The sequence below is a fragment of the Peribacillus sp. NPDC060253 genome, assembly GCF_042727425.1.
Taxonomy (GTDB): Bacteria; Bacillota; Bacilli; order Bacillales; family DSM-1321; genus Peribacillus.
Map to the genome: position 1 here is coordinate 1 of NZ_JBHXAS010000013.1, position 57671 is coordinate 57671.

The window sequence follows — 57671 nt, forward strand, 5'->3', positions numbered from 1 at the left end:
ATATTGTTTCGATAGAAAATGTTTAACCGCAATAATTAATAGAGATTACAGTGGTTGGCAAGGATAGAAAAAGCATGCCGCTTATATTGCATCTGGGGGAGTTAATCATGTCAAACAAGGAATTAAAGCGAGGGCTGGAAGCACGTCATATTCAAATGATAGCTTTGGGCGGAACCATCGGAGTCGGGTTATTCATGGGATCGGCGAGCACGATCAAATGGACCGGGCCCTCTGTAATGCTTGCTTATGCCATCGCAGGTATTTTTATTTTTTTCATCATGCGTTCTATGGGTGAGATGCTATATTTAGAACCGACTACAGGTTCTTTTGCAACCTTTGCGAGCAGCTATATACATCCTTTGGCAGGTTATATGACTGCTTGGAGCAATTGGTTTCAATGGGTAATCGTCGGAATGTCCGAAATCATCGCGGTTGGGCTGTATATGCAATATTGGTTCCCGGAGTTACCTGCTTGGGTACCAGGTGTGGTCGCCATGATCATCTTGGGGGCGGCCAACCTCATTTCCGTTAAATCCTTCGGGGAATTTGAATTTTGGTTTGCGCTCATAAAAATAATAACGATTGTATTGATGATCATTGCCGGCCTTGGCCTTATCTTCTTTGGAATAGGGAATGGTGGAGACGCAATTGGATTATCGAATCTTTGGGCAAACGGCGGCTTCTTTACGGGGGGCTGGACAGGATTCTTCTTCGCGCTTTCCCTTGTCGTGGCTTCCTATCAAGGAGTTGAGCTTATCGGCATCACTGCCGGAGAAGCGAAAGATCCAACGAAGACCGTAACAAAAGCGATCCAATCAATCATATGGCGCATTTTAATCTTTTATATTGGCGCCATATTCGTTATCGTGACAGTCTTCCCTTGGGATCAGCTGGATGACTTAGGAAGTCCATTCGTTTCAACCTTTGCTAAAATAGGTATCACAGCAGCGGCAGGAATCATTAACTTTGTCGTTATCACAGCAGCCATGTCTGGATGTAACAGTGGGATTTTCAGTGCAGGTCGTATGCTTTACACATTAGCATTGAACGGCCAAGCTCCGAAAATATTTGCAAAAGTATCTAAAAATGGAGTGCCGGCCTATTGTACGATCGCTGTACTTTTAGGCCTGGGCATTGGTGTTGTCCTGAACTACCTTGCACCGCCGCAACTATTCCTTTATGTATATAGTGCGAGTGTTTTACCTGGGATGATTCCATGGTTTGTTTTACTTATCAGTGAGCTGAAGTTCAGAAAGGTAAATGCAGCTGAAATGGAGAAACATCCGTTCAAGATGCCGTTGGCCCCTTTCAGTAACTATGCGACAATTGCCTTCTTACTAATGGTGCTGGTCGGTATGTGGATCAATCCTAGTACCCGGATTTCCTTGGTTGTCGGGATCGTTTTCCTAGCATTAGTCGTAGCAAGTTATTACATCCTGAAAATGGATAAGCGAACACCATTGAAAGATGACGAAATGTAAGAAACATAAATGGATATTAAAAAACCCCTCTTCAAATCAAGAGGGGTTTTTTTGCTTTTATTAATCATTGAAATGGGAAATCACGAGTAAAGCGGCGGAAGTCACGAGTAAGCGGCGGAAATCACGAGTAAAGCGGTGGAAGTCACGAGTAAAGTGGCGGAAATCACGAGTAAAGCGGCGGAAGTCATTAGTAAAGCATCGGAAGTCACGAGTATAGCTGATTTGAGGTTATAGAAAGTGTCTTCATGCCGGATTTTTTCATAGTATGTAACATCTTTACCCGAGAAGGGGGTTATTTTTTGGAACGAACAAAGCTTACCGGGCGAATCGTAACACCAAATGATGCTGAGTACGATGAAGCCAGGATAAATAATAATTTGAGCTTTCCTAAATTCCCAAAGGTCATTGTGTTTTGTCAAAATTCCAAAGATGTGCTGAATGCATTAAAGTGGGCCAGGGAGAATCATACACCTTTTCGGGTGAGGAGCGGCAGGCATAGTTATGAAAATTTTTCATTAGTAAATGGAGGTCTAATCATTGATATCAGTGAAATGTACAAGATCAAGGTCAATCGTGAAAAAATGATCGCAAAAATTGAAGCCGGAGCTGATTTAGGGCAAGTATATAATACGTTATGGGAGTATGGCACGACGATTCCGGCTGGGACCGAGAGCAGTGTTGGTCTTGTCGGGCTTACGCTCGGCGGTGGAATCGGTATGTTAACGAGGCGCTTTGGACTGACTTGTGACAATCTCCTTGAAATAGAAATGGTAAGGGCGTGTGGAAAGAGGGGCGCCAAACTCATTAAAGCGAATAGAAAAAATAATCATGATTTATTTTGGGCATGCTGCGGGGGCGGAGGTGGGAACTTTGGCATTGTCACTTCCCTTACTTTCAGGGTACATCCAGTATCAAGGGTTTCTGTATTCTCCGTCACATGGGGGTGGAAAGACTTCGAATCGGTGTTTAATGCCTGGCAGGACTGGGCCCCTCAAGCTGATGAATGCTTAACTTCAGAAATAGAATTCAAGGCAAAGGAAGCAAACGAAATTATTGCTAAAGGTGAATTTGTTGGAACTTCACATAGATTGAAGCAGCTTTTAAAGCCTTTGACAAAAACTGGTTCACCAATAAATGTCATGATTAAGGAAGTCCCATACATTGAAGCCGTAAGATTCTTTGATTATCCGAGTGGAAATCAACCGGCTCATCGAAAGAGGTCAGGATCTTTCATTGAAAAGGCTTTTCCACAGCAAGCAATCATGACCATGAAACATTTTTTAGGAAATGCTCCAAATGAAAATGCAGCCATTTGGCACCAATCTTTGGGAGGAGTGGCAGGCCTTAAAGACCCAAAGGAGACAGCTTTTTATTATCGCGATGCCATCATCGCCCAGGAGTATCAGGCTACATGGAAAAATCCAGAAGAAGAACGGCTAAACATTCGGTGGATCAAGGACCTGAAGCACGCTTTGTCACCTTTTACTACCGGGGATTACGTAAATTGGCCGGATACTCTCATTAAAGATTGGCCAATTGCTTATTATGGTGGAAATTTCAAACGGCTTCGAGAAGTGAAAACGACTTATGATCCGTACAATACGTTTAAATTCCCTCAAAGCATCCCCCCATTAAATAAGTGGGGTTGAAAAAGCTTGGATGGACCAAAAACATTCGTTATTAAAAGGCCTATTCCTCAATTAGGATATAGGCCTCTTTTATTCTTGGTATGCATCAATTAATCGAGGGAATCCCCAAAATCATTCTGCTTGTGGAGCTTGTACGGCATTGTATACCTGGTTTACGGAAGATTGGGCTTGTGCGATCTCTTGAGCAGCTTGTTTAATGGCTTCTTGTGCTAAAGTTGGATCAGAGGAAGATTTTTCAATTGCTTGTGAAAGTAAGGTTTGCGTAAGGGTAACGTTTGCTTTTGCTTGATTTAATTGATTGACATCAATTTGTTGTTGAGGCATGTAGTATCTCTCCTTATGTCATTATAGGAATTACTACATTAGGATGACCCTTCTTATCTTTTTTATAAGGAGAAAAAATATACAACGTAGACAGGATGTACCTCTTGGAAAAGATTTAACATGCCTAACTTTTGACCATTAATTTTCATTGAAATTTCATTTGCATAAATAGGATGAAGTTTCTTCAATACGATGTTGTATGGTGTCACAATGAATATATGGTTGTTTACTTAATTAAATTACACTTTACTTATTGGTTTTATAAGATTAAAATCGGAGAAAGAATTATTATAAGAGGATGAGCTGATTGGACAACCAAAAGCTCCTGAACGCGATAAGCGAACAGGAGCTTTTTGTGTTCATTTTTGCAAAAGGAGTTGGGAAGATGAATATTGATCATATTGAAGCTTTTATGTATGTTGTTCACCTCAATAGTTTTCATAAAGCTGCAGAGGCAATGTTTTTATCACAGCCAACGGTTTCGGCAAGAATTAAGACGCTTGAGAGTGAACTCGATTCAGTACTATTTGAGAGGCAAGGGAGAGGGATGATTTTAACCGAAAAAGGGAAGGCCTTCATTCCATTTGCGGAACAAATTATTCGGACTTTTCAACAGGGGAAAAAACAGTTGAAAACAGGAAGCGATCTGGAGGAAATAACGATAGGGGCTAATATCATTACATCGCAATACTTTATTCCATTTGCTCTTCCTTTATGGAAAAGGAAGAATCCTAATTTACGCTTTAAATTTATTTCAGCAACAAATGATGCATTAATGGATAAATTGCTTCAGAAAAAGGTTGATATAGCATTTATGAAGGATGTTTCACATAGTGGTCTGCAAAATTATAAGACCCTTGATAATTCGATTCGTTTAGTCGTGTATCCAGGACATCCATTTCAACTTGAAACTGAGCTAACAGTGCAGGTATTGGCAATGGAGCCGTTAGTCTTTTTTGAGTGCGGTGCGTTTGACTGGAACCACGTTCATAAAATTTTTGAAGTGTCTAATGTAGAGCCTCGTATTGAATTTCAGGTTGATCACTTGGAAGTGGCGAAATCGCTTATTCTTAGCAGAAGCTGTATCGGATTTTTACCGTATTTATGTATTAAAAATGAATTAGAACAGGGAACTTTGGTTGAAGTGGATGTGTCTCATTTAATCAAGATAAAGCAGCACATCTATCTAACGCACTTAAATCACGGGATGGAAGCTCCCTTACTATGGAATGATATTCTTTTCTCAATTCGGAAATTTGAAAAAGACTTGCATCAATTACAGATACAATCGAATTGATAGATATTTTCTATCAATGCAATATTTTTTTTTATTAGTTAAACCATTGCCATTTGCATGTTTTAGGTGATAGGATTAGTCAAAATAAATTAATCACATAGGTAAACTTTGAATTAAAGTGGAGGAGAGAATATGAGTTATAAGCTTGGCATTTTAGACCAGAGCCCGATATTTCCAGGAGCTTCAGCATTTGATGCACTCCAGCAAACCATTCATCTGGCTAGACATGCAGAAGAGTGGGGGTATACCCGTTTCTGGGTATCAGAACATCATCATGCCGAAAAGCTAGCGGGATCCTCCCCGGAAGTATTGATATCTTATTTATTAGCCCAAACAAAATCGATTCGGGTAGGGTCCGGAGGTGTTATGCTTCAGCATTATAGTCCATATAAAGTGGCGGAAAACTTTCACGTATTATCAAATCTTTCGCCAGGCAGAGTAGACCTTGGCATCGGAAAAGCACCAGGTGGTCTCCCCTTATCAACGAAGGCTCTGCAATTTGGTACTGTGAATGATGGTAAAGACTTCGAAGAGCGGCTATCTTTTTTGAAAAAAATAATCGAAAATTCTGTTAACGACACTCATCCGCTTGCAGGTATTCAAGCGACACCACTCCCTTCTGAAAAGCCGGAGATGTTTCTGCTTGGTGCAAGTGCTGACAGCGCCAGGCTAGCAGCAGAACTTGGGATAGATTATGTATTTGCTCGATTTATCAATAGTAATGAGACTGTACTCGAAGATGCTTCACGCATTTACCAAAGTATCTATCCAACTGGAAGCTTTAAGGTATCAGTTTCAGTGATTGCTGCTCCTACACAACAAGAAGCAGAACAGTTAACAGGTGATCAGAAGATTGTGAAAGTCCATCTCCAAAGCGGCCGTTCTGTTACGGTCCAAACACTAGAGCAAGCAGAGTTATTTGGGAATCAGACTGGCGAGTCTTACGAAATAGAAGAACAGGACTCCAATATTATTGCTGGAACTCCCTCATATGTAAAAGAAGTATTAACAAATTTACATGAAAAATATGGGGTAGATGAGTTCATCCTACATTCGCCGATTTTAAAAGAAGCAGAAAGGTTCCGATCTTTTCAATTGTTGAGTCCTCTTCAATTAGCTTTATCTGAAGAGAAACACTTTACGAGCCAAAATTAAAAAGTCCTGGTAGATGTAAGCAAAGCTAAAAACCGATATAAATTAAAGGAGGAGTATGGATGTCTGAGCAGAGAAAGTTGAAATTTGGAGCGCTTGTTCATGGAGTTGGTGGGAGTATATCTGGTTGGAGACATCCTGACATTCAAGCCGATGCCAGTGTTAGTCTTGAATTTTATAAGGAGCAGGCCCAGAAGGCTGAGGAGGGAAAGTTCGATTTACTTTTCATTGCTGATGGATTGTTTATCAATGAGAAATCAATTCCGCATTTTTTAAATCGATTTGAACCACTGACCATTTTATCCGCACTCGCTGCTTTCACATCAAGAATAGGGCTTGTCGGAACTGTTTCCACCTCATACAGTGAGCCATTTACTGTAGCCCGACAATTTGCTTCACTTGATCACATTAGTCAAGGTCGTGGCGGATGGAACCTTGTTACTACACCTCTTGAGAGTACTGCCTTGAATTATAACAAAACGATAGAAGAACACCCGGATCATGCCAAACGCTATCGAATAGCATCAGAATATATACAGGTCACCAAAGGACTTTGGGATTCATGGGAGGATGACGCGTTTACTCGGGATAAAGAGTCCGGTGAGTTTTTTGACCCTTCTAAAATGCATCAATTAAAACATAAAGGAGAATATTTCTCCGTGCAAGGACCACTCAATATTGCCAGATCTAAACAGGGGCGACCTGTTGTTTTTCAAGCTGGTTCATCAGAAGCCGGGAAAAATCTTGCGGCTAAAGAAGCGGATGCAATCTTTACAGGTCAACCCACTTTGGAAGATGCTAAGATTTTTTATCAAGATGTAAAAAACAGGGCTACTGGATTCGGGAGAAATCCAGATGAGATTCTTATTCTGCCAGGTATCGCTCCAATCATTGGTGCAACTGAGGAAGAGGCAGAGCACAAATATCAAGAACTCGCTAACTTAGTTTCTATAGATAAGGCGCTTGACTATTTGGGACGATACTTCGATCATCATGATTTTTCCCAATATGAACTGGATGCACCTTTCCCTGATCTCGGAGACATCGGAAAAAACAGTTTCCGAAGTACAACTGATCGAATTAAACAGGCAGCCAAGGAGAAACAGTTAACGCTCCGTCAAGTAGCACTTAAAGAGACTACACCCCGGACTTCTTTTATTGGAACGCCAGAGAAAGTGGCGGATTTGATTCAGCAATGGTTCGAAGAGAAGGGGGCGGACGGATTTATCTTTACTTCAAGTGTTCCCAATGCTTTAAGTGACTTTGTATCTTATGTGATTCCTATCCTGCAAAAAAGGGGAATATATCGTACTGAATATGAAGCAGAAACATTAAGAGGCAACTTGGGGCTTCCATTCCCGGAAAATCGTCATGCGAAAGTAAAGATTAACCAATAATAGAAGTATCATTTAAAAAATGAAGGAGGAATACGAAATGGGAGAAGCGTTAAATGTTGTCGTTTGGTCAAAACAAGGATGTCACTATTGTGAAGAGGTTAAACAATACTTAAAAGAAAAGGACATTGCTTATCAAACAGTGGATGTTACCGATCATGATGAACGGCGAGATATTTTAGAAATCAAATATGGTGTTCGGTATGTTCCTATTATTGAAATTGGGCGAGGTAACGTATATGAGAGTGTTACGGATATTGGCATACCCTCTCTTGAAAAAGCACTCGAACGCTTACAATAACAAAATTTAGCTGATTTAAGAAGTTGACTTATTATTAAATGGATATTAAATAATGAAATAGAGCGTAAAAGGAAAAATTGTTGATTTAAATCCGACTATTCTTGTGTAAATAATATGTTATGGGAACGGGGAGTTAATCATGACACAGCTAATCCGTCTTGCCACTGTAAAGGATGCGCCCGAAGTGCTAAACGTTACACTTCGGGCTTATGAACCAATTAGAGAATTGAATATTAACTTTCTGGCTGCAACAGCTGATTTGCAGCTAGTGACAAATAATATTAGTCGGAATCTCACTTATGTTTTAGAACAGGACGGCCAAATTGTTTCCACTGTGACAGTTCGTCATCCATGGAATGATCCCGATCATTTCAGTCCGTACCCATTCATTTGGTGGTTTGCAGTCGACCCCCTATACAAACAAAAAGGTTTTGGCTCGACGTTGTTAACCTGGGTGGAAGAAAATGCACTTCGGAAACAGGTGAAAGCGCCGGCAGTCTATTTGGCGACAGCTGATCGTCATCCTTGGCTTGCTTCCATTTATGAAAGAAGAGGCTATGAGATTTTTGCTGAACGAGATCTCGATGGAGAAAAAATTGTGTATCTTCGTAAAATTCTAGATGAAACGTTGTTTCGCATTATTGAAAATAAAGAACCAATTGTGAGTAATTAAAAACGTCGGGGGAATTTGAGATGAAAAAAACCTTATTAATTGTTATGGCACTGCTACTTACTTTTTTGGGAGCTTGTTCTTCGAAAGAAACAACGAGTACAGCAAAATCAAGTTCTGGAGAATCAAAAGATAAAAAAGTTCAGAAAATCATTGTCGGAACAGGGACGCAATTCCCTAATATTTGCTTTTTGGATAAGAATGGTAAGCTGACAGGATATGATGTCGAGTTGGTTCGTCAAATCGATGAAAAGCTGCCTGAATATGAATTTGAATTTAAAACGATGGAATTTTCTAATCTATTATTAAGTTTAGAAACGAACAAAATAGATTTTGTTGCTCACCAAATGGAGGTGAATGATGAACGAAAAGAAAAATTTCTATTTAATAAAGAACCATATAATGTCTTTCCGCTTCAAGTTACAGTTCATCAGGACAACAAGGATATTCATTCCATTAAAGATCTAAAAGGAAAAAAAGCGATAGTGAGTGCAACGAGCAATTCTGCTGTTTTTCTTGAAAAGTATAATAAAGAAAATAATGCCGGTATTGAAATTGTCTATTCTGGCCAAGGCGTAGATGATACGAAGAATCAAATCAAAACTGGTCGGGCGGATGCTACCATTACTACACCATTTGCAGTCGACTTCTTAAATAAACAAGCAGATGCACAGCAAAAGGTTGTGGGTGAGCCACTTCTTAATTCAAAAGTATACTTTTTGCTAAGAAAAGATGAAACTCCTTTACAGAAGAGAATTGATGAAGTACTTGTGGAGCTGAAAGAAGATGGGGTAGTTAGCGAACTAAGTAAAAAGTGGCTGGGCGCAGACTATTCAGTAGGGTTTTAATTAGATAGTAGTAAGCGCGGAGGTGCTAAAGCATGGGGAAAGCATTTGATCCTTCATTAATCGTCGATTTCATTCCGACATTAATTTATTATCTTGGAGTAACATTGCAAATTCTGGCAGCATCCGTTTTATTAGGAATGGTCATCGGGATAGCGGCAGCCATCCTGAGATTATTTCGTATCCCTGTTTTGAATCAATTAGTCATTTTGTATATTTCATTCATTCGGGGAACTCCTATTTTAATACAATTATTTCTAGTTTTTTATGGACTGCCTGCAATCCTTTTATTCATTAATATTGATATTTCAAGAATGGATGCTCTGTATTTTGTCATTATTACTTATGCATTAAGCAATGGGGCGCATTTCGCAGAAATATTCCGAGGAGCGATTAAGGCTGTCGATTATGGACAAACGGAAGCAGCCTATTCTGTTGGTATGAATAATAGTCAAAGTTTTTTTCGAATTGTACTTCCTCAGGCAATACGGATTGCTTTTCCGAATATCGCAAACTCTATTATCGGATCCTTGAAGGATACCTCACTTGCCTTTACCATCGGCGTAATGGATATGATGGGCAGGGGAGAGACATTAATTGCTGCAACTGCACATGCTCTCGAAGTCTATCTCTCATTAGCTGTTATCTATTATGCAGTCGTGCTAGTGTTTGAGAAAATATTCAGACTTTATGAAAACCGCATTAATCGGCATCAAACTGTTGATGTGTCTGTTACTGGATAACAAAGGGAGGAGAGAAGGACTTGACGATTGATATTCTATTCATTTGGACTGCTTTTAAGGAGATTATTAAAGCACTTCCGATCACACTTATCTTAACGATTCTTCCTCTTCTTGCAGGTTTTATTATCGGTCTCGCTGTTGCCTTGATTAGGATATATAAAGTGAAATTTCTATGTAGAGTTGCAAATGGATATGTTTCCTTCTTTAGAGGAACACCAATTATTATGCACATAATGCTCATTTATTTCGGTTTTCCATTATTAATCGATCAAATTTCAACAAAATTTGATTTGGGTATTCAATCTAATTCCATTCCGATCATTTTATTTGTCTTAACCGCCTTATCGTTGAGTGCGGGTGCCTATTTATCAGAAATATTCAGATCGGGAATTATCAGTGTCTCCAATGGCCAAATGGAGGCAGCCTATTCCGTGGGGATGAATTCGTTTCAAGCCATGACGCGAATTGTTTTGCCACAGGCCATTGCTCAGTCCATCCCGAATTTCACGAATATTTTCATTGGATTCTTGCATACGTCATCCATTGCTTTCATTGTATCGCAAAAAGAAATGACAGGAGCAGCCAATATAGTTGCATCCACCAATTTGAAATTTTTGGAGTCCTTTATCGCTGCTGGTTTAATTTATTGGGGCCTCACAATCATTGCAGAGGGGCTTTCGTTTTTAATTGAGAAAAAGGCCACTGCCTATAATCGAGGAGGAGTACAATGATTTATTTAAAAGATATTCAAAAATCATTTAACCAGCAGCCTGTTTTAAAAGGAATTAATTTGAAAATAGGCAAGGGAGAAGTAGTTACCATACTTGGACCAAGTGGATCAGGAAAAACGACCCTGCTTAGGTGCTTGAACTTTCTGGAGAAACCTGATGAGGGAATTGTTCAAGTGGGAGATATACAGGTGAAGTCTAAGAAGGCGACCAAAAGGGAAATCTTATCCCTTAGAAGACAATCGGCAATGGTTTTTCAGCATTATAATTTATTTGCTCATAAAACTGTTTTGGAGAATGTAATGGAAGGGTTAATTGTTACAAAAAAATATAAGAAAGCTGAAGCGAAACGGGAAAGCGAGCTGTTATTGGAAAAAGTAGGTTTGGGAGATAAGCATAACTATTTCCCCTCGCAATTGTCAGGAGGTCAACAGCAACGTGTTGGAATTGCTAGGGCACTTGCTTTAAATCCTGAGGTCATTCTATTTGACGAGCCAACGTCGGCACTCGACCCTGAGTTGGTTGGGGAGGTGCTTTCTGTCATAAAAGCAATTGCCCAGGAAGGTATCACGATGGTGATTGTAACCCATGAAATGAGTTTTGCTAAAGAGGTCTCGGATCGTGTTCTTTTCATGGATGGCGGGGTCATTGTAGAAGAAGGTTCACCATTGGAGATTTTCAATGCGCCGAAGGAAGAGCGAACACGACAATTTTTAAACCGGATATCAAGAGATTTTTCCGTATCGTTTTTAGAAGAAAGGGCCAATTAAAGGAAGTGGCAAAAGGAGGACGTATGATTAATACAATCGTGGTCGATGAATTGATTGAAGAAGATAAAGAGACAGTGCGCCGCTTATTGGTAGAAAGTTATCAACAATATGAACATGAATATTCGAACCCGGAAGCTTGGGAAGGCTATTTAAAAAATATTGAATCCTCGGTGGATAATCCACATGTTGATAAGGTGTTGGTTGCAAAGTGCAATCAGGATATCCTTGGTACATTGCAGCTTTTTCAGTCATCTGAAAAAGCATATGAGAAGCCTGAACTTGGAATTTTTTCACCAATCATTCGGTTGTTGGCCGTTCATCCCGAATCAAGGGGACGCGGGATCGCACAGGAATTATTAAAAGCTAGTGTAAATTATGCAAAATCGCAAGGTGCGTCCAGTTTATATCTACATTCTACTGATAAGATGCATAAAGCCATTAAACTATATGAATGGTTTGGCTTTAAACGGGATCAAACGAAAGAATTCCAAAATCATGATGTTTTAGTAAAATGCTATCGCTTAGATTTATAGAAGGAGGCGACTGTATGAGTCGAGAGCTGGAAAAGCGCTTAATATCGATACGGCGCCATTTACATCAATATCCGGAGTTATCAAATGAAGAATTTGATACGACAAAATCGATACAAACCTGGCTCGAGGAAGAGGGCATTGAGATCCGTCATACAGGATTGAAAACAGGTGTTTTTGCAGATATAAAGGGTGGCAAACCCGGACCGACAGTAGCCATAAGGGCGGATATCGATGCACTTCCGATTGAGGAACGAACCGGGCTTCCATTTGCTTCGAAAATAAAAGGAGTGATGCATGCTTGCGGCCATGATTTTCATACGGCAGCTGCCATAGGTGCTGCCTACCTTTTAAAAGAATATCAATCAGAGTTGTGCGGGACAGTGCGATTGCTTTTTCAACCCGCAGAAGAATTAGGTGGCGGAGCGGTGCATGTGATAAAAGATGGTCAAATTGACGATGTAGCGGCTGTAATTGGCCTGCACAATAAACCCAATTTGCCTGTCGGCACCATTGGGATAAAAGATGGTCCGTTAATGGCGGCAGTGGACCGTTTTCATATTGTTCTTCAAGGGAAGGGGAGCCACGCGGCCATCCCTCAAAACGGAAAAGATCCAATAGCGGCAGCGGCTCAGCTTATTACTGCTCTTCAAACTATCGTCAGCCGGAATGTATCCCCATTAGATAGTGCTGTGGTAAGTGTTACGAGAATAACAGGTGGAAACACTTGGAATGTAATTCCAGGTGACGTCATATTGGAAGGAACGATTCGAACCTTTAATTCAGAGATACGCGAAGAAGTAAAAAAAAAGTTTTATTCGATTGTGAATCATATTACAGCTGCTTTTTCACAGGAAGCTGCGATTGGTTGGTTTCCTGGGCCCCCTGCGCTTCTTAATCATCCGGCAGTCACAGAGATGGCCCGCTTGTCTGCTCGGAAACAATCATTGCATGTAATCAATCCAGAACCTTCAATGGGAGGTGAAGATTTCGCTTATTACCTTCAACATATCCCCGGTACCTTTGCCTTTTTTGGTACAAACGGAAACGAAGACTGGCATCATCCAGCTTTTACTGTTGATGAAAAAGCCATTATTAAAGCCGCTTATTTTTTATTTGAAAGTGCCAAGAATTTATTACATGACCAGGATAAGTGGTGAACAGACAGGACAAAGGTGCCAGACACGATTTCATGCCTAGCACCTTTGATGTTGTAATTCCAAAAATTTCGGTCCAGCTTGATTTCAAGCATAGTCATCCCCCATTTTACCTTCAATACATATCCACTCTTCGTTCATTCATTCCAGCTTTTCATAGACACCTCTCTCCATTTCTCTTCCTCTCATTGACGAATCTTATTCTGATAGGGTTTAGATGAATAGATCTCTATAAAAATATTAGGGGGAAGGAAACGATTCTTTAGAAAATAGTGGAATTATCAGCCAAACCTATCTCAGGAAGCTGGAGTGGATATGTTTGCCGTCTCTTCTGGTGGAGATGGTCAAATCGCTGCTTGGGGGAGAAAATATGTTATTAGAGGAAGGCTTCACGATGGTGATTGTAACCGATGATGGTCTAGGATTGGTTCTTTTCATGGGTCGCGGGGGCAATGTAGAAGAAGGGGCGCGCCAATGGAGATCTTCAAAGCTCCAAAGGAAGAGCGAACACGACCATTTTTAAACCGGATATCAAGAGCATCTTCCGTATAAAAGGCAGTCAGTTGATTTTTCAAGGTGTAAACAATGAAATAATAAGGGGTTTATGGTACTTTTAACTTAAAAATAGTTAGTTAGGAGCAATAAAATGACGACACTGAATGAATGGTTTGAAATGGGGATTCCCGCTAGAGAATTTGTTTCTTCAATGAAGGCTCATAAAGAAAACTTACAATCGATTCATGAGCGTTTTTCTATTTCTGCAGATGATCAGGATTTTTTTGATGAATTAAAAGCGAAAGAACTTCGGGCCATTGTCATTACTGAAGACTGGTGCGGAGATGCGATGATGAATATACCTATTTTATTGAATATAACGGAAGCGACAAATATGGAAACTCGCATGATTTTACGAGATCAAAATCTTGAGCTGATCGATCAATACTTAACGAATGGAACAGCGCGTTCGATTCCCATTTTTATATTCATTGATAAGAATGGCGAAGAAAGAGCCGTTTGGGGACCTCGTGCACCAAAGGTACAAGCGTTTGTAATGGAGTTGCGCTCAAATCTTCCAGCTAAGGATGATGAACGATTTGAGGCAGAGCAGAAAGAGGTCTTTAAAAAGATAACAGAGGCATTTTCTGAAGATAAACAGCTATGGGACGAAGTATACGATAGCATCAAGGAAGCATTGGGAAAAATTTAAAACGATCGTGCATGACTAAATCCTCGAAGCTACGAGGATTTTAGACTGTAGACAACCTCGATAATAATTTGGGGGTGTCTACAGTTTTTTTAGGTTGGTAAAAACTAATTTTTCCAAAATTCTCACCGTTTTTTTGAGAAAAATTTCCAGTTGGTAAAACACGTAGGAAAAATATGCTTTATTTATGTCTTAATTTTCTTCGTGTGCATTTTCCATACTTTGTTAGTTAGACCTAATTATGGTATTGATGTATGAAAGATTAAACGTAACATATGGTGCTTTACTTCCTCTTCAGGAGCAGATCAACAGCTCCATTTTTTATGGAAGTAAGGAGGTGTAATTGTAATAATCTAGAAAAAATATCTAAAAAGTGCCTCATTTTCACCTCATTTATTTCGATGATTAACACGGAAATTTTATGGTTAAAATCTACGCGGAAATTCAATGTTTTCAACGAATTATTGAAAGATCTTTAAGGCGAAACTACAGCAATCTTAAATTTTTTTGTCCACACAATATGGACAACAATAAATTTATCTATTATTATGGTTGTTATAACTATTAATTTAAAAGGATTTACGTTACTTCCATGTGTTTTTTTGGGAAGGACACCTGTATTTTCTTAATAAGAGCAAAATTCATAATTCTTAAATGCAACATTTAAGAATAGGGTAGATCACCAACCATCAATTAGGGGGTATATGAGATGTCTAGTGAAATATTAAATCGATTTTTGAAAGAAAATTTAGATGATTTAAAAGATAAAGGACTTTATAACGTGATAGATCCGGTAGAAGGTCCGAACGGTCCGATGATCACCATTGCAGGAAGAGAGCTAATTAATTTATCATCCAATAATTATTTAGGTTTAGCAACTGATCGCCGATTAATCGACGCATGCATAGAAGCAACGAAAACATATGGTGTCGGAGCCGGTGCTGTCCGTACGATTAACGGGACGTTAGATATACATGTCAAATTGGAAGAAAAGCTTGCCGAGTTTAAACATACAGAAGCAGCCATTGCTTATCAATCTGGATTTAACTGTAATATGGCAGCGATTTCAGGAGTGATGGATAAACACGATGCCATCCTTTCAGATGAATTGAATCATGCTTCAATCATTGATGGATGCCGATTATCTAAAGCAAAAATCATTCCCTTTATCCATTCCGACATGGATGATTTACGAACAAAAGCACTTAAAGCAAAAGAGTCTGGATTGTATAACAAAATCATGATTATTACTGACGGAGTGTTCTCGATGGATGGGGATATTGCCAAGCTCCCTGAAATTGTGGATATTGCCGAAGAGTTAGATTTAATTACGTATGTTGATGATGCGCATGGATCAGGTGTACTAGGTAATGGTGCAGGAACGGTAAAACATTTTGGGTTATCGGATAGAGTGGATTTCCAAATTGGAACATTATCTAAGGCTATTGGTGTTGTAGGTGGCTATGTAGCAGGAAAGAAAGATTTAATTGATTGGCTAAAAGTGAGAAGTCGTCCATTTTTATTTTCAACGGCTGTCACACCGGGAGCAGTTGCATCCTGTATAGAAGCCATTGATATTTTGATGAATAGCTCAGATCTTCAAAATAAGCTGTGGGAAAACGGCGATTACTTGAAAAAAGGTCTAAAAGAATTAGGTTTTGATATAGGGGAGAGCGAGACACCGATTACCCCTTGCATTATAGGTGATGAAGCTAAAACACAGCAATTCAGTAAAAGGCTGATCGAAGAAGGTGTATATGCTAAATCCATCGTATTCCCTACAGTTCCGAAGGGAACAGGAAGGGTGAGGAATATGCCGACAGCTGCTCACACAAAAGAGATGCTGGATCGGGCTATAGACATTTATGAAAAAGTAGGAAAAGAGATGTCGATTATATAAAGGGTTTCTTACTGCAGAGTGTAAAAAAGGGAGGGATTTTTGATGAAAAAGGTCTTAGTAACGGGGGCTTTAGGTCAAATTGGTTCAGAACTGACGCTGAAAATGAGAGAGATATACGGCTTTGACAATATCATTGCAACAGATATTCGTAGAACGGAAAGTAATGTGGTCCAATCAGGTCCATTTGAGATATTGGATGTTACCGATGAAAAAGCGATGTTTGATATTGCCAAAAAACATGAAGTGGATACGATTATTCATTTAGCTGCTTTATTGTCGGCAACAGCTGAAAAGAAGCCGCTTTTAGCCTGGAATTTAAACATGGGCGGATTGGTAAATGCTTTGGAAACGGCACGAGAACTTAATTGCCGATTATTTACACCTAGCTCTATTGGTGCGTTTGGTCCAACGACTCCTAATGATTGGACACCGCAAGACACCATTCAACGACCGAATACAATGTACGGAGTGAATAAAGTATCGGGTGAGTTATTATGTGATTATTACAATCATAAATTTGGCGTTGATACGAGAGGTCTTCGATTCCCAGGGCTGATCTCGTATGTTACGCCTCCTGGCGGCGGAACAACCGATTATGCGGTCGAAATTTACTATGAAGCGATTAAAAATAAGAAATATACATCTTACATTGATAAGGGAACATACATGGATATGATGTATATGCCTGACGCTTTAGCTGCCATTACGACATTAATGGAGGCGGATGCCTCAAAGCTAAAACATCGGAATTCTTTTAATGTATCTGCCATGAGCTTTGCCCCAGAACAAATCGCAGCCGAGATCCAAAAGCATATTCCAGATTTTGTCATGGATTATGACGTCGATCCTGGAAGACAATCTATTGCTGACAGTTGGCCAAATAGCATAGATTCAACTTGTGCAAAAGAAGAATGGGGATTTAAGGCGGAATATGATTTGGAGAAAATGACGAAGGATATGTTGGTAAAGCTTGGATTAAAGTCACTGTTAATTACCGCTTAATCAGCCTGAGCCGAATAAAAGGGTTGCAAGACTCTTTTATTCGGGTTATTTTATACAGGTCGTGATTTTTTTTACCGGTTTAATGAAGCACTTATTAGACCAATAAAAAGTAAGCGCTTTCCATTAACTTTATGTTCACATCTGGTATAACGTGAAAATTCATAAGAATCTTTCTAACTATCAGGAATGCTTAACCTAGAAGTGGAGAATGATTTTTGAAGGCTCATAAAGATGCCCGCTTAATCATTTCGATACCGAATGGAGAGTATTAGGATTTTGCAGCAAATATGACTTTTAGTAGAGTAGGGGGAAATGGAATGGCAAACCAAGATTTGAATAGGGACCTGAAGGGCCGTCATATTCAGATGATTGCTTTGGGCGGTACAATTGGTGTTGGTTTATTTATGGGTTCAGCCAGCGCGATTAAATGGACAGGTCCATCTGTCATGTTGGCTTATGCAATATCAGGGATTTTTATCTTTTTGATTATGCGGGCAATGGGGGAAATGTTGTATTTGGAGCCAAGTACAGGTTCATTTGCTACATTTGGTTATAAGTATATTCATCCATTGGCAGGGTATATGACTGCTTGGAGCAACTGGTTCCAATGGGTTATTGTCGGGATGGCCGAAATCATAGCTGTTGGGACATACATGCAGTATTGGTTCCCTGATCTTCCTGCTTGGATCCCAGGTTTGATTGCAATGGTGATCCTTGGGGCAGCGAACCTGATTTCCGTTAAATCCTTTGGTGAAATTGAATTTTGGTTTGCACTGGTTAAAATCGTAACGATTGTATTAATGATCGTTGCAGGAATTGGACTTATCTTCTTTGGATTTGGTAACGGCGGAGAGGCGATAGGATTATCTAATCTTTGGGAACATGGTGGATGGTTTACAGGTGGATGGAAAGGATTCTTCTTTGCTCTTTCATTAGTTGTTGCAGCGTATCAGGGTGTAGAACTGATCGGGATTACAGCTGGTGAAGCAAAAGATCCGCAAAACACAATAACTAAAGCGATTCAAAGTACCATTTGGCGTATCTTAATCTTCTATATTGGTGCAATTTTCATTATTGTAACCGTTTACCCTTGGGACCAACTAACTGCAATTGGCAGCCCATTTGTGGCAACCTTTGCGAAAGTTGGTATTACAGCAGCAGCTGGAATCATTAACTTTGTCGTAATCACAGCTGCAATGTCTGGCTGCAATAGTGGTATTTACAGTGCAGGACGCATGCTTTACACATTAGGAATGAATGGACAAGCGCCAAAATACTTTGCCAAAGTATCCAATAGTGGTGTCCCATTATTCGGTACGTTCGGTGTGATAGTGGGGTTAGCACTTGGTGTAGTTTTAAGTTATGTTGCACCAGAAAATTTATTTGTGCATGTTTATAGTGCAAGTGTACTTCCTGGTATGATTCCGTGGTTTGTCATTCTGATAAGTCAAATTCAATTCAGAAAAGCTAAAAAGGCTGAAATGGTCAATCATCCATTTAAAATGCCTTTTGCACCTGTAACAAACTACTTGACCATTGCTTTCTTGATAATGGTATTAGTCGGAATGTGGTTTAATGATGAAACACGCATTTCGTTAATTGTAGGAATTGGTTTTCTATGTATCGTTGTCATTAGTTATTACGCTTTTGGAATGGGCAAGCGTGTACCAGTAGATGCTCCGACAGAAATTGAAACTGAGCATAAAGTGGGTTAATCTATAACTTGCTTTGAATTCTTCTAAGTGAGACAGTTGTTTATTGTAGATTACTAATCTTTAAGGAAATAGTAGGGTGCTTTACTTCAAAACGAGGGTTGCTGCGGCAGCCCTTTTTCTATTGGAGCTAGATTTGCGGCGGTGCGGATCACATATATATAAATCTTGTAGATCCTCTCACTATTATCTCAATTGGAAGGTTCGTGTTTACTGGATCTGTTGTTTCTAGTTCAATCATATCAATGATTGTTTGAGCTGAAATGGTCCCCTTATTAAATACATCTTGCCGTATTGTCGTTAAACCTGGTCATTAATAACGACTAATCACAAGGTCATCAAATCCAACGACAGAATAGTCTTTGGGAACTCCTTTTCCATGTTCGTGCAATGCCTTAATAATGCCAACCGCCAAAATAGTTATTAGCCATAATAAAATCCCCTTCAGGTAGTAGTGTATCGTCCACGACTGTTTGTGTTTTTTTACACTATCTATCTTAAGGGGATAATATTACTTCTCAGTCCTTTTAAAAATGAGAGTAGGTATTGTTTTACACATTGTACAGGTGTCGTTTTCGTAACTTTAAAGTCCAAGCACAATACCGTTTAGAATTATTATATAAGAAACATTGCAACGATTGTAGTGACGGCCAAACCAATGGTTACCGGCAGCAGATTCCGGCGCGCAAGTTCGAATGGGCTGACATTACATATGGCAGCGGCTGGGATGAGGGCCCATGGAATCAAGGTACCTCCGCCAACCCAAATCGCAGTTATTTGCCCAAGTGCAGTCAAGGTAGCGGTTCCGCTTCCGATTGCCGTTCCAAAAAGTTTGGCAACCGAACCTGCTAAAGAAATCCCTGAAAATCCCGACCCATCAAGGCCAGTGATGGCACCGATGCCCGTTAATGTGACAGAGGCAATTTCTTTCGTCAAAGGAACCGAGGCCGCCAAGGCGGCGCCAAGGTCATTGACAATGCCGAGGGAAGTTTTTGGTAAATAGTCACCGATGATTTGGGTGAATCCAGAATCTCCTAAATAGAAGAATGCGGCGATTGGAATGACGGGTCCGAATACTTTGAAGCCAAATTGAAATCCCTGAATTAAATAGGCCGTTGATTTTTCAAGTCCCTGTTGTTTATGTGCGACGAGGGATAAAATGAGCAAGATGAAAACGGCTGTTCCGCCAACCAACGCCGTTGCATCTCCGCCTTGCAACTTCAAAATCGACAAGGCCACAACATCCAATAGAAATGCGATCGGAATGAAGACTGCAAAAAACTTCTTTTGTGCCAGTGTGAGCAGATCTTCCCTGATTGTTTGATCTTGGCTGATTCCAACGTAATCAGCAGCCTTGATTCTTCCAAGTTTCATATCCCGCTTTAAAAGGATAAAGGCAGAGGTGGTGGTGACGACCCCCATTACAATGACAAGGGGAATGCTCGCAGCAATGACATCACCGACTGGTATCGAAGCTGCATCTGCCGTGAGTTTAGGGGCAGCTTGAATGATGAAATCCCCTGATAATGCTATTCCGTGGCCAAAAAGGTTCATTGCCATCGCCACGCCTAACGCAGGTAAACCAGCCCGTAATGCAAACGGGAGCAGAACCGCCCCAAGTAAGGCAACCGCTGGTGATGGCCAGAAAAACCAGGATATGATCATCATGACAATCCCGATTATCCAAAAGGCAAGTGTAGGATTTTTAATGAATTTGGCAAATGGTGCGATCATGACATCGTTAATACCAGACTTCGTTAAAACCGTGCTCATGGCGACTATGATTGAAATGATTAATATCGTGGACATTAATTCCGTGATGGCGAAGATGAAACTGTTGAATATCCCGCTTATGGATGAGGCAAAACTGCCAGTAGCAACTAAAGCCAAAAGGAAAATGCCAATTATGCAAATGATGGTCGTATCACGGCGTTTTACCATAAACCCGATTATCAATACAATAAATACAACATAAATCCAATGGAGTGCCGTTAATTCCATCTCCATAATCCGTCCCCCTCATAAATATGCCTAGTTACAGATTATGAGGGGGGTACGGGGTGGTGAGTTGTTTCATAAATTTAATGCTTATCTTCTTTATTTTCAACTGCACTTCAAGTATCCTTAATTGAACAGCCACTACTGTAAATGAGGGATAAGTTGTGAAGCAAGTATATAGTGATATCATACAATTTCGGGGTACACATTATGAGTTCGGGTACATGCAAGGTGAGGCATTAAAAGATTCACTAACCGTAAAAAATCGTGAAGATCAGTGGAAGATTAGACAGCCACGGTTTACGATTGAAGAAGAAGAGGTCAAGAAAGCGATTACACAATTCGCCCCTGGAGTATGGGAAGAATTACTGGGGTTGCAAGAAGCATTGAAATGGCCAATTGAACGCGTGCTGCAAGAGTTTGGAGGGTACCGATTGGATTATGTTCGGTCTGGATGCTCCATCATGACAGGGGATGATTATCTCATTCGCAATTATGATTACCATCCAAAGACATACGAAGGGCGCTATGTCTTATTCCAGCCAACTGATCAAGGGTATTCAAGCATTGGACCTAGTCAGCGAGGGACTGGACGGATGGATGGCATGAATGAAAAAGGGTTAGTGATCGGATATAACTTCATGAATCGAAAGAACCCGGGAGATGGATTCATTTGCTGCATGATTGGCAGACTGATTGTTGAATCTTGTGCGAACGTGGAGGAAGCGGTTTCGATGTTGAAGGAAATCCCACATCGTCATTCATTCACGTACGTCGTTTATGATAAAAGTGGCGGAACATATATTGTGGAAACCTCTCCGAGAAATGTAGAGGTGCGTAGGGCCAATGCATGTACCAATCACTTTGAAATCATGAAAAATGAAAATCGTAATCATCTTATAGATTCGAAACGCAGATTGGAAATCATACAAGAACATGAAGGGAAACTTTCATCTGCCTACGATGCTTATAGATTGTTTAATGACACCAACCAAGGTGTCTTTTCGGATTTATATAGCAGCTGGGCTGGAACGATTCATACCTCCGCTTATTTACCTAAGGAGATGAAAGCTTGGATTGCTTTGGGGGGGAATCAGGAACCCACATCAATTGATTTTGCGAAATGGCTCGAAGGGGAAGATATTGAATTAGATCGAATCAGAGGTGTAATTGATACGGATATTCCTTTTGTGCATATGGATGAGGGAGCGAATTGGTTTCGGAGTTGAGCGTATTATGAAATGCTCTTTTTTAGGGGTTATAATTGATTGGTAATACATAAGGCATATGAAATTGCAAAATGAAAACAACATTTAGAGAGCAAGGAATCAGTCGGTAAATAATTGTAAAGGGGGGCTTTTACAATGGATGAAAGTGAAGGCTTAAAAGGATCAAGGACTGTTCAACGGTCAATTAATATATTGAACTGCTTTACTTTAGAAGAGCCTGAATTATCCTTAACGGAAATCTCAAATAAAATTAGTTTGGCCAAATCAACAACTTCCAGGCTGTTAGATACATTAGTACAAAATGGTCTACTGCAAAAAAAATTCTCTAACTCAAAATATCAGTTTGGCTATAAAATGTATCAGTTTGGTCGTATTGCGGAAAGTACGATTTCATTCGAAATAACGGAACTTGCAAAACCATTCATGAAGAAACTAAGAAATGAAATTGGAGAATCAGTAAGTTTATATATGCTGGAGAATAAGAAACGAAGGTGTATTGCACGATACGGGAGCAATCAATCAATCCGCCATGTTGTAAGTATCGGAGAGACACTTCCATTGGAGAAAGGTTCTGGTGGGAAGGCCTTATTAGCTTTTCAGTCTTCGGCGTTTGTTGAATCTGTTCTAAAAACTTTAGATTCCGAAACAATACGCAATAATCTTTCAAACGAATTGACAATCATTCAAAAAGAATCCATTGCAATGAGTTTAGACGAAAGAGGGGCTGGAGTTAATTCACTTGCATCACCTATTTTTGGGCTCGATCAAGAAGTGAATTTTTGTTTATGCGTATCGGGTCCAAGTACACGATTTACGCAAATAGCGATGGATGCAATAAAAAATGAAGTGAAGATAAATGCCATAAAGATTTCGGAATGCTTTAATGCCCCAAAAGAATAGCTAATATTGTGGACAAGTTTAAAAACAGCGCCTTTTACTGGGCGCTGTTTTTTATTTTGGTTTTAGAAAAAACAGAATTTTTTAATTTTTATCGTGACAGATAAAAAGTGTTTTGCTATAATTCATTCATGAAGTTCCAGCTAACGGAATGATAAGTTCCACTAGATGAAACATCAAAAGATTTCTATTTCTCATTCCTATCTTATTTAGCAAAATTACCAGACTCATAACATCAAGGAGGAAGTATTTTTATGGATAATCCAACAAATGGCCCTTTGACTGGAATTCGTGTTATCGATGCATCTACTGTGATTGCCGCTCCGTTTGCAGCTACCTTATTGGCGGACTTAGGAGCTGAAGTAATAAAAGTGGAACTCCCGGATAAAGGTGATCCGTTGAGAGGCCTTGGACCGTGGAATGGTTCTGAACCATTAAGGTGGCCAGGTCTTGCACGTAATAAACAGTCTGTAACTTTGGACATTCGCACTATTGAGGGTAAAGAGTTATTTAAAAAAATGATTAGCACCGCCGATGTCCTAATAGAAAATTTCAGGCCTGGAACCATGGAAAAATGGGGACTAGGATATGATGTGCTGAGGGAAGTGAACCCCCGTCTCATTATGACTAGACAATCTGGTTATGGACAGACAGGGCCATATGCAGAAAAGGCAGGATTCGGAACGCCTAGTACTGCATTTTCGGGATATACATACCTACAGGGATTTGAGGACCGCCACCCAGTAAGCCCTTCATTTTCATTACTCGATTATATATCTGGCATATATATTGCTTTTGGAACTGTAAGCGCTCTCCTACATCGTGAAACTTCCAGTACAGAAAAAGGTCAAATCGTTGAGATGGGACTATACGAAGGGATGTTCAGGATGATGGATTTCTTAATTGCTGAACATGATCAGCTCGGAAAAGTACGAGAGAGAGCACCTATGCTTCACGGTCATTCAAGCCCTTCGGGTACTTACCAAACAAAAGACGGACATTGGGTTGTCATGGTATGCAGTACACAAAAAACATGGGAACGTTTGGCTGTAGCTATGGATCGGCCGGATTTGATAGGAAATCCTGATTATTTAACAAACCAAGCACGAATGAATAACAATGACATCCTTCAAGAACTTGTTATGACTTTTATGAAATCTCTAAATAAACAAGAACTTTTGAAGACAATGGATGAGTTTGGTGTTCCCATTTCTCCTATATTAAGCATAAAAGATATCTTCGAAGATCCTCATTATCAAGCGAGGGAAAATATTTTGGAAGTGGATCATCCTCGATTAGGCAAAGTTAAAGTTCCTGGCATTGTACCTAAGTTTTCAGAAACCCCGGGGCGCATCCGTCATCGTGCACCAGAGCTTGGAGAGCATAACAAACAAGTGTATTGTAAAGAGCTTGGATTATCGGAAGAGGAATTAATGAATTTAAAGGAAAAGGGGGTCATCTAACATGGAAAATGAAAAAATGATTTTACCCGACAAAGTGAATATTTGGGAAGTACTCCCGCGAGATGGTTTTCAAATGGAAGATAAATGGATACCTACACAAGAAAAGATTCGCATTATCCGTGGTCTGACAAGTACAGGAATCAAACGCATCGAAGTTACATCCTTCGTGCATCCTCGAGCAATACCTCAATTAAAAGATGCGGAAGAGGTGGTAAAGCAGGTTCAGGACTTAGATGGAATAAAGTTCCGTGCACTGGTTCCCAACTTGCGCGGGGCAGAACGGGCCATTAATGCAGGAATGAAAAAAATCAAGATCTTACTATCGGCTACTGATTCACATAGCTTATCCAATTCCAACTGTTTAGTTAGAGAAGCACAAATGGAGCACCTGCCGATTGTAGAACTTGCCGGAAAATATGGTGTGGAAGTGGGAGGTTCCATTGCGGTAGCATTTGGTTGTCCATATGAAGGAGAGGTACCTTTGGAAAAAATCGTATCGATTCTTGAAAGATATCAAGATATGGGGGTTAACGAAGTTTCATTGGCGGATACCGTTGGAATGGGAAATCCTAAACAAGTATCTGAAATGTTAAGGATTATTAAAAAATTATTCCCTAGTTTCAAGTTCACCTTACATTTACACAATACAAGAGGGATGGCATTCGCTAATGCAGTCGCAGCATTGCAACAAGGGGTTACGGATTTCGATAGCTCTACCACGGGACTGGGGGGCTGCCCTTATGCCCCTAACGCTGCAGGGAATTTACCCACAGAAGATCTCGTACATGGCTTACATGAAATGGGAATTCGAACAGGCATCAATCTTGATTCATTACTCGAAATCGCTAGAGATATCAAACATACAATTGGGCATGATGGTGGAAGCTTTATTCTAAAGGCGGGCCCGAACAGCAGGCTACATACAAAACCCAAAAGTCAAAAAAAGCTTGGATGAATACAAATGGGGATTCAACTGAATCCCTTTAAAGAAACATGAGTGTAATTTGGTGTTAGCCTGATTCACTCCAATCACTCTATTGTAAATTCGAAATGAAAACGGATACAAATTAAGGGGGGTATATATGTTATCGATTTTAGGATTCATGATGATTGTTGTTTTTATGTATTTAATTATGAGTAAGCGATTAAGCGCTCTCAATGCCCTGATCATCATTCCGGTCATTTTTGCCTTAATAGGTGGATTCACTGATTTAGGACCTATGATGATGAAGGGGATTGAAACAATTACACCAACCGCAATAATGGTGATATTCGCCATTTTATATTTTGGGATACTAATAGATGCAGGGATGTTTGATCCTTTGGTGACCAGAATGGTGAAAATATCAAAAGGCGATCCGTTAAAGATCTCCGTTACTACTGCAGTATTGTCTTTATTGGTAGGGTTAGACGGGGATGGAACGATCACGTACCTAATTGTCGTTACAGCACTATTGCCATTATACGAGAGGTTAGGAATGAATAAGTTAATACTGGCTTGTCTTCCTGCCATGTCGATGGGCATTATGAATGTACTTCCTTGGGGGGGACCGACGGCTAGGGTAATGTCGATATTTGGTTATGACGCTATGGAACTCTTGGGGCCAATTATCCCATCCATCATTGCGGGGGCATTATATGTCATTGGACTAGGCGTGTTTTTTGGTTTAAGAGAACGCAAAAGATTAGGTGTTTTTGGTCATTATACAGAAACAGAAGGAGAAATAGCCGTATCAATGGAGGACATTGCAGCAGATCAATCATTAAAAAGACCCAAATTGTATTGGTTCAACATCATTCTTACTCTAGTATTGATTTTTGCCTTGGTTAAAGCAGTTTTGCCATTACCTGCATTATTTATGATCGGTTTTGTCATAGTCATAGTTGTAAACTACCCGAATTTAAAAGAGCAACAGAGTAGAGTTGAAGCGCATGCTGGAAATATTCTAACTGTTACTTCCTTGATCTTTGCTGCCGGTATTTTCGCAGGTATCTTGGAGGGAACGGAAATGGTTGATGCCATGGCTTCTTCTTTAGTGCATATTATACCGGACTTTCTTGGTCCACAATTGCCTGCAATTGTAGGATTGACCAGTATGCCATTTACGTTTGTAATGGCAAATGACCCTTATTATTTTGGTATCATTCCACTTATTGCTGAGACTGCTTCGGGATTTGGAATCGATAAACTTGAAATTGCACAAGCATCACTATTAGGCCAGCCACTACATTTATTAAGTCCATTGGTTGGGTCGGTATACGTATTGATTGGACTTGTCGGTGTAGAGTTTAGGGAGCATATAAAATTTTCACTAAAATATGCCGTCGGAACAGCTTTGGTAATGATTATAACTGCATTCCTTTTCGGTGCATTATCAATATAGCCATGTTATCGTTTACTGAATCGAAAGAAGCTTTCAATTTTTCACGGAGAAATGAGGAGTAAACATATGAATGAATTGAACTCAATTCCTGCTCTTTTACCTGTAGAAATCATAGAGAGAGCCAAAGCCTTAAATACGACCCTTATAGCGGATGCGATGGATTGTAATGGTGTAATGGATTATAAGATAAAGCCTGTGGCATCTGGAATGAAAGTGGTGGCGACAGCTATGACTGTTAATATGAGAGCAGGAGATAATTTAATTCTTCATCAAGCCATTTATTCTGGAAGAGAAGGCTATGTATTAGTCGCAGATGGTAAAGACCACAAAGCAAATGCCTATCTAGGAGAGTTAATGGCTGGAGCTGCAAATGCAGTTGGACTTGATGGTATTGTAATTGATGGATTAGTTCGTGATAAAGAGGCTCTTTGTGAATTGGGACTTCCAGTTTTTGCAAAGGGATTCACCCCTAGTGGACCATTTAAAGATGGACCTGGGGAATGTAATACTACTATCTCATGTGGAGGTGTAACTGTTCACCCCGGTGATTTAATCATTGGAGATGAGGATGGTGTAGTTGTTGTTTCACTGGATAAAATAGAAGAGGTGTTTACCAAGGCAGAGAAAAAGTTAGTTTATGAACAAAAACGACTCGAAGAAATTGCAGAATATCGAAGAAAGCGAAAACAAGGAGACCAAGAAGGAAGTATTGAACCTTCTTGGTTGAAAAGTAAAAAGGGAATATCAAATCTGATGTAAGATGCTACGGTGCTAATACTAGCTATTACCGCTTTTAAGTGTAGATAAATACTCGGGCCCAATCCTTGGATTGGGCTTTTACCGTTTTCATTTCAGGCAAACGAATCCTGGGTACTATTTAGTAGTGGATATTCCAGTAATATAATATGATAGAGTAGCAGATTTTGGATGAGAAACGAGTCTGTTTGTGTGCCGTTTTGGAATGAAGTCGTACTTGTACAATGAATAAGGGGATGAGCGAATGTATTCTACTGTTCTTGGATGGTTTAGGTTTATTACAATAATTGAGGGAATCTCATATGTTCTATTGCTGGGTATTGGTATGCCCATTAAGTACATATTGGATATTGGGGAAGCGACACTCATTTTAGGCAGCATTCATGGGTTTCTATTTGTCGTATTCGTCCTGTTACTTCTTTACGTAAGCATTCAATCAAAATGGTCCTTTTTAAAAATGGCCATGATCTTCATCGTTTCTTTCATTCCATTTGGGAATTTTGTAATCGATCGAAAGCTATTGAAGCATAATTAAATGATAAAGAAACATGCTCTTTGACGTCTTCTAAATAGAAGACGTTTAGACGGTAGACAAACTCAATAATAATTGATTTTGTCTACCGTTTTTGTTTGAGTGTTTGTGAAATTCGAACGGAGGATTTCCACTGCAGGTACTCGTTTTCCGCGGGCGGTCCGCCCTCGGCGCTTTGCGCCTGCGGTGTCTCCCTTGGACGCGTTTCCCGCAGGAGTCTCGTACACCCGTTCCATTCAATTTAGTTTTAGAAATTTAGATAAAACCCCTTTTGTCTAAAAACTGTCTTAATTCGAACGTAGGATTTCCACTCCAGGTAATCGCTTTCCGCGGGCGGTTGCCCTCGTACCTCCCGTTCCAATCAACTTTAGAAATTTAGATAAAACCCTTTTTGTCTACAAAACCAACGTCTTCTATTCAATAGAAGGCGTTTTTTTTATGAATGTAAGCTTGCTGTAAGGTTGGTATAAACATGCTGTAAGGATGAGCTTTTATAGTATAAGTATCAACAAAATTGATGAGGTGAAACAAATGGAGCCATTATTGAAAGTAGAAAATATCAAAAAGACATATGGCAAATCAAATGCTGCCTATACAGCGTTGGAAAATATATCTTTTGACATAAATGAAGGAGAGTTTGTGGGGATCATGGGACCCTCTGGAGCGGGGAAATCGACGTTGCTCAATATGTTAGCAACAATTGACTCACCAACAGCAGGGAAGATTTATATGAGAGATACGAGTATTCACGATATGAGTGGTGCTGATTTAACGGATTTCAGACGTGACAATCTTGGTTTCATCTTCCAAGATTACAATTTGCTGGATTCATTGACCGTGAAGGAAAATATATTGTTGCCACTGGCGATTGCAAAAGTTCCAGTGAAAGAAATCAATAGCCTAGTGAATCGTATTGCTAAAGTATTTGGTATTGAAGATTTACTAGCAAAATACCCATACCAAATCTCCGGTGGCCAAAAGCAAAGAACAGCCGCAGCAAGAGCGCTAGTGACAGAGCCTGCATTAATACTTGCTGATGAACCAACAGGTGCACTTGATTCAAAATCAGCGACAAACCTACTGGAAAGCTTAAGTGAATTAAATGAAAATAATCATTCAACCATCATGTTGGTGACGCATGATGCATACGCAGCGAGCTTCTGCCGTCGTATTATTTTCATCAAGGATGGTACTCTTTCAACAGAAATTTACCGTCGTGATCAAACACGTAAAGCTTTCTTCCAAGAGATTTTGGATGTTCTTGCGACAATTGGAGGTGAGGTAGATGACGCTATTTAGTTTAGCGAGAAAGAATATTGCACGAAACCTCACTCAATATTTTTTATACATCGCATCCATGGTTTTTAGCATCATCATCTACTTCACATTCGTGACATTAAAATATAGCGGTACGATTGCAGAACAAACGGCTTCATCACAAAAATTAGATTCACTAATGAGTGGTGCGGCAGTCATCCTCATATTCTTTGTTGTCGTATTTATTGCCTATTCGAATTCATTCTTTATGAAAAAACGTAAAAAAGAAGTGGCCTTATATGCATTGCTTGGCGTACGAAATCGTCAAATTGGCTTTATGCTCTTCTTTGAAAACTTACTATTAGGTTTGGTTTCATTAGTTGTCGGGATCATACTAGGGTTCCTTTGTTCAAAAGGCTTCATGACGCTATTGATTTATTTAATGGGCTATGATGTCATCGCACCATTTACATTTTCGGGATCAGCAGCTTTGAACACAGCAATCGTATTTCTTCTTATTTTTTTAGTGACATCATTTCAGGGCTATCGTTTAATTTATCAATTCAAATTAATTGATCTATTCCACGCATCGAAAAAAGGGGAAGCGGCACCGAAGTCATCCATGATTGTAGCCATTCTTGGAGTTTTACTAATTATCATGGGCTATTGGTTGGCGATGCAAGATCTTTTTACTTCTAAAGTGTGGGAAAAGCTCGGCTTTTTAATGACAGCACTCATTATTTTGGCGACAGTTATTGTCGGTACGTTTTTATTGTTTCACAGTGTAACAGGGTTTGTGTTAGCCATGATTAAGAAAAATGAAAAATGGCTGTGGAAAGGTCTTCATCTAATGACGATCTCGCAACTGCTGTATCGTATAAGGGGCAATGCACGTACATTGACCGTGATTGCGGTGTTAAGTGCTACAACGGTAACAGCTGGCGGTGCGGTTTATGGTCTTTATTACAATACAAATGATCAAGTCATGACAGCCGATCCGAATACCTTCATGTATCAGCAAACGGATGAAAAAGGCGAACAACAAGTCAGCGCTGTATTGCCAAATACAAAGTACGATGAGTATATTGAAGCACGATCTGTCACATTTAATACGAAAGAATTAAACGCGGCATCAGCATTCGATAGCTCGGATAAAAGAATTTATACGGTTATCAGCGAAAAAACATATAACAAATTAGCAGCAGTACAAGACAAGGAATCACTGCATGTGAGCGCTGACAATGCAGTCATTTTAGATATTGGATATGACAAAAGATTCTCACCTAAATACGAGGATAAGACCATCACGACAGAAAATGGCACGGCAATCACATTCCAAAGCTTTAAAACACAAACCGTTTTAAATGCCGGCACGGCAGGTATTGCAGTAGTGGTATCAAATGATCAATTTATAGCATTACAAAAAGAAGGGAAGGCACTTAAATATCGTGTCATAGGTGTGGACAAAGCTTCTACGGATTTATCTGAAGAAATTGCAAAACAAATGCCTGAAGATGCGCTATTTTCTAGTGCCCCTCAAGATTTACAAACAAGTATGGAAAGCGTAGGCTCATTGCTCTTTATCGGAAGCTTCCTTGGTCTGGTTTTCTTAGCTGCGACAGGCAGTATCATTTACTTTAAGGTTTTAACGGAAGCAGAGGAAGATAAATCACAATACAATATGCTTCATAAAATGGGTGTCAGCGCAAAAGAAATGCGGAAATCCATTGCATCACAAGTATTCATCATCTTCTTCGTACCACTGGCAGCAGGGTTATTTCACAGTGCTGTGGCGTTGAAAGCCTTCTCTAGCATATTGATGATGGACCTGGCAAAACCTGTGTTGATCTGGATGATTGCTTATACGGTTATCTACGGTCTGTATTATCTTTTAACGGTAGTGTCTTACAATCGTATAATCACACAAAATAATAAAACAGAAGGGTGATCGAGATGAAAAAATTTCTAATGGTAGTGGGCATTTTGTTTTTACTTGGAGCAATAGGAGTTTTCGCGCTAAGTAAAATGGACTTCAACCGCATGAATGCGAGCAATTATTATTTGCAAATTACAGAGGATGGGGTACAACATGAAACCAAACTGGATGATGGTTCAGTGATGAACTCCTATTCTTATAAACTGGACGCCACAAATGCTGATGGAGAAACATTACTACTTGAATTCACGGCACAAAAAAATCTTCGGAAAGATGCCTACTTGAAAATGTACGTGAAAAATGGAGATGAAGTATCTTCATATGATGAAGTGAAACTTGAGGAAATACCAGAGAAGGCACAAAAAAAATTAAAATAAGAAAGCAGGGCTGTCCCCAATAAATTAGTGGGGAACAGCCCTTTTCTCTGCCTGTTAAGAAATACTCGGCTCATAATAGTATAGTAATGGTGGTTCCTTTATTTTCAAGGCTGGTCAAATCAAGTTTCCCATTATGGGCTGAAATAATATCTCTTGCAATAGCCATTCCTAAACCAGTCCCATGTGCACTGGCTGTATTCGTACCTCGATAGTAGCGCTCAAAAACCTGTTCGATGTCTTTTGAGGGAATACCGCGGCCATTATCGGCAATGGTAATTTGGGTATGAAGCTCCGAGGCTTTGGAAATGTTGCATGGCGGTTGCTCTTGTAAACATAGCGGATAAATACGATCAATTTGTATTTTTACAACGACATTATCATCGTTATGAACAAGTGCATTGTAGATAAAGTTAAGGATTGCCCGTTTCAGTAACTTTTTATCCACTTTATGTGTTACTTTATCCACATTTGTCTCAAATTCAACCTTTCGATCACCAAATTGTGCATCATTTAAAAGCTCAATCGTCATTTCGCGTATGAAGCCAACGATATCCACTTCTTCAAACTGCAAAGGGAGTCGTTGATGGCGCAAACGCATCGTTAAATTGAGGTCTTCTAGCAATTCCTTCATATAAATGGACTGTCTATGAATAATGGATGTATACTCATACATTTCTTGCGGTGTTAAATCTGCCGCATTATCTTTCATCAATTCTGTATAACCATGGATGGAAGCAAGCGGTGTTTTCATGTCATGCGAGACATTGCTAATCCATTCCTCGCGCGTTTGGTCGAGAAGATCACGTTCTTTCTCATATTGATCTAACTTTACCGATAGTTCATTCATATTGCGAAATACATCTTCATAAACGCCTTTTGGTATACTCATCTTCTTAAAGCGTCTTTCCCGCAGCTGCTGAATTCCTTCTATTAATATGTTAAGTGGATTGGTTAACCTTTTCCCAAATAAAAATCCAATGACTAATGCAATAATAATATCCACGATTAAAAATAGTAAAAGTAAGATGTTAAAGTTTTTAAAAACCTTTGCATAATCATAGGTCAGTACATAACGACCTATTTTCTGTTCCTTAACACCTAGAAAATAGCTGAATTCTTGGGCTTCGCCGACAAAAACAGTCGTCTCTGCATCAATTTCTTTATACTTATACATTTGCACGATTTCAATAGGGGAGTACACGGTTTGCAAATTATCAGGCGTATAAAAGGACGCCACTTGCTCACCTTTAGTATTCAAAAATTGTATCCAGGCCTTATTTTTCCGTAGTTTTTCCAGTCCTTCTTCATTTACCATCGGTTTATTATCCTGCAATTTTACATATTGTGAAAATGTTCGGCTGAAGTTTTCTGCAGATACTTCATCTGTCCCAAAATTATGCATGGCCCGATAAAAGAGTAAGCTGAGGAGTAAAATTGTATTTACAATCCCTACGATTACAACAATTGTCACAACGGATCCTAAAAAGCGCCGTGTCAATTTCCACTTCATCTTGTTTCACCCTTGGTTAGTAATTTATAACCAAGCCCTTTAACGGTAATTAAAAAAGAAGGCTTTGAAGGATCTGCCTCGATTTTTTCGCGTAAACGGCGAATATGTACCATCACTGTATTATCAGAGCCAAAGAAATCATCGCCCCATACATGTTCGAACAAGGTTTCCTTGCTCAAGATCTGATTCGGGTGATGCATAAAACAGCTCATCAGTCCGATTTCTTTAGCTGTGAGCTCAATCGATTCTCCATCCTTTTTCACTTCTGTTTCATTTGCACTAAGCTTAAAAGGACCCACTTGCAAATTTTTCGGAGCCGCTTTTTCCTCTGAAAAGCCAGCACGTCTTAGTTGTGCCTTTACTCGATAAGCCACTTCTTTCGGACTGAATGGTTTGGTAATATAATCATCGCCGCCTATCGCCAACCCTAAAAGCTTGTCAATTTCCTCATCCTTTGCAGACAAAAATAAAATGGGCACATTCGACACTTCACGAATTTGCTTGCATAAATCATAGCCTTCGCCATCAGGCAGCATAATATCTAGCAAGACAAGTGCAGGATTAATCTCCTGAAACTTTGCCCAACCATCCGCAATCGTCCCAGCCTTTACAATATTTGCAATGCCTTCCTTATGTAAAACGGTCTCCATGAGACGCGCCAAATCTTCTTCATCGTCAATAATTAAAATCCACTGATCATTCGCCATTTCTCTACCTCCCAAACATCCATTTTACCCTATAGTATAGTGTACCCCATAGCAAAAAATAAGGGGAGGGGACAGCGATCTTTGGGATAAGTGGTGTCTTAGGGAGAAAGAAGATCGTGCTTCTACTGATTTGGTAATGGTTGTATGATAAACTGTTTAAAGTATTGCTAGGCAGATCATGCTGAGTATTATGGTTTTTTAACCAAAATCTTTTTTTATTGAATGTGGAAGTATAAAGGAGAAAAAAATAATGGAAACAAAAAAGGTGTTACCCGTTCTGTTTTTAGTGATGTTTTTAGTCATGGTCGGGTTTGGGATCATCATTCCCGTCATTCCTTTCCTCGCTGAAAAGGTTGGGGGCAGTCCAACTGAGCTTGGTCTTTTAATGGCTGTTTATTCGTTAATGCAATTATTTTTTGCCCCGATGTGGGGAAGGATCTCTGACCGGATAGGGCGTAAGCCTGTCATGGTAATCGGCATTGCTGGATTGGCCGTTTCGTTTTTCATCATGGCTTCGGCAGACTCTTTATTGGTGTTATTTGTAGCTAGGATTATTGGCGGGATTTTATCATCGGCAAACATGCCGACCGCAATGGCGTATGTGGCTGATATCACGACGCCGGAAGATAGGGGAAAAGGGATGGGGATCATCGGGGCTGCTACAGGGCTTGGATTCATTTTCGGTCCGGCGATTGGAGGGGTTTTCTCCAAAACAAGTTTGAATTTACCTTTTTACATTGCCGGGATTACCTCTTTGATTACGTTAATTTTAGTGATTGCCATCCTGAAGGAATCACATACAGTTGAAAAGAGAGCCAATCAGACTAAAAATAAAGAGTCCATGTGGAAAGCCTTCAAAGGACCTCTTACGATCATGTTCATACTACAATTGATCGTCACGCTTTCAATGGCAGGACTTGAAACGACTTTTGCTTATTTCGCCGCCAAAAAAGCTGATATAAGTCTTGTTCAATTAGGATATATCTTTATGATCATGGGATTTGGCAGTGCGATCGTTCAAGGTGGGTTAGTGGGAAGGATGACAAAGAAATATGGGGAAGGTGCGGTCATACGAATCGGCATCATCATTTCGGCAGTTGGTTTTATTCTCATCCTGTTTTCTTCAGGCTTCTGGACATCAGCGGTCTTCCTTACGATTTTCGGAGTGGGTAACGGATTCATCCGGCCGGCAATTTCAGCACTGCTGACCAAAAGGTCTTCGACAGGGCATGGCAGTGTAACCGGCCTGCTTTCTTCCTTTGACTCATTCGGCAGGATAGCGGGGCCACCAATCGGCGGTTGGTTATTTTCGATTTCGATAGGTTTACCTTTCATATCAGGCGCAATCCTTTCCGTTTTTGCATTGATTCTTTTCCAGATTTACCACGCACGGACTAAAAAACAAGTACAAGCATCTCATTAATTTGATGATAGCAAAAAACCCCATTTCTAAAAATAGGGTTTGTCTCGGGCGGTGCTTATGACAAGCACCGTTTTCTTTATTGAATCATGTTCAGGAATTTGCGTGTGCGTTCTTCTTTCGGATTCGTGAAAATTTGTTCGGGTGTTCCTCGTTCCATTATTATTCCTTCATCCATGAAAATGACCTCGTCGGCGACCTCGCGAGCGAAACGCATTTCATGAGTGACAACGATCATTGTCATGCCTTCTTCTTTTGCCAGATCTTTCATGACCCGTAACACGTCTCCAACAAGTTCAGGGTCAAGAGCAGAGGTGGGTTCATCGAATAGCATGACCTTTGGCTCCATTGCCAGAGCCCTTGCAATACCGACACGTTGCTGCTGACCGCCGGACAACTGAAAAGGATAAAAATCAACTTTGTCACCTAAGCCCACTTTTGTAAGCAGGGCAGCAGCCGTTTCTTTCGCTTGATGTTTGGCTATGTTTTTTACAATGATGGGGCCTTCCATTACATTTTCCACAGCCGTTTTATGGGGGAAGAGGTTATAGCTTTGGAACACCATCCCTGTCAAACTGCGAAAAGATGTAATTGATTTTTTTTTAACGGGTTTTTTGAAGTCCATGACGATTTCATCAATTTCGATCGTTCCGTCCGTTGGCACCTCAAGGAGATTCAAACACCGAAGAAAGGTTGTTTTACCTGAACCCGAAGGACCGATCAATACGATGACTTTACCTTGCTCCACTTCCAAATCGATGCCCCTTAATACTTCAAGGTCACCAAACGATTTATGAAGATTCTTAATGTTGATCATTTTAAAATCCCCTTTAATTACTGCGGTTCTTATTTTGCTACATAACGATTAAGTCTGTCCTCTAAACTTCCTTGAATGAAAGATAGAATGGTACACAAAATCCAATATAAAGCAGCTGCTTCCATGTATAATAGTAGAAATTCATAGTTTTTTGCAGCAATTTCTTGAGCTTTACGGAATAATTCCGTTACAAGAATGAGTGATGCAAGCGATGTATCTTTTAAAAGGCTAATGAACGTGTTGGATAATGGGGGAATGGATACACGCGCTGCTTGCGGCAAAATGATGCGCTTTAAAGCTTGGGTATATGTCATCCCGATTGAATAGCCTGCTTCCCATTGTCCTTTTGGTATGGATAAAATGGCTGCTCGTATAATTTCCGAAGCGTATGCTCCCACATTTAAAGAGAATCCTATAATAGCCGATATGAAAGGATTAATGGTTAAACCTAAATTTGGAAGTCCATAGAAAATGATAAATAATTGCACAAGTAAAGGTGTCCCGCGGATGATTGACACATATACACGCGCAATTATTTGAAAGATTTTAATGGAAGATAGTCTAGCCAATGCTGTAAGTACAGCGAGAATAAGTCCGAGAACGAATGTGATCAATGTTAGTGGAATCGTATATTTAATAGCTCCCTCTATCATCGGATAGAGGGAGGTTTGAGCGATGGAAACAAGCTGGTTCATACGCTCAGGGTCACTGAAAATATTACTTAGGAGAAACATCTTCACCAAACCATTTATCTGAGATTTTTGCGTACGTGCCGTCGTCTTTCATGGCTTTAAATGCTTTGTTTACTTCTTCCACTAATTTGTCGCTGTCTTTTCTGAACATTAAACCACTGGCAACTCCGCTTTCTTCCTCATCTGCCACTTTGATAGGTGCATCCGGGTGTTGCTTTTTATAATCAAGGTACGACAATTTGTCATTGATAGTAGCATCTACACGTTTAGAGCCGATAAGCTGTACAGACTGGGAAAATCCTTCTATACCGGTAACTTCAGCACCATGTGATTTGGCTATTTCATTGTAGTTACTCGTTAAAGATTGAGCAGAAGTCTTACCTTTCAAGTCATCGAATGATTTAATATCCGAATTATCTTTGTGAACAAGTAAAACGGCTCCTGATTGGATATATGGATCAGAGAAATCATATTTCTTTTGACGGTCTTTATCGATGCCCACTTGGTTTGCGATCATATCAAAACGTTTCGCATCCAATCCTGCAAACATGCCGTCCCATTGTGTTTCCTTGAATTCAGCTTTCACTCCAAGGCGTTTTGCCACTTCTTTAGCTATTTCTACATCAAACCCTGTTAGTTTGTCCGAATCATCGTGGAATGTGAAAGGAGGGTATGTACCTTCTGTTCCGACTGTTAATACGCCATCTTTTTTAACTTTATCATATAGATTTTCTTTTGAAGAGGATTTATTGCCGGTATCATTTGCCTCATCTTTTGTACTTGTACCACAAGCGGCAAGTACAACCGTGAATGCTAACAATAGCGATAAAAGTGTAACCATTTTTTTCATTTCGGTAAACCTCCTAGTAATCTGATAGGGATTGATACTCTGTGATACTATACAAGAAAAGGTGAAAAGTCAATGAAAATAACTTGTATCTTTAGTGTTATGAAATCTTGGTGAATTATACGGATTTTATGGATTGAAGTGAATTAAAAACTCAAGTTTTGCCTTCCGGAATTCCAAGGAAGTCCTCCAATAAAAATGAAATGTTCATTAAGACTTTCTACATATAGCAAAAACTCTCATCCACGTAGATTAGCAGGCGGATGAGAGTCTATTTTGGACCGTCGGAACATTTTTATTACTTAATGTATGACATGCTTTCTATCCTCAACGCTAACGAAAATAGGATTCGAATAGAACCAAAGGTCTTTATAGTTACGTTTGTTGATTTCGGTAAAACGTGTTTCGTTATCCTCAATGTCTGTCTTTGTATCGATCAGCGGTTCACCGTCAATCGTTTCTCCAGAGACATTTTCCGCTAAATTCGTGCCTCGCAAACGGAAATATTGATCCTTGCTCGCTTTGACTTTGTAAGTGATGGAATGGTAGCCTTCGTTATCAATTTTCCAGTCTTTACTTGTAAAGCGTTTAACCACTTTGGTCGTATCATTGGTGGCTTTATTATAAGCAGGTGTACCTGGCACAGCTTTTCCGGTTACTTCCCCCGAAATTAAATCCACATGATCCACCTTGACAGCGTCCCCGTTGTTGTTCTTTTCGGGGCTCTTAAATCGGATGGTGATCTTGACCAATTGTCCTTCCTTCACTTTAAGGTCCCCACCCATATCCACCTTGTTATGTCCGGTTTTAGCTTGGAAATCAAGGGCGTTGATCAAGTCACCGAAAACGGAGAAGGATTTCCCTGATCGCATGCCGTCAAGGACGGATTGCATCGTTGAACCTTTCACCCAAGTATAATTCTTGGAATATTCGCCAGGCCAGTATCCGCTGGAGTAAAGTCGGTTTTGACTGATTTCGAAATGAGAGTCCGAATTGGAAAAGGTCCAGAACTGACGACCTTCACCAAGCAGCGCATCCCATGCACCACCTACCTTAGCAAGCATGTAATCGGAACCGCCATAGGTCCTGTTTTCGGGCGTTGTCAGGTTTAAGCCACCTCTGTCTGGCTCCATCTGGTTTCCCGGCATCCCTTCAAATCCGAACATGACATCCGGCGCGATATTGTTAAAGTCGCGGAAATCAGATATGTTGTACACCCTTTTTCTTGATGGATGGTTCAAAATGGCATAACTTGTATGCTTATAATTCTTCTCAAGCCATGCCAAAGCTGTTCGAGCATCCTCTGGTGTCTTATTGGCCCTTTGATCTTGGGCTTTCCAAACGGCTACATCCGCAGGATCAAACATCTTTTCATTTTGGTTGGTGAACAAATACTCGAACTGATTGCCGGCTTTCAGACTTTTCGATGATCCTGACTGATTTCCCAAAATTCCTATGCCGACATGTTCATAGGTGGGCATGTCCCATTCGAAGCCCGAAAAGATGACTTTATTTTTATATTTGCCCTCTTTTTGCAGTTGTTCCATTTTCGGGGCTTGATATTGAATGATTCCCTGAGAAAGCGGAATCGGTCCGCCTGGTATCAGATGTCCCTCATCATCCCTTGAAGACATTCTCAAGTGGTCGGAAATTCCCATCCAATCCATCTCATACTTATGAAATGCGTTATTTAGGACGCTCTCGAGGGTTTGAGATTCTTCGGCATCGTCGGACTGCGTGGTATGGACATGATATTCCCCTTTTAACCATCTGCCTCCAGGATTTAACTTGTTGTTTTCTTCTGCATCTTTTGCAGCGACCGGAAGACCTTGAGAAAGGATGGCCATGCTAAGAACCAATCCTGTGAATGATTTGAACTTACTTATCATTTTTCCGCACCTCCAAATAATGAAATAATATGGAACAAGCTAATTTTATTGTAAAAATATTAATAATCTGTTTGGGAAGAGTATGGTTTTTGTAAATGGATGAACGGTTAAGGTTCCATTGAAGACTATCAAAAAAACCTGGAAAATTAATTGTGAGTTTGATAGAGAATGAGGGAGGGAGCTAGAAAAAAAGGTTGCAGAGAAAAATCTCTACAACCTGCGAAGAAGAATATTGAAGTTTATTTAGCCTCAAGTAAATTGATATGATTTACGGTTTGATCTTCACCTACGATGAATTGAAGTTCATAATCACCTGTCTTGTAGATATAGTTGATTTCATTCGTACTGTATATATGGCGTATTTGGTCCGCTCTACCGAGTTGTTTCCCTAAAACTTTAGGAGTGATGCCTCCTAGGTTATGGTCCCGTTCTACATTTGTCCCAAAATACCGGATTTGAGAGATGACCTTGTCTTCATTATAAGCAAAGGCAAATCCTGGATGTCCCATTTCTGCATGGTAATAGTCAAAAGCTTCATCGGCATTCCCTGGTTCAGGGGGAGAACCGAATGTAGCATATACTTCTTGTTGGGTATTTTCTTTAATTTTCAAACCCGTTGCCGTATAAGGCATTTCCCCTGAAAAGGCTTTATTGTAGATTTCATGTAAGGTGGTAACGGCGTGTTCCTTTGCTGTGCTAGAAGTGGAATCTATTTTGGATGCAGCTTCAACCGGTTCTGTTGAAAATGATGCTCCTGCCCCTAAAAGAGAACCGGTTAGAATGGCGGCGCTAATCATTCTTGATGCTGGTTTTTTAGATAACATTACGTATCCCTCCCATATTATTGGTTTTCCACAAATTTCTACTCTTGAAACATTTTCGTCGTGACGTTCCCATCGCGTAGTAATCCGAGATTTCTATGATGCCTTTAATAGGCATTTATTTTTTATAAACCGTGTTTTAAAAAAGATGCTAGCCGTCACTCATATAAAGTCCTTTATTTTCCCTGGTTGTAATCAAAAGTATTTATTGACAAAATTATCAAGTTTAAGTAAGCTTACAAGATAAATCACACAAAACCTGTCAGAATAATAAGCTTTAAATTCATTTGCCGATTTCGCATGGTAATACATAGTGGCAGAGAGTGTGAAAAATGAATGGGGGTTTGGGAATGAAAAAAGGAATCAGTGGTCTTATTCTTTTAATTGGTTTGTTATTGCTTTTATCAGCATGTGCATTAAGCAGTTCAGGGGATGAAGAGACAAAGGATAGCGAGCAAAAAAAAGACGATGTCACTGTAGAAAAGGCAGAGGAAAAAAGCTATAAAGCAACAGACTTGTCTGTTTTGCCTGATAAAACCAAAGCAAGAAAAGATACGTTTGTTGCAGGCATATCAGCTCCAGGAGGGGTGTTCCTTCCTTATTTTTATGAAAATGGATGGGATGGCAACGTAACGACGCCAATTTTCTCACCGCTTGTGGACCTTGATAAAGATGGAAAACCGGTTCCGATTCTGGCAGAGAGCTGGGATACTTCTAAAGATCAATTGACCTATACGTTTCATCTGAGGAAAAACGCCAAATTCAGCGATGGCTCCCCGGTTACGGCAGATGATGTTGCGTTTACGCTTACTCTTCTTCATGATCCTGCTTACACTGGATATCAGGACATTTCTTTAGCAGAAATCAAAGGAGGTAAAGAGTATAAAGAAGGCAAAGCAAAATCGATAGAAGGCATTAAAGTATTGGATGACCAAAGGATTGAAATTACGACTGAAAAAGTAAATGCGAAGGCATTATTAATTCTTGGAGGCCAGGTGCTTTCCAAGGCATATTACGGAAAAGACTATGAATATGGTAAATTGGATTACTTAAAAGAGCTGTATTCAAAACCACTTGGTGCGGGACCATATGTGTTCTCTAAATATGTACCTGGTCAGGAAATTCGCTATACGGCGAACGGTAAGTATTACAACGGGAAACCTAAAACGGAAAACCTGATTTATAAAATCATCGATAAAGCCACTTCTCTTCAGCAGTTCGAAACGGGTGAGCTTGATTATGCAAGCTTTCCGGCTGATGATGACACAGTAGGGCAATTGGAAAGCTTGAAATTTGCCAATGTGCAAGTGGCCCCAGTGAATGATTACGGGTTGATTTATGTAAATAATACGCGACCGCAATTTAAGGATAAAGAAGTACGCCAGGCACTGCTATATGGAATGGACCGCCAGAAAATTGTCGACGTACGATTTAAAGGCTTTGGGCAGGTAGCAGACGTTCCGGTTTCTCCAGTTTCATGGGCCTACGACAATGAAGGCGTCACACAATATGAATTTGATGCAAAGAAAGCAAAAGAACTTCTGGATAAAGCTGGCTGGAAGATCGGGGAAAATGGGATCCGTGAAAAAGACGGCGTACAACTGAAAATCCGCTATCTGACTGCAGATGCTGAAGATGCCGTGATTCCAATCGCTAAAGAAAATTACTCTGACATTGGCATTCAATTCGAACCGGAAATAACGGACTTCAATGCCCTTGTATCCAAGCTATCCGCAAAAGAGTATGATTTTGCAGCGGTATCCACATCACAAATCCTTGACCCGAGCGATACAGTGGAAGACCTTTCGACCGATAATCCTAATAACTATGTGGGTTATTCCAATCCTAAGGTTGATAAATTGATTCAAGAAGGATTAGGCACTCTTGATATCGAAAAACGTAAAGGATTATATCATGAACTCTATAAGGAATTTACACAGGATCCGCCATATATCCTCATTCATTACCGCCAGAGTGCAAGAGCGATCAGCGGACAAATCGAAGGATTGGTTCCTGACAACTATACAGGCATAGGCTCTAGCTTACCGAATATTTCAATTTAAAAGTAAGATGTAAAATGCCTGGCGCATAGCTGGGCATTTTATCTGCAAAGGGGGATTACCAGGTGAAACAATATGTGCTGCAACGATTTATACAAATGATCATTATTTTGTTTGGAACGTCATTTATCATTTTCTTTTTATTTGCCATGCTTCCTGGTGATTATATCGATTCCAACTTAAGTCTCACACCCGAAAGGGCTCAGGAGCTGAAGGCGTTATACGGACTTGACCAGCCCATGCTGCAGCGCTATTTCACATGGCTAGGGAATGTGTTTCAAGGGAATCTCGGTTACTCCTTAAAACATCAGGAAAGTGTAACTTCGCTGCTAAATAAATATGTGTGGAACTCATTTATAGTGGCGTTGCTCGCGTTGTTCCTGACGTGGACCATCGCCCTTTTGACCGGTGTTCTTTCTGCCATTAAGCAATACTCATTGTTGGATGGGATCGTTACATTTTTCGTATTTGCCGCCATGTCGTTCCCTTCCTTTTTCATCAGTCTGCTATTCATAAAATGGTTTGGTGTGGATCTGAAAATCCTGCCGGTCGGCGGCATGATTGATACGGGGAGTAACAGCACTGGGTTTGCCTATATTCTCGAGGTTGGCAAGCATATGATATTACCGGTAACCATTTTAACGCTGCTAAGCATCGGGTCCCTTACCCGTTATTTTCGGACCGGAATGCTTGAGGTGATCCGCCAGGATTATATCCGTACGGCAAGGGCAAAAGGGTTAAAGGAAAGTGTGGTTATCTTTAAGCATGCTCTTAAAAATGCCATTCTTCCAGTCATTACGCTGCTTGCCTTTGAATTGCCTGGGCTTTTTTCCGGGGCGATCATCATGGAACAGATCTTCAATTGGCCTGGAGTAGGGAGAATTCAACTTGAATCAGTCAGTTTCCGGGATTACCCTGTTCTGATGGCATTCACTCTGTTTCTTTCCTGCCTTACCATCATCGGTAATTTTCTTGCTGATGTGACGTACGCAGCGGTCGATCCGAGAATCAGGCTGAAATAGGGGGATGAAAATGGAGACTGTCAAACAATTAATCTATAAGGAGAAGAAACCGGTGAAGGTTAAATCCCCTTCATTATGGAAACAGACCTATCGTCGCCTAAAAAAGAACAAATTGGCGATGATCAGTTTATTTTTTCTCATATTCATGTTTTTGCTTAGTTTTGTCGGGCCGTATTTTTCGCCCTATATTCTTGATAGGACAGATATTGCCTATGCCAATCGGCCGCCAAGTGCCTCCCATTGGCTTGGGACGGACAATTATGGCCGAGATGTCCTGACAAGGCTGATGATGGCAGGACAGATCTCGTTAACGATAGGTCTTGCTTCCATGTTCCTATCCATTGTAATCGGAGCATTTCTTGGTGCCGTTTCTGGCTTTTATCGCGGAGTCGTTGATTTGGTCATCATGCGTCTCGCGGATATATTAATGTCCATTCCGGGATTGCCGCTGCTGCTGATCATGGGAGCCATCCTTTCCGAGTGGAAGGTCCCATCCGAATACAGGCTGTACATCATCATGATCATGCTAAGCGTTGTCGGCTGGCCGGCGCTTGCAAGACTTGTGCGGGGGCAGATTTTATCCTTAAGGGAGCAGCCCTTCATGCAAGCAACGGAAGTTCTTGGATTAAGCGACAGACGAAAGATATTCCATCATCTGATTCCGAATACTCTGCCATTGTTGCTTGTTGTGGCAACCTTAAATGTGGCGGGTTCGATACTCAGTGAATCGGCGTTGAGCTTTCTTGGGCTGGGAGTCGTTCCTCCTACACCTTCTTGGGGGAATATGATGGACGCCGCCAATAATTATATGGACTTCCGAAAGCGACCATGGCTATGGATTCCACCTGGATTAACGATCTTTTTAACAGTGGTGTCCATTAATTTATTGGGAGACGGATTGAGGGATGCGCTGGATCCGAAAATGAAAAGGTAGGTGTGGATGTTGAGTGAAGCTCTATTGGAAGTGAAAAATCTTGAAACGAATTTTTATACAGAAGAAGGCGTTGTAAAAGCAGTGAACAACGTGAGCTTTTCAATTGGCGAACAGGAAACGGTTTGCATCGTTGGGGAGTCGGGCTGCGGAAAAAGCATAACTTCGCTATCCATCATGCAGTTGATTCCTGAGTCCGGCAAAATTGAAAACGGCGAGGTGAATTTTGCCGGACGTAATCTGTTGGAAATGAGCAAAAAAGAAATAAACCGCCTTCGCGGAAATGATATCGGCATGATCTTTCAGGAGCCGATGACGTCGTTAAATCCGGTTTACACGATTGGCCAGCAGATGATTGAACCTCTGCAGGAACACTTGCTTCTAAGCCGAAAGGATGCTTATAAGAAGGCACAGGAACTCATTACGTTGCTTGGGATACCAAACTCCGAGAAGATAATCAACATGTATCCCCACGAACTAAGCGGGGGGATGCTTCAACGTATAATGATCGGCATTGCCATTAGCTGCAATCCAAGGCTCATTATCGCAGATGAACCGACGACTGCTCTTGATGTAACCATCCAGGCCCAAATCCTTGATATATTGCGGGATATAAAAAAGGAACTCAATACATCCATTTTGCTTATTACGCATGATCTTGGAGTGGTAGCGGAAATGGCAGATTATGTGATTGTCATGTATGCTGGAAAAATCGTGGAGCGAGGACCAGTCATGGAGATGTATACAAATCCCCAGCATCCCTATACAAAGGGACTATTGAAGGCAAAGCCACTTATTGGGGAACGCAAGGAATCACTATTTACGATCGCAGGGCAGGTTCCGAATCTGGCTGAGCTGTCGGACTCCTGCTATTTTGCCGACCGTTGCGAACATCGTATGGATATTTGCTTGAAAAAGCACCCTGAACTGAAAGAAACATCTGCCAATCATAGTGTGAGCTGCTATCTATATGAGGGGGAGGCCGTTCGATGAGTGAAACATTATTGGAAGTGAAAAACTTAAAAAAATATTACTCAAGTTCAAAAGGGATTTTCAGTAAAAAGAATGAATCGGTAAAGGCGGTCGATGGTGTCTCGTTTACCATTGAAAAAGGAGATGTGTTTGGTTTAGTCGGTGAATCGGGAAGCGGAAAATCAACGATTGGAAAAACGATTTTACGCCTTCATGACAAAACGGAAGGGGAAGTGCGATTTAAAGGGGAAGATGTATTTAGCCTTAACAAAAAAGACTTGCGTCGCCTCAGGGTTCAAACGCAGCTTGTTTTTCAGGACCCTTTCAGTTCTTTAAATCCCCGTATACGTGTTGGGGATGCAATCGGCGAAGCCATGGTCCAGAACGGGCTAGCCACAAATAAGGACGTCAGGGAAAAGGTGCTTCAGGTCATGGAAACTTGCGGACTGTCTCCGTATCATGCGGATCGCTATCCGCACGAATTTTCGGGAGGACAAAGGCAGAGAATTGTCATTGCCAGGGCTATGGCCCTTAATCCCGAATTTCTTGTCATGGATGAACCTGTTGCCGCTCTTGACGTATCCATCCAAGCTCAAATCATTAATCTTTTTAGTGAATTGCGTAAGAAAAATGGGCTTTCCTATTTGTTCATTTCCCATGATTTGAGTGTGGTGGAGCATTTGTGCACAAAAATAGCCATCATGTATCTTGGGAATATTGTTGAGATGGCAACTAAAGAGGAACTTTTTGATAATCCTTTGCACCCATATACGAAAGCGCTATTGTCTGCCGTTCCCATCCCCGATCCACGTGTAAAACGGGAACGAATCATTTTAAAAGGCGACATTCCAAGTCCGGTAAACCCTCCATCAGGCTGTAAGTTCCGGACTCGTTGTCCGATTGCAACAGAGCTATGTGCCGAAAAGGTTCCGGAGTTCAGGGATGTAGGAAATGAACATTTCACGGCCTGTCATTATGTATGAAAATTGTGGAGCTGCCGGACGTTTACCGATGAACATAGATTGGATTAACATGAAATCATTCTTACTACCCGACAGTGAAGACCATAGATTGGATTAACATGAAATCATTCTTACTACCCGACAGTGAAGACCATTGAGGGACCTACATGCCAATTAGACATGACCTCCACAATGAAACCCATTGAAAAGATGCAATTAATCCCAAACACTGATTCTAGGAACTCCAGCAGTTCTTAAGTAGTCCAATAACTGACCAGTATGTACAGACTCATGATAGGCAATCCTTAACAACATGTCTCCTAAATCTCTAGTATATCTAATATTCGACCGATCAATTTTAATAGTGGATAAGTCGTCTTCGTTGAAGGATATTATTGTTTCCAAAAAATCACGCCTGTAAGGTTCGGCAAATTTTAATTCCGCTTCGACAGAGATAAGTGGCTGTTTTTCAAATGGTGATTCATAAACTGGTAAGCTACCTTGATTTTTAATAGATAAAGGATAGTAGTGCTCACTATCAAGGACATGCCTAACCATTTCTAAACAACTCATTGCAACGTCGTCCGGTTTCCAATGGAGTTTGTCTTTAGGTATTGAAGTCCATAGTTTAATATTTCTTCTTCTTACTTCTTCCAGGTTTAAGATAATTAGATCGATTGATATCATAATTTTCTCTCCTTTTAAGGAAGTATACATTCACTATACACGAATGGACGTTGAAGTTTTGGTATTATTTTGATTAAATGGAAAAGTTAACAACAGATTCGAGGTCTGTTCAAAAGAGAGTAAAGGGAAAAAAGCCTATGAATTCGTTTAGAATTCATAGGCTTTTTTCCCTTGTTTTGTATGGAGGAACACATGATTTATAAATTGATCCTGAGATTACGTATTTGTAACAGACAGAGCTATGGAAGGGTAAAACAGATTGTATTTTTCTTAATATTTCTTCTTAATTACGCTAATAGCGGGCAGGAGGACCTTTTTAAATTAGTGATTGAATTAGAATGTCATCATGAATGGTTAAAATCGGTTTAAATCCAAAGTCTTTAAATTTTTGCAATGCTTCAGGATTATTTTTGTTAACAAAACCGGACACTACAAGAATCCCTTTTTGCCTCACATAAGCTACTAATTCTGGTAAAAGGGATTGTAGAATTCCCTTTCCTCTATATTTCTGGTCAAGGACTACATAATTAATATGAGCTACTTTAGTTAAATAAAGATTATAACAAAGAAAACCGACTACTTTACCTTTATCATTACAAATCACAAGTACCTTATGTGACTTTTGTAAAATTTCAAGCACTGTATCAGACGAAACCCGAAAATTACTCACTGTAATATCCGTTAATTTCTTGATATCTTTTTTAGGTTTCCAGTCTCGAAAATACATCATAAATTCTCCTTTTACTCTATTAAACGAAAATGCGGAAATCATATTATTGTTTATTAATATGGAAACCCTTTAGAATAATCCAAAGGGTTTCCATGTTAATCTCATAAGAGAAATCTCTTAATCCCTTCTGAATTCCTTGATTGAAGTAGGTTCCTTGATTGAAGTAGGTTCCTTAATTGAAGTATTTCTATTATTGTTTAATAAATCATTCAAGATTTTTTTCAAGGCAGTCCTGCCTTTGCTATTTTCACTTCCGGAATTGCCAGTATTGGATCCGCCAGTTCTTCTTAGTTTTTTGTTTGACACTGCAATCATCCCTTTGTTTTATAAATTTCCACATTACTAATTTATGTGTAATATCCCTTTTTGCTTGGACAAGTTCACCAATTATTGCACGTCGTATGTTATGTATTCGTGATACCACTTAATGTAATAAGATGGTATAATTGTGAATTAAATCACAAAAAGGTTAAAAATAGTTATCATTCGACCTATTCACTCATAAAAGAAAGCGGGTTGGTTATATGCTGAAGAAAGTGGTTTTAGCTGGCGGGACTGGTTTTGTCGGTCAATACTTTGAACGGCATTTCAAGAACTTGGGGTATGAGGTGAGGATCATCTCCAGGCAAACCCCGCATATCGGCTGGGAAGATAAAGTAGGAATAAGGGAGACGATCGATAATTCGGATATGTTGATCAACCTCGCAGGAAAAACAGTCAATTGCCGCTATAATGCCAAGAATAAGAAAGAAATTTTAGATTCACGAACCGAAACGACTGAAGTGCTCGGACAAGCGATTGAACATTGTGAAAATCCTCCTTCATTATGGATAAACTCAAGTACGGCAACGATATACAGGCACGCTGAAGATAAACCAATGACAGAGGAGGAGGGGGTAATCGGTTCAGGCTTTTCCGTTGATGTAGCGAAAGCATGGGAGCGCTCATTTTTTGATTTCCAGTTACCCAAGACGAGACAAATTGCTTTGAGGATCGCCATTGTTTTGGGCGATGGGGGAGTGATGACCCCATTTAGGAATTTGGTTAAATTTGGACTGGGTGGCCACCAAGGTTCGGGAAATCAAAAATTCAGTTGGATACATATTGATGATTTATTTAACATTGTCCTATTCCTGAGAAAAAATGAAGAGTTGAGCGGGGTATTCAATTGTTCTTCTCCGCACCCAGTTACAAATCGTGAGCTGATGGCCCATTTGAGAAAGGCCATGAATAAAACGATAGGAATGCCCTGCCCATCACCCATGCTTGAAATGGGGGCCTTCTTTATGGGGACGGAAACTGAATTGATTTTAAAAAGTCGCTGGGTCTTACCTGAAAGATTGGAAAAGGAAGGGTATACATTTAAATTCAATCATCTTGATGAAGCATTTGAACAGATACTCAACAGTTCTAATAAAGGGATATAAACTGCTAGAGATTGATTGCTATAATGATAGAAAAAGATTATTAATGGAGGGGAATCACATAATGAATATGACTCCATCTGAAAAAGTCGGAAGATTCACAACAGGAATATTTTCAGAGCTGGCGACCCGCAAGCAGGATGCAATGAAACGAGGGTTGGATGTTATCGACCTGAGTGTTGGAAGTCCTGATTTACCACCGCCTGAATTTGTAATAGATACGCTTGTGAAGTATGCGCAGGATACTAGTTCCTATGGGTATACGTTAAAAGGTACGCCTGAATTCCATAAAGCAGTCCGTCATTTTTATCAGCAGCGTTACGGAGTTGAACTGGATGAAGAAAAGGAAGTCCTCCAACTGATGGGATCCCAGGATGGCCTTGCACACTTGGCAATGGCGATGATAAATCCGGGAGATCATGTGCTGGTGCCAGACCCGGGATATCCAATTTACGAAGCGAGTGTAGAGCTTGCTGGCGGAATCATACATCCGATGCCGCTTACTGCCGAGAATCGTTTCCTGCCGCAGCTTAACCGAATTCCGGATGAAATAGTGAAAAAAACGAAAATGATGATCATCAGTTATCCAGGAAATCCAGTCACCGCCCTTGCGGATGAAGCATTCTTTTTAGAAGTCATCGCGTTTGCAAAAAAGAATGAGATCCTGGTGGTTCATGATTTTGCTTATTCAGAGTTGATATTTGATAATCATCCCCAAATTAGTTTTATGTCCATCCCGGGTGCCAAGGAAGTGGGGATTGAATTTAATTCACTTTCGAAAACATTTAACATGGCCGGCTGCCGTATTGGGTATGTCGTTGGCAATCGCGATGCATTGAACATACTGGGAACTTTAAAATCACACATCGATTATGGGGTTTTTTATCCCATCCAAAAAGCTGCTGAAATGGCGCTCACTTCAAACCTTTCGCTGCTATCCGATCAGGTGAAGGAATATGAGTCACGTCGTGATGCCTTGATATCAGGCCTTGCAAAAGGAGGATGGCATGTGCCGAAAACAGCTGCTACCATGTTCATTTGGGCCCAAATTCCTGCTGGCTGGAATTCACGCGATTTTTCCTATGCCTTGATTGAAAAAGCAGGGGTTACAGTGGTACCTGGCGATGCTTTTGGGAAGCAGGGTGAAGGGTATGTCCGGATGGCCTTGGTCCAACCGGCTGAGAGATTGACGGAAGCAGCTGAACGGATTCGAGTGTTTTTGGAGGAGAAAATTGGAGTGTGAAAAATCCAGCATTCAATATATTCAGGTTAAAGGAACGCTCGATCTCGGATCGAACGTTCTTTCTTTTTGTTTTCTCCCGCTTATTTACTTTTCGTGAATTTATTTAGAAAGAAACAGGACAGACAATGCAGCAAGTATCATTAAGGCATTTGTGAAATGGAGGATATTCGCAGGCTTGCCGATTACCTGATATTTATAAACCGGGGGCAAATGGTAGGAGAGTTCGAAAAAGACAAATTGGCTCAGCAGTATAAACGGTTTTGGATGGCTGAGGACTTGTCGGCAGCGGCCATTCCGGGGGAGATTGAGAGAAAGGGTTTGCGGACTACCAATTTACCAATGGAGGCAGAAGATTATTTTCAAAAGGAAGATATCAACTGGCACGCTGAGGAATTTATAGAGCTTGAGGAAGTTGTTACTTACTTGTTAAAGTAAGGCAAACTCTAGCGTTTTTTTGAAATCTATTTTGTAGTCTAAGAAGGTCCATCCCCAGGTGGACCTTTTTTTAGTATGGAAACTAGATTGATATATTATTTCATGGAATCTCCGAACGTAAAAAGGACAAGCAGCATAATATATAGCAAGTCCGAAACTTTCTTCAATGAAGCGGACATAATATGATAGATAGGGGGCATAGCAATGATCAACTGGAAAGTGCGCCTTAAGAATCCGACGTTTATATTCACTGTACTCCTTCCTGGGCTTTTAATATTGGCACAGATGGTTGCGGCGTTCATAAACAATTTCATCACTCCAATAGGCTTCACCATTTCTGATGATGCATTGAGCGGGGCTCTGGGCATCATTAACTTTATAGCGCTTACATTCTTTGGTGTCGGAGGTGTGGTCGATCATACCACGAAAGGCATAAGAGACAGCGAGAATGCTCGAACATACCAGGAACCTAAATAATTGGCCTTGATCTCTTTTAATCTACAGAAGATGTAGGGGAAACCAGATAACACCGTCTAGTTACACAACGGTATTATCTGGTTATTTTTTTGGGGCAGAGAAGAAGATGGATGAGTAAAAAAGATGCTTTTTGGCATGAAAACCGAAAGGCAACATACATTTAAAATTGTGGTTCATTTTCAGTTTGGGGAGGAAAAAGGATGAGTTATCGTTTACCAGTTTCAAAGTGGCTTGCAGCCATAGTTTTACTTATGGCATTGTTGGCCGCATTCATATTCAGTCCGGCTAATGCTTCAGCGTCCATCAATTATGGTGAAGAAGTGGCCGCTTTGGCAAAGAAGCAGGTGGGAAGCTCTTATAAATACGGAGGGACGACACCTAAAGGGTTCGATGCAAGCGGTCTGACCCAGTATGTATATAAAAGTGCAGCGACAGAAATGAAAATTCCGAGAACAAGTGCCGACCAATATAAAATAGGCAAGACCGTGAAACAAAAAGACTTAATAGCTGGAGATTTGGTCTTCTATGCTACAGGCATTAAGGGGAAGGTCTCCTTTGTAGGAATCTATTATGGAAATGGGACATTTATCGGGACCACCACCAAAGGTGTCAAGGTTGTCAAAATGAGTGATAAGTATTGGAAAGATAAATATATCGGAGCAAAACGGGTCATTAAGTAACACTACCATATTAAAAAGTCCAACAAAAAAAGAGCATCGAAAATCCGATGCTCTTTTTGCCAGTTTACGGGGATGCATTCATTCAATGACAATGTCCGTTAATACAACATTGCCATTACGAACCTTTACTACCGCCACTGAAGGATTGGCCAATGCATCGGTCTCCATTTCCTTTGCCTTTTCCTCGGATGCGAAATAATTGTCCAGACCGTATCTGATATGAACAGTTGTAACATTTTGCAGGTCATAAGGGATTTCCAATTCCCCTTTAAGGTAAATGCCTTTGCTGGGTTTGTCTTTCGTCACGGAATCGACAGCATAAAGTCCATCAGTGTTTTGTTTCAAACGTACATATACCTTTTTATAATCACCCATATTTCTTGTTTTGAACTCGGATTTAATCGAGTCTTCGAGTTGTGAAGGCTTAACGGATTCAATTTCGTAATTCAAGGCCACATAGCTGCCACGAAACAAGTCAGTCGGGTCGACCGGAGCGGTTTTGATCTTGATTTCATCTCCTGTCATTGTTGTCCAGACTGGAGGAATCGCCAAGACTAAAAGAATCAAGACAGGAATGGTGAATACGATGTGTGGTCGAAACGATGACTTATTCATTGAGAGCTCCTCCTTTTTTTCGTCGATTTTCAAAGAAGAAACCAAAACCGATAAGCATGATGCCGCCGATGATGAATGTAAGTGATTTTGGCAGGAAGTCAAAGGAATCGAGATAATATCTGAAAATCAGTGCACATATGATCACGATGCTGGTCAAACTGCCTTTGAGAATGAGATATAGTAGAAATACGAAATATGCTAAAGGGAACCAGATTGAAAAATCAAAAGTAAGGAAGAGTGCTGAAATACCATGTAAGATATGCCCTTGTATGTGGGTGATGTTTTGTAATTTATTTCTGACTGGAATATAGGCCAGCAGGATTCCCAACACAAATAGAATGGAAAGGACAATCGTATTCGAATTATCAAAATCCAACTTCGGCACGAATTCCATTAAAAATAAAGTGATTGTATTGATGGCTAAAGCGTTAAGGGAAAAGGCCAGATATTTAGGGTAATCGAACTTCTTTAATGTGATGTATAAAACTGGTAAAGACACAAGAATCGCTAGCGGATAAGACGTTTCATCAAGGAATATACTTCCGTTAATATAAATGAAAAGCAGGAATGATGTAAAAAGGAGAATGAAGACATCCTTTAAATAGTAACCGATGAATACCGTTCCGATGGCCCATAATAAAAATGAACTATTGAAATTGATGCTTATGTTAAACATCTGCTCAATTAAAAAAATCCCTGCACCAAAAATCAGAATACCTGCATAATGCAGACTTCGTGACGTTTTGGGAAAGCGTACCTGCCACCTTACACCAGCAAAGTTCACTCCGATGAGGCATGCAATGATAAGTAGGAATTTAACGGCTTTATTCAAATAGATCCAGTTGCTGGCAACGAAGGTCAATACGCCTAAACCTAAAAGAAGTGCCCCAATGGATAATAGTATAGTAATGAAGCTCAAATTTCCTTTTACATTATAGGAAGCTAACATCCTCTCTTTTTCTTGCTGGGAAATGACTCCTCCTTTTTCAAGGTAATTAAATTCATGTTCGAGAAACTCGAATCGTTTTTTCGTTATTTGTTTTTTGGCCAAAACAATTCCCCCTTTCCATATTTTACTATTATACAACGTATTCTCTCTCAGCTTTGAATATATCTTAATTTTCTTCTACCCTCATTGGAGGGCATGTATGACAAAAAAATAAATATTTTCAGTACCTTGCAATAAACAATACCGTGTGGTAAATTATTTGCATAGGATGTATTATTCGATGTTCAGTACTGTTTATTGAACTATACTGAAAAATTTTTGGAAGGAGTGATGGCGCCATGAATGTACAATTTAAGAAAGGTGTCTTGGAACTGTGTGTCCTTGTCTTATTGGATAAGCAGGATCGCTATGGCTATGAACTTGTACAGAAGATTTCAAATCAGATTGAGATATCAGAAGGGTCCGTATATCCACTTTTACGACGATTGACGAAGGAAGAATATTTTACGACTTATTTGCAAGAATCTACAGAAGGGCCGCCGCGTAAGTATTATAAGTTAACAGACAAGGGCCGGAAATACCTTCAAGAGTTGCTGACGGAATGGAATGAGTTTTCCAAAGGGGTCAATCAATTAATTGAGGAAGGTGTGAACCAATGAATAAAGAACAGTTTATAAAACAGTTGAACGCCTCTTTAAGCAGGCTTTCCTTAGAGGAACGGCAGGATATCCTGCAAGATTACGAAGAGTATTTCGCAATTGGAATGGAAAAAGGGAAGACAGAGCAGGAAATTTCCACATCACTTGGGAATCCTAAACAGATCTCAAAGGAACTATTGGCCTCCTACCATCTTGGTCAAGTCGAACAAACGACTTCTGCCGGTAATGTAATGCGGGCCGTTTGGGCAGTCATTGGTTTGGGATTTTTTAATTTAGTCATCGTTTTGGGACCTTTTATAGCATTGGTTGGAGTTGTTATTGCAGGATGGGCAGCGGCGATATCATTCATTCTTGCTCCGTTTGGTGTACTTTTTAACCTTATAGTGGGCAGCTTTCAATTGTTTGATCTGTTCTTTGCCTTGGGACTATGCGGGATTGGGATTTTCATTGCCATGGGAATGTTTGTCGCTACGAGTGCTTTAACTAAAGGATTCATTCGCTATTTGAAATTTAACGCTTCCCTTGTGAAAGGCGGTTTGAAAAATGATTAATGTTAAAAAATTATCGATCATTGCACTTGTATTGTTATTGATTGGAGTAATTGGAAGTATGTTTACGTTTTCCCAAGTGACGAATCAGAAAGCGACTACAGAGAAGAAGACGATTTCGGATATCGTTACGGACGTGCAAATCGACACTGACAATGCAACTGTCGAAATCATTCCAACGAAGGATAAGGACACCACGATAGAGTTGGTTTCAAAAGGGGTGGATGTTTCCAAGTTAGATTTCACTGCAGCTGTAGAAGGGAAGAAGCTATCAGTAAAATTAAAAGATCAACGTACCTTTAGCTTTGGCTTTCATATTCAACCCTTACATTTAAAGGTGTATGTGCCTGATAAATCTTATAAATCATTTGTCGTCGAATCCGATAATGGTAGAGTGCAAATGTCAGAACTGAAAATTGGAAATCTATATGTGGAATCTCAAAATGGCCGGGTGGAATTAAATGAAATAATAACCGAAAAAGTCGAAGTGAAATCCGCTAATGGAAGAGTCGATCTTAATCATGTAGAGGGTAATCTGGTGGGGTCATCGAATAATGGTATAATCAGATTGGCCACGAAAGACCTGGATAGGATGATTGACCTCGAAAGTGATAACGGTAAAATCATGATCAAAACAGAGAATGAACCGACAAATACGACCTTTGATGTTCATGTAGACAATGGGAAAATAGATATCCTTGGTAAGTATGATGGCAATACTGTCATTGGCAAGGGTGAAAACTTAGTGAAATTGGAAACGAATAATGGAAAGATAGAAGTAACGAAATAGCCTTGAAACATGAAAAAGCAGACAAAAAGGTTTCGGAATGGTCCCATCCCGAAGCCTTTTTGATTTTTTATTTAATTTGAACCAAATGGTTAGGTGGTACCAGTTGATCTAAAGTAATCATTTCAAGTTAATCTCGCTGAATAAAATTATGTTTAGAAAGCATCCATATCACCTAAAGTTTTAATACTTCTATTTTAAAACAAAAAGACTGTAGGCAAATGAGTTCTATCTAACTGTTAAAACAAAGTTGATTGGAACAGGTGTACGAGACTCCTGCGGGAAAAACGAGTCCAAGGGAGACCCCACAGGCGCAAAAGCGCGGAAAGCGAGTGCCTGGAGGGGAAATCAACGGTCAAATTTTAAAAATCTAAAAAAACTGCAGACCCATTAGGGTCTGCTTTTTTCAGTGAAGCGGCCAGTTTATTTTCATGAACGGACTTTGGCTTATGGTAATACAGGTTTAGGAATGAATCATAAACGGAAGCCAAAACAGCTGTCTCCTTTCATAAGGAAATACATTTAATGTTTTTCCTTTTAGATGTTTTTGGAATTATAATATAGAAAGGATAATTATGTTAAAAGTCGTGAATGAACCGTGTAAGTCCGCCATCAAACCCAAGGGAAAAATTTTAATGAAAATGACTTCAAAAGTATGGGGGCTGTAGAATGAAATTCAATAAATTGTCATTAGATATATTTAAACGTACGATCTTCACTCGCAAGAAAAGGGAAAAGGATTATCTGAAGAAAGGATTCGAAGAGCAAAAAAAGGTTTTTAATATAGTGGAAAGTTCTAAGGATATTATCTACTGTTACGAATCAAATCCAAGTTCCAAGTTTAGGTATCTAAGTCCATCCATCAATACATTTTTAGGTCAGGGTGTCTTGGAAGAAGCTTACAATGACCCTTCCTTGCCTTTTGAAAGAATTCATCCTGATGACTTTGAAATCCTAAATGAAAAGGTATACGTTGGGATTGATTATACTAAGCCGGTCATTCAACGATGGAGAGATAACGAGGGGAACTATTTGTGGTTCGAGGAATATGCTACACCTATATATGAAGAAGAGCAATTGGTAGCCGTTCAAGGAATCATTCGGAATATCGATGAAAGAGTGAGATTCATACAGGATATGGAGTATCAAATGTCCCATGACCCATTAACGAATATCCATAATCGACAGTTTTTCGATAATATATCTGCCAAATCCAATCTAGATTTTGACACTCAGGTTGCGATGATATTGTGTGATTTAGATGAACTGAAATTTATGAATGATACGTATGGCCATAAGAGAGGGGATGAATTGATTAAAGAAGCGGCAAATCTATTGAAAGGAATTTTTTCGGACATCGCTGTTGTATCAAGAGTGGGAGGAGATGAGTTTGCCATTCTATTGATTGATAGAAGTAAGCGAGAAGTGGAATCTCTTTGTAAATTATTAAATGAAGAAATCCTTTTACATAATTCTGTTAACAAAGGCCTTCACATCAGTATGTCATTCGGGCATGCTTACCGTTCGCATTCCAAAGGGAATATGGATAGCTTATTCATGGAAGCAGATCAAAAAATGTTTCAAGATAAACGGCGAAGAAAAGAACAGAAACTCGTTCGGTCGGTTAGATGAAGGATATGGGGGACAATAAGATAGGGCGATACTACCATTCCTCACTAGCAGTATGGTTGATTCCTGGGCATTAGATTGGCGGGATTCGTTTCAACTAAAAGGATTCCGAGTCGTTCCGCTGTATGAATGATGAATAGGGGCAATGGTAGTATGTATGACAGCATGGCGAAACTAAATTGTTAGTTTGCATACGGAAGGTAAGTAGACGAAAAGGGTTATGTCAGCTTTTCATTATGAATGTTAAAGGAGGAGCCCAGTGTCATAGTGGGCTTTTATTTATATATATATATTTAGGTACACGAAATAAATCATTCGCTTATTTTAACCGATTTTAGTAAACTGGCAATGACTATATTTATTAGAAGGTGAAGGGATATGAGGGAAACCTTAGTGGATGAACGGGTAAGAGGTACTGACAAAATCTGGACGCGTGACTTTATCATGATCTGTTTGGCCAATCTGTGCAT

The 57671-nt window shown here is 40.0% G+C and carries 59 protein-coding genes (1 of these 59 running past the window's edge); 44 read left to right on the forward strand and 15 right to left on the reverse strand.

Going from position 1 to position 57671, the window contains the following annotated elements; all coding sequences use genetic code 11:
- The first annotated feature begins 107 nt into the window (after positions 1 to 107).
- Positions 108 to 1481: an amino acid permease gene (locus tag ACFWE9_RS05395; RefSeq protein ID WP_230159350.1), complete on the forward strand. Its 1374-nt coding sequence runs from the start codon at positions 108 to 110 to the stop codon at positions 1479 to 1481.
- 299 nt (positions 1482 to 1780) lie between these two features.
- Positions 1781 to 3130: an FAD-binding oxidoreductase gene (locus tag ACFWE9_RS05400; RefSeq protein ID WP_377355946.1), complete on the forward strand. Its 1350-nt coding sequence runs from the start codon at positions 1781 to 1783 to the stop codon at positions 3128 to 3130.
- A 111-nt stretch (positions 3131 to 3241) separates the two neighbouring features.
- Here the strand turns inward: ACFWE9_RS05400 and ACFWE9_RS05405 are convergent, their stop codons facing one another.
- Positions 3242 to 3454, reverse strand: a complete 213-nt coding sequence (locus ACFWE9_RS05405) for a hypothetical protein (RefSeq protein WP_230159348.1) — start codon at positions 3452 to 3454, stop codon at positions 3242 to 3244.
- A gap of 385 nt (positions 3455 to 3839) precedes the next feature.
- On the opposite strand from ACFWE9_RS05405, the gene ACFWE9_RS05410 reads away from it, so the two are divergent.
- The 16 genes from ACFWE9_RS05410 to ACFWE9_RS05485 all read left to right on the forward strand — a co-directional run bounded on the left by ACFWE9_RS05410 (position 3840) and on the right by ACFWE9_RS05485 (position 18862).
- Complete coding sequence (locus tag ACFWE9_RS05410; RefSeq protein ID WP_230159347.1) at positions 3840 to 4751, forward strand: LysR family transcriptional regulator; 912 nt, start codon at positions 3840 to 3842, stop codon at positions 4749 to 4751.
- 132 nt (positions 4752 to 4883) lie between these two features.
- Positions 4884 to 5906, forward strand: a complete 1023-nt coding sequence (locus tag ACFWE9_RS05415) for an LLM class flavin-dependent oxidoreductase (protein ID WP_230159346.1) — start codon at positions 4884 to 4886, stop codon at positions 5904 to 5906.
- A 59-nt stretch (positions 5907 to 5965) separates the two neighbouring features.
- On the forward strand, positions 5966 to 7300 hold the full coding sequence (locus ACFWE9_RS05420) for an LLM class flavin-dependent oxidoreductase (RefSeq protein ID WP_230159345.1): 1335 nt from the start codon (positions 5966 to 5968) through the stop codon (positions 7298 to 7300).
- 37 nt (positions 7301 to 7337) lie between these two features.
- Positions 7338 to 7598, forward strand: coding sequence for a glutaredoxin family protein (locus ACFWE9_RS05425; RefSeq protein WP_230159344.1), 261 nt, complete (start codon positions 7338 to 7340; stop codon positions 7596 to 7598).
- A 139-nt stretch (positions 7599 to 7737) separates the two neighbouring features.
- Positions 7738 to 8271: a GNAT family N-acetyltransferase gene (locus ACFWE9_RS05430; protein ID WP_377355950.1), complete on the forward strand. Its 534-nt coding sequence runs from the start codon at positions 7738 to 7740 to the stop codon at positions 8269 to 8271.
- 20 nt (positions 8272 to 8291) lie between these two features.
- A complete protein-coding gene (locus ACFWE9_RS05435; RefSeq protein ID WP_230159342.1) occupies positions 8292 to 9116 on the forward strand; it encodes an amino acid ABC transporter substrate-binding protein in 825 nt (274 codons plus the stop codon).
- 32 nt (positions 9117 to 9148) lie between these two features.
- Positions 9149 to 9856, forward strand: coding sequence for an amino acid ABC transporter permease (locus ACFWE9_RS05440; protein WP_230159341.1), 708 nt, complete (start codon positions 9149 to 9151; stop codon positions 9854 to 9856).
- Between the two features lie 20 nt (positions 9857 to 9876).
- Positions 9877 to 10587, forward strand: coding sequence for an amino acid ABC transporter permease (locus tag ACFWE9_RS05445; RefSeq protein WP_230159340.1), 711 nt, complete (start codon positions 9877 to 9879; stop codon positions 10585 to 10587).
- The gene (locus ACFWE9_RS05450; protein ID WP_148358890.1) at positions 10584 to 11354 is read left to right on the forward strand and encodes an amino acid ABC transporter ATP-binding protein; all 771 of its coding nucleotides are present in this window, start codon (positions 10584 to 10586) and stop codon (positions 11352 to 11354) included. The genes ACFWE9_RS05445 and ACFWE9_RS05450 overlap by 4 nt, the downstream gene beginning before the upstream one ends.
- 23 nt (positions 11355 to 11377) lie before the next feature.
- Entirely contained in the window at positions 11378 to 11887 is a 510-nt protein-coding gene (locus ACFWE9_RS05455; RefSeq protein WP_377355953.1) for a GNAT family N-acetyltransferase, read from the forward strand.
- A 14-nt stretch (positions 11888 to 11901) separates the two neighbouring features.
- Positions 11902 to 13044, forward strand: coding sequence for an amidohydrolase (locus ACFWE9_RS05460; protein WP_377355955.1), 1143 nt, complete (start codon positions 11902 to 11904; stop codon positions 13042 to 13044).
- 316 nt (positions 13045 to 13360) lie between these two features.
- Positions 13361 to 13564, forward strand: coding sequence for a hypothetical protein (locus tag ACFWE9_RS05465; protein WP_230159337.1), 204 nt, complete (start codon positions 13361 to 13363; stop codon positions 13562 to 13564).
- 123 nt (positions 13565 to 13687) lie between these two features.
- Positions 13688 to 14248, forward strand: coding sequence for a thioredoxin family protein (locus ACFWE9_RS05470; RefSeq protein WP_230159336.1), 561 nt, complete (start codon positions 13688 to 13690; stop codon positions 14246 to 14248).
- Between the two features lie 706 nt (positions 14249 to 14954).
- Positions 14955 to 16145, forward strand: a complete 1191-nt coding sequence (locus ACFWE9_RS05475; RefSeq protein ID WP_377355957.1) for a glycine C-acetyltransferase — start codon at positions 14955 to 14957, stop codon at positions 16143 to 16145.
- A gap of 42 nt (positions 16146 to 16187) precedes the next feature.
- Positions 16188 to 17147, forward strand: a complete 960-nt coding sequence (locus ACFWE9_RS05480) for an L-threonine 3-dehydrogenase (protein WP_377355959.1) — start codon at positions 16188 to 16190, stop codon at positions 17145 to 17147.
- Between the two features lie 317 nt (positions 17148 to 17464).
- Positions 17465 to 18862 (forward strand): amino acid permease, encoded by a 1398-nt coding sequence (locus tag ACFWE9_RS05485; RefSeq protein ID WP_230159333.1) that lies wholly within the window; start codon positions 17465 to 17467, stop codon positions 18860 to 18862.
- A gap of 310 nt (positions 18863 to 19172) precedes the next feature.
- On the opposite strand, the gene ACFWE9_RS05490 is transcribed toward ACFWE9_RS05485, so the two are convergent.
- A complete protein-coding gene (locus ACFWE9_RS05490; RefSeq protein ID WP_290370597.1) occupies positions 19173 to 19274 on the reverse strand; it encodes a substrate-binding domain-containing protein in 102 nt (33 codons plus the stop codon).
- Positions 19275 to 19474: 200 nt separating this feature from the next.
- Complete coding sequence (locus tag ACFWE9_RS05495) at positions 19475 to 20866, reverse strand: hypothetical protein (protein WP_230159332.1); 1392 nt, start codon at positions 20864 to 20866, stop codon at positions 19475 to 19477.
- A gap of 155 nt (positions 20867 to 21021) precedes the next feature.
- Here ACFWE9_RS05495 and ACFWE9_RS05500 point away from each other — a divergent pair, with 155 nt between their 5' ends.
- The 10 genes from ACFWE9_RS05500 (at position 21022) to ACFWE9_RS05545 (ending at position 31688) form a co-directional block, all read left to right on the forward strand.
- Complete coding sequence (locus tag ACFWE9_RS05500; protein ID WP_230159331.1) at positions 21022 to 22086, forward strand: C45 family autoproteolytic acyltransferase/hydrolase; 1065 nt, start codon at positions 21022 to 21024, stop codon at positions 22084 to 22086.
- 135 nt (positions 22087 to 22221) lie between these two features.
- Entirely contained in the window at positions 22222 to 22986 is a 765-nt protein-coding gene (locus ACFWE9_RS05505) for an IclR family transcriptional regulator (RefSeq protein ID WP_230159330.1), read from the forward strand.
- 251 nt (positions 22987 to 23237) lie between these two features.
- Positions 23238 to 24446: a CaiB/BaiF CoA transferase family protein gene (locus tag ACFWE9_RS05510; protein WP_230159329.1), complete on the forward strand. Its 1209-nt coding sequence runs from the start codon at positions 23238 to 23240 to the stop codon at positions 24444 to 24446.
- 1 nt (position 24447) lies between these two features.
- Positions 24448 to 25401 (forward strand): hydroxymethylglutaryl-CoA lyase, encoded by a 954-nt coding sequence (locus ACFWE9_RS05515; RefSeq protein ID WP_230159328.1) that lies wholly within the window; start codon positions 24448 to 24450, stop codon positions 25399 to 25401.
- A 127-nt stretch (positions 25402 to 25528) separates the two neighbouring features.
- On the forward strand, positions 25529 to 26830 hold the full coding sequence (locus ACFWE9_RS05520) for a CitMHS family transporter (protein WP_377355963.1): 1302 nt from the start codon (positions 25529 to 25531) through the stop codon (positions 26828 to 26830).
- A 66-nt stretch (positions 26831 to 26896) separates the two neighbouring features.
- Positions 26897 to 27589 (forward strand): RraA family protein, encoded by a 693-nt coding sequence (locus ACFWE9_RS05525; protein WP_230159326.1) that lies wholly within the window; start codon positions 26897 to 26899, stop codon positions 27587 to 27589.
- A gap of 241 nt (positions 27590 to 27830) precedes the next feature.
- Complete coding sequence (locus ACFWE9_RS05530; RefSeq protein ID WP_230159325.1) at positions 27831 to 28121, forward strand: DUF3817 domain-containing protein; 291 nt, start codon at positions 27831 to 27833, stop codon at positions 28119 to 28121.
- Between the two features lie 528 nt (positions 28122 to 28649).
- Positions 28650 to 29417 carry an ABC transporter ATP-binding protein gene (locus tag ACFWE9_RS05535; RefSeq protein ID WP_230159324.1) on the forward strand — a complete coding sequence of 256 codons (768 nt, stop codon included), beginning with the start codon at positions 28650 to 28652 and terminating at the stop codon, positions 29415 to 29417.
- Positions 29404 to 31323 carry an ABC transporter permease gene (locus tag ACFWE9_RS05540; RefSeq protein WP_230159323.1) on the forward strand — a complete coding sequence of 640 codons (1920 nt, stop codon included), beginning with the start codon at positions 29404 to 29406 and terminating at the stop codon, positions 31321 to 31323. Before ACFWE9_RS05535 ends, ACFWE9_RS05540 begins: the two co-directional genes overlap by 14 nt.
- A gap of 5 nt (positions 31324 to 31328) precedes the next feature.
- The gene (locus ACFWE9_RS05545; protein WP_230159322.1) at positions 31329 to 31688 is read left to right on the forward strand and encodes a YxeA family protein; all 360 of its coding nucleotides are present in this window, start codon (positions 31329 to 31331) and stop codon (positions 31686 to 31688) included.
- A gap of 70 nt (positions 31689 to 31758) precedes the next feature.
- Here ACFWE9_RS05545 and ACFWE9_RS05550 read toward each other — a convergent pair whose 3' ends face one another.
- Together ACFWE9_RS05550 and ACFWE9_RS05555 are read right to left on the reverse strand one after the other, a co-directional pair.
- Positions 31759 to 33198: a sensor histidine kinase gene (locus ACFWE9_RS05550; RefSeq protein ID WP_230159321.1), complete on the reverse strand. Its 1440-nt coding sequence runs from the start codon at positions 33196 to 33198 to the stop codon at positions 31759 to 31761.
- The gene (locus ACFWE9_RS05555; RefSeq protein WP_230159320.1) at positions 33195 to 33905 is read right to left on the reverse strand and encodes a response regulator transcription factor; all 711 of its coding nucleotides are present in this window, start codon (positions 33903 to 33905) and stop codon (positions 33195 to 33197) included. Before ACFWE9_RS05555 ends, ACFWE9_RS05550 begins: the two co-directional genes overlap by 4 nt.
- 250 nt (positions 33906 to 34155) lie before the next feature.
- Between ACFWE9_RS05555 and ACFWE9_RS05560 the strand changes: the two genes are divergently transcribed.
- Positions 34156 to 35328, forward strand: coding sequence for an MFS transporter (locus ACFWE9_RS05560; protein WP_230159319.1), 1173 nt, complete (start codon positions 34156 to 34158; stop codon positions 35326 to 35328).
- Positions 35329 to 35404: 76 nt separating this feature from the next.
- On the opposite strand, the gene ACFWE9_RS05565 is transcribed toward ACFWE9_RS05560, so the two are convergent.
- From ACFWE9_RS05565 to ACFWE9_RS05585, 5 genes are all read right to left on the reverse strand, one after another.
- Entirely contained in the window at positions 35405 to 36142 is a 738-nt protein-coding gene (locus ACFWE9_RS05565; RefSeq protein WP_230159318.1) for an amino acid ABC transporter ATP-binding protein, read from the reverse strand.
- Between the two features lie 29 nt (positions 36143 to 36171).
- Positions 36172 to 36876 carry an amino acid ABC transporter permease gene (locus tag ACFWE9_RS05570; RefSeq protein ID WP_230159317.1) on the reverse strand — a complete coding sequence of 235 codons (705 nt, stop codon included), beginning with the start codon at positions 36874 to 36876 and terminating at the stop codon, positions 36172 to 36174.
- A complete protein-coding gene (locus ACFWE9_RS05575; protein WP_230159316.1) occupies positions 36860 to 37684 on the reverse strand; it encodes an amino acid ABC transporter substrate-binding protein in 825 nt (274 codons plus the stop codon). Before ACFWE9_RS05575 ends, ACFWE9_RS05570 begins: the two co-directional genes overlap by 17 nt.
- A 299-nt stretch (positions 37685 to 37983) precedes the next feature.
- Positions 37984 to 39570 (reverse strand): S-layer protein, encoded by a 1587-nt coding sequence (locus ACFWE9_RS05580; RefSeq protein WP_230159315.1) that lies wholly within the window; start codon positions 39568 to 39570, stop codon positions 37984 to 37986.
- Between the two features lie 239 nt (positions 39571 to 39809).
- Positions 39810 to 40394, reverse strand: coding sequence for a YjgB family protein (locus ACFWE9_RS05585; RefSeq protein ID WP_230159314.1), 585 nt, complete (start codon positions 40392 to 40394; stop codon positions 39810 to 39812).
- A gap of 347 nt (positions 40395 to 40741) precedes the next feature.
- On the opposite strand from ACFWE9_RS05585, the gene ACFWE9_RS05590 reads away from it, so the two are divergent.
- The 5 genes from ACFWE9_RS05590 (at position 40742) to ACFWE9_RS05610 (ending at position 46359) form a co-directional block, all read left to right on the forward strand.
- Positions 40742 to 42454, forward strand: a complete 1713-nt coding sequence (locus ACFWE9_RS05590; protein WP_230159313.1) for an ABC transporter substrate-binding protein — start codon at positions 40742 to 40744, stop codon at positions 42452 to 42454.
- A 62-nt stretch (positions 42455 to 42516) separates the two neighbouring features.
- Entirely contained in the window at positions 42517 to 43473 is a 957-nt protein-coding gene (locus ACFWE9_RS05595; RefSeq protein ID WP_230159312.1) for an ABC transporter permease, read from the forward strand.
- A 10-nt stretch (positions 43474 to 43483) separates the two neighbouring features.
- Positions 43484 to 44407, forward strand: coding sequence for an oligopeptide ABC transporter permease (gene opp4C / locus ACFWE9_RS05600; protein WP_230159311.1), 924 nt, complete (start codon positions 43484 to 43486; stop codon positions 44405 to 44407).
- A gap of 9 nt (positions 44408 to 44416) precedes the next feature.
- On the forward strand, positions 44417 to 45397 hold the full coding sequence (locus tag ACFWE9_RS05605; RefSeq protein ID WP_230159378.1) for an ABC transporter ATP-binding protein: 981 nt from the start codon (positions 44417 to 44419) through the stop codon (positions 45395 to 45397).
- Positions 45394 to 46359, forward strand: coding sequence for an ABC transporter ATP-binding protein (locus tag ACFWE9_RS05610; protein ID WP_377355969.1), 966 nt, complete (start codon positions 45394 to 45396; stop codon positions 46357 to 46359). The genes ACFWE9_RS05605 and ACFWE9_RS05610 overlap by 4 nt, the downstream gene beginning before the upstream one ends.
- A gap of 195 nt (positions 46360 to 46554) precedes the next feature.
- On the opposite strand, the gene ACFWE9_RS05615 is transcribed toward ACFWE9_RS05610, so the two are convergent.
- The 3 genes from ACFWE9_RS05615 to ACFWE9_RS05625 all read right to left on the reverse strand — a co-directional run bounded on the left by ACFWE9_RS05615 (position 46555) and on the right by ACFWE9_RS05625 (position 48061).
- The gene (locus ACFWE9_RS05615) at positions 46555 to 47025 is read right to left on the reverse strand and encodes a DinB family protein (protein ID WP_230159309.1); all 471 of its coding nucleotides are present in this window, start codon (positions 47023 to 47025) and stop codon (positions 46555 to 46557) included.
- Positions 47026 to 47341: 316 nt separating this feature from the next.
- Positions 47342 to 47752, reverse strand: a complete 411-nt coding sequence (locus ACFWE9_RS05620) for a GNAT family N-acetyltransferase (protein ID WP_230159308.1) — start codon at positions 47750 to 47752, stop codon at positions 47342 to 47344.
- Between the two features lie 120 nt (positions 47753 to 47872).
- On the reverse strand, positions 47873 to 48061 hold the full coding sequence (locus ACFWE9_RS05625; RefSeq protein WP_377355972.1) for a hypothetical protein: 189 nt from the start codon (positions 48059 to 48061) through the stop codon (positions 47873 to 47875).
- A 218-nt stretch (positions 48062 to 48279) separates the two neighbouring features.
- Here ACFWE9_RS05625 and ACFWE9_RS05630 point away from each other — a divergent pair, with 218 nt between their 5' ends.
- The 5 genes from ACFWE9_RS05630 (at position 48280) to ACFWE9_RS05650 (ending at position 52014) form a co-directional block, all read left to right on the forward strand.
- A complete protein-coding gene (locus ACFWE9_RS05630) occupies positions 48280 to 49182 on the forward strand; it encodes a TIGR01777 family oxidoreductase (protein ID WP_230159306.1) in 903 nt (300 codons plus the stop codon).
- 61 nt (positions 49183 to 49243) lie between these two features.
- Positions 49244 to 50422: an LL-diaminopimelate aminotransferase gene (locus ACFWE9_RS05635; protein WP_230159305.1), complete on the forward strand. Its 1179-nt coding sequence runs from the start codon at positions 49244 to 49246 to the stop codon at positions 50420 to 50422.
- A 156-nt stretch (positions 50423 to 50578) separates the two neighbouring features.
- Positions 50579 to 50857 (forward strand): hypothetical protein, encoded by a 279-nt coding sequence (locus ACFWE9_RS05640; RefSeq protein ID WP_230159304.1) that lies wholly within the window; start codon positions 50579 to 50581, stop codon positions 50855 to 50857.
- Between the two features lie 204 nt (positions 50858 to 51061).
- Positions 51062 to 51334 (forward strand): phage holin, encoded by a 273-nt coding sequence (locus tag ACFWE9_RS05645; protein ID WP_230159303.1) that lies wholly within the window; start codon positions 51062 to 51064, stop codon positions 51332 to 51334.
- A gap of 200 nt (positions 51335 to 51534) precedes the next feature.
- Entirely contained in the window at positions 51535 to 52014 is a 480-nt protein-coding gene (locus tag ACFWE9_RS05650; protein WP_230159302.1) for a C40 family peptidase, read from the forward strand.
- Between the two features lie 78 nt (positions 52015 to 52092).
- Here the strand turns inward: ACFWE9_RS05650 and ACFWE9_RS05655 are convergent, their stop codons facing one another.
- Both ACFWE9_RS05655 and ACFWE9_RS05660 read right to left on the reverse strand, forming a co-directional pair.
- Complete coding sequence (locus ACFWE9_RS05655) at positions 52093 to 52629, reverse strand: GDYXXLXY domain-containing protein (protein ID WP_377355974.1); 537 nt, start codon at positions 52627 to 52629, stop codon at positions 52093 to 52095.
- The gene (locus ACFWE9_RS05660; RefSeq protein WP_377355976.1) at positions 52622 to 53680 is read right to left on the reverse strand and encodes a DUF2157 domain-containing protein; all 1059 of its coding nucleotides are present in this window, start codon (positions 53678 to 53680) and stop codon (positions 52622 to 52624) included. Before ACFWE9_RS05660 ends, ACFWE9_RS05655 begins: the two co-directional genes overlap by 8 nt.
- Positions 53681 to 53916: 236 nt before the next feature.
- Between ACFWE9_RS05660 and ACFWE9_RS05665 the strand changes: the two genes are divergently transcribed.
- The 5 genes from ACFWE9_RS05665 to ACFWE9_RS05685 form a co-directional block, all read left to right on the forward strand.
- Positions 53917 to 54237: a PadR family transcriptional regulator gene (locus ACFWE9_RS05665; protein WP_230159299.1), complete on the forward strand. Its 321-nt coding sequence runs from the start codon at positions 53917 to 53919 to the stop codon at positions 54235 to 54237.
- On the forward strand, positions 54234 to 54788 hold the full coding sequence (locus ACFWE9_RS05670; RefSeq protein ID WP_230159298.1) for a DUF1700 domain-containing protein: 555 nt from the start codon (positions 54234 to 54236) through the stop codon (positions 54786 to 54788). Before ACFWE9_RS05665 ends, ACFWE9_RS05670 begins: the two co-directional genes overlap by 4 nt.
- Positions 54781 to 55575: a DUF4097 family beta strand repeat-containing protein gene (locus ACFWE9_RS05675; protein WP_230159297.1), complete on the forward strand. Its 795-nt coding sequence runs from the start codon at positions 54781 to 54783 to the stop codon at positions 55573 to 55575. The genes ACFWE9_RS05670 and ACFWE9_RS05675 overlap by 8 nt, the downstream gene beginning before the upstream one ends.
- 666 nt (positions 55576 to 56241) lie before the next feature.
- On the forward strand, positions 56242 to 57204 hold the full coding sequence (locus ACFWE9_RS05680) for a sensor domain-containing diguanylate cyclase (protein WP_230159296.1): 963 nt from the start codon (positions 56242 to 56244) through the stop codon (positions 57202 to 57204).
- Between the two features lie 375 nt (positions 57205 to 57579).
- A protein-coding gene (locus tag ACFWE9_RS05685) for an MFS transporter (RefSeq protein ID WP_377355979.1) crosses the window boundary here: on the forward strand, positions 57580 to 57671 show its beginning. 1105 nt of this gene lie beyond the right edge of the window; the window shows 92 of its 1197 coding nt (coding positions 1-92); the start codon lies at positions 57580 to 57582; its stop codon lies off the right edge, out of view.

Excerpts from the sequence above, each read along its gene's own strand:
- ACFWE9_RS05680 (WP_230159296.1), top strand. The coding sequence starts at position 56,242 with ATGAAATTCAATAAATTGTCATTAGATATATTTAAACGTACGATCTTC.
- opp4C (WP_230159311.1), top strand. The coding sequence starts at position 43,484 with ATGGAGACTGTCAAACAATTAATCTATAAGGAGAAGAAACCGGTGAAG.
- ACFWE9_RS05425 (WP_230159344.1), top strand. The coding sequence starts at position 7,338 with ATGGGAGAAGCGTTAAATGTTGTCGTTTGGTCAAAACAAGGATGTCAC.
- ACFWE9_RS05520 (WP_377355963.1), top strand. The coding sequence starts at position 25,529 with ATGTTATCGATTTTAGGATTCATGATGATTGTTGTTTTTATGTATTTA.
- ACFWE9_RS05515 (WP_230159328.1), top strand. The coding sequence starts at position 24,448 with ATGGAAAATGAAAAAATGATTTTACCCGACAAAGTGAATATTTGGGAA.
- ACFWE9_RS05485 (WP_230159333.1), top strand. The coding sequence starts at position 17,465 with ATGGCAAACCAAGATTTGAATAGGGACCTGAAGGGCCGTCATATTCAG.
- ACFWE9_RS05395 (WP_230159350.1), top strand. The coding sequence starts at position 108 with ATGTCAAACAAGGAATTAAAGCGAGGGCTGGAAGCACGTCATATTCAA.
- ACFWE9_RS05480 (WP_377355959.1), top strand. The coding sequence starts at position 16,188 with ATGAAAAAGGTCTTAGTAACGGGGGCTTTAGGTCAAATTGGTTCAGAA.
- ACFWE9_RS05635 (WP_230159305.1), top strand. The coding sequence starts at position 49,244 with ATGAATATGACTCCATCTGAAAAAGTCGGAAGATTCACAACAGGAATA.
- ACFWE9_RS05585 (WP_230159314.1), bottom strand. The coding sequence starts at position 40,394 with ATGTTATCTAAAAAACCAGCATCAAGAATGATTAGCGCCGCCATTCTA.
- ACFWE9_RS05440 (WP_230159341.1), top strand. The coding sequence starts at position 9,149 with ATGGGGAAAGCATTTGATCCTTCATTAATCGTCGATTTCATTCCGACA.
- ACFWE9_RS05620 (WP_230159308.1), bottom strand. The coding sequence starts at position 47,752 with ATGTATTTTCGAGACTGGAAACCTAAAAAAGATATCAAGAAATTAACG.
- ACFWE9_RS05435 (WP_230159342.1), top strand. The coding sequence starts at position 8,292 with ATGAAAAAAACCTTATTAATTGTTATGGCACTGCTACTTACTTTTTTG.
- ACFWE9_RS05415 (WP_230159346.1), top strand. The coding sequence starts at position 4,884 with ATGAGTTATAAGCTTGGCATTTTAGACCAGAGCCCGATATTTCCAGGA.
- ACFWE9_RS05580 (WP_230159315.1), bottom strand. The coding sequence starts at position 39,570 with ATGATAAGTAAGTTCAAATCATTCACAGGATTGGTTCTTAGCATGGCC.
- ACFWE9_RS05460 (WP_377355955.1), top strand. The coding sequence starts at position 11,902 with ATGAGTCGAGAGCTGGAAAAGCGCTTAATATCGATACGGCGCCATTTA.
- ACFWE9_RS05615 (WP_230159309.1), bottom strand. The coding sequence starts at position 47,025 with ATGATATCAATCGATCTAATTATCTTAAACCTGGAAGAAGTAAGAAGA.
- ACFWE9_RS05645 (WP_230159303.1), top strand. The coding sequence starts at position 51,062 with ATGATCAACTGGAAAGTGCGCCTTAAGAATCCGACGTTTATATTCACT.
- ACFWE9_RS05510 (WP_230159329.1), top strand. The coding sequence starts at position 23,238 with ATGGATAATCCAACAAATGGCCCTTTGACTGGAATTCGTGTTATCGAT.
- ACFWE9_RS05475 (WP_377355957.1), top strand. The coding sequence starts at position 14,955 with ATGTCTAGTGAAATATTAAATCGATTTTTGAAAGAAAATTTAGATGAT.
- ACFWE9_RS05575 (WP_230159316.1), bottom strand. The coding sequence starts at position 37,684 with ATGAAAAAAATGGTTACACTTTTATCGCTATTGTTAGCATTCACGGTT.
- ACFWE9_RS05570 (WP_230159317.1), bottom strand. The coding sequence starts at position 36,876 with ATGTTTCTCCTAAGTAATATTTTCAGTGACCCTGAGCGTATGAACCAG.
- ACFWE9_RS05665 (WP_230159299.1), top strand. The coding sequence starts at position 53,917 with ATGAATGTACAATTTAAGAAAGGTGTCTTGGAACTGTGTGTCCTTGTC.
- ACFWE9_RS05495 (WP_230159332.1), bottom strand. The coding sequence starts at position 20,866 with ATGGAGATGGAATTAACGGCACTCCATTGGATTTATGTTGTATTTATT.
- ACFWE9_RS05590 (WP_230159313.1), top strand. The coding sequence starts at position 40,742 with ATGAAAAAAGGAATCAGTGGTCTTATTCTTTTAATTGGTTTGTTATTG.
- ACFWE9_RS05675 (WP_230159297.1), top strand. The coding sequence starts at position 54,781 with ATGATTAATGTTAAAAAATTATCGATCATTGCACTTGTATTGTTATTG.
- ACFWE9_RS05410 (WP_230159347.1), top strand. The coding sequence starts at position 3,840 with ATGAATATTGATCATATTGAAGCTTTTATGTATGTTGTTCACCTCAAT.
- ACFWE9_RS05450 (WP_148358890.1), top strand. The coding sequence starts at position 10,584 with ATGATTTATTTAAAAGATATTCAAAAATCATTTAACCAGCAGCCTGTT.
- ACFWE9_RS05555 (WP_230159320.1), bottom strand. The coding sequence starts at position 33,905 with ATGGCGAATGATCAGTGGATTTTAATTATTGACGATGAAGAAGATTTG.
- ACFWE9_RS05670 (WP_230159298.1), top strand. The coding sequence starts at position 54,234 with ATGAATAAAGAACAGTTTATAAAACAGTTGAACGCCTCTTTAAGCAGG.
- ACFWE9_RS05550 (WP_230159321.1), bottom strand. The coding sequence starts at position 33,198 with ATGAAGTGGAAATTGACACGGCGCTTTTTAGGATCCGTTGTGACAATT.
- ACFWE9_RS05470 (WP_230159336.1), top strand. The coding sequence starts at position 13,688 with ATGACGACACTGAATGAATGGTTTGAAATGGGGATTCCCGCTAGAGAA.
- ACFWE9_RS05630 (WP_230159306.1), top strand. The coding sequence starts at position 48,280 with ATGCTGAAGAAAGTGGTTTTAGCTGGCGGGACTGGTTTTGTCGGTCAA.
- ACFWE9_RS05535 (WP_230159324.1), top strand. The coding sequence starts at position 28,650 with ATGGAGCCATTATTGAAAGTAGAAAATATCAAAAAGACATATGGCAAA.
- ACFWE9_RS05565 (WP_230159318.1), bottom strand. The coding sequence starts at position 36,142 with ATGATCAACATTAAGAATCTTCATAAATCGTTTGGTGACCTTGAAGTA.
- ACFWE9_RS05405 (WP_230159348.1), bottom strand. The coding sequence starts at position 3,454 with ATGCCTCAACAACAAATTGATGTCAATCAATTAAATCAAGCAAAAGCA.
- ACFWE9_RS05540 (WP_230159323.1), top strand. The coding sequence starts at position 29,404 with ATGACGCTATTTAGTTTAGCGAGAAAGAATATTGCACGAAACCTCACT.
- ACFWE9_RS05560 (WP_230159319.1), top strand. The coding sequence starts at position 34,156 with ATGGAAACAAAAAAGGTGTTACCCGTTCTGTTTTTAGTGATGTTTTTA.
- ACFWE9_RS05650 (WP_230159302.1), top strand. The coding sequence starts at position 51,535 with ATGAGTTATCGTTTACCAGTTTCAAAGTGGCTTGCAGCCATAGTTTTA.
- ACFWE9_RS05545 (WP_230159322.1), top strand. The coding sequence starts at position 31,329 with ATGAAAAAATTTCTAATGGTAGTGGGCATTTTGTTTTTACTTGGAGCA.
- ACFWE9_RS05525 (WP_230159326.1), top strand. The coding sequence starts at position 26,897 with ATGAATGAATTGAACTCAATTCCTGCTCTTTTACCTGTAGAAATCATA.
- ACFWE9_RS05420 (WP_230159345.1), top strand. The coding sequence starts at position 5,966 with ATGTCTGAGCAGAGAAAGTTGAAATTTGGAGCGCTTGTTCATGGAGTT.
- ACFWE9_RS05530 (WP_230159325.1), top strand. The coding sequence starts at position 27,831 with ATGTATTCTACTGTTCTTGGATGGTTTAGGTTTATTACAATAATTGAG.
- ACFWE9_RS05505 (WP_230159330.1), top strand. The coding sequence starts at position 22,222 with ATGGATGAAAGTGAAGGCTTAAAAGGATCAAGGACTGTTCAACGGTCA.
- ACFWE9_RS05655 (WP_377355974.1), bottom strand. The coding sequence starts at position 52,629 with ATGAATAAGTCATCGTTTCGACCACACATCGTATTCACCATTCCTGTC.
- ACFWE9_RS05455 (WP_377355953.1), top strand. The coding sequence starts at position 11,378 with ATGATTAATACAATCGTGGTCGATGAATTGATTGAAGAAGATAAAGAG.
- ACFWE9_RS05640 (WP_230159304.1), top strand. The coding sequence starts at position 50,579 with ATGGAGGATATTCGCAGGCTTGCCGATTACCTGATATTTATAAACCGG.
- ACFWE9_RS05430 (WP_377355950.1), top strand. The coding sequence starts at position 7,738 with ATGACACAGCTAATCCGTCTTGCCACTGTAAAGGATGCGCCCGAAGTG.
- ACFWE9_RS05610 (WP_377355969.1), top strand. The coding sequence starts at position 45,394 with ATGAGTGAAACATTATTGGAAGTGAAAAACTTAAAAAAATATTACTCA.